This is a genomic window from Dyella solisilvae (assembly GCF_003351225.1).
Classification (GTDB): Bacteria; Pseudomonadota; Gammaproteobacteria; order Xanthomonadales; family Rhodanobacteraceae; genus Dyella; species Dyella solisilvae.
In genome coordinates, this window is record NZ_QQSY01000002.1 from 148066 (window position 1) to 203725 (window position 55660).

At 65.9% G+C, this 55660-nt stretch carries 54 protein-coding genes, 1 tRNA gene, 1 other RNA gene and 1 pseudogene (1 of these 57 cut by a window edge); 23 read left to right on the forward strand and 34 right to left on the reverse strand.

What is annotated here, in order from left to right:
* Both DVT68_RS20685 and DVT68_RS07970 read left to right on the forward strand, forming a co-directional pair.
* Positions 1-612 (forward strand): annotated as a pseudogene (locus DVT68_RS20685) (penicillin-binding protein 1A); the annotation flags it as partial.
* Positions 613-696: 84 nt separating this feature from the next.
* Positions 697-1371, forward strand: a complete 675-nt coding sequence (locus DVT68_RS07970; RefSeq protein ID WP_114824557.1) for a hypothetical protein — start codon at positions 697-699, stop codon at positions 1369-1371.
* Positions 1372-1440: 69 nt separating this feature from the next.
* Here DVT68_RS07970 and DVT68_RS07975 read toward each other — a convergent pair whose 3' ends face one another.
* From DVT68_RS07975 to rpoZ, 7 genes are all read right to left on the reverse strand, one after another.
* Positions 1441-2736 (reverse strand): citrate synthase, encoded by a 1296-nt coding sequence (locus DVT68_RS07975; protein WP_114824558.1) that lies wholly within the window; start codon positions 2734-2736, stop codon positions 1441-1443.
* A gap of 252 nt (positions 2737-2988) precedes the next feature.
* A complete protein-coding gene (locus tag DVT68_RS07980) occupies positions 2989-3234 on the reverse strand; it encodes a type B 50S ribosomal protein L31 (RefSeq protein ID WP_114824559.1) in 246 nt (81 codons plus the stop codon).
* 107 nt (positions 3235-3341) lie between these two features.
* Complete coding sequence (locus DVT68_RS07985) at positions 3342-4268, reverse strand: nucleoside hydrolase (RefSeq protein WP_114824560.1); 927 nt, start codon at positions 4266-4268, stop codon at positions 3342-3344.
* A gap of 1067 nt (positions 4269-5335) precedes the next feature.
* A complete protein-coding gene (gene recG / locus DVT68_RS07990; RefSeq protein ID WP_114824561.1) occupies positions 5336-7456 on the reverse strand; it encodes an ATP-dependent DNA helicase RecG in 2121 nt (706 codons plus the stop codon).
* Positions 7457-7536: 80 nt separating this feature from the next.
* A complete protein-coding gene (locus DVT68_RS07995) occupies positions 7537-7920 on the reverse strand; it encodes a RidA family protein (protein ID WP_114824562.1) in 384 nt (127 codons plus the stop codon).
* Positions 7921-8045: 125 nt separating this feature from the next.
* Positions 8046-10211, reverse strand: coding sequence for a RelA/SpoT family protein (locus DVT68_RS08000; protein WP_114824563.1), 2166 nt, complete (start codon positions 10209-10211; stop codon positions 8046-8048).
* 133 nt (positions 10212-10344) lie between these two features.
* Positions 10345-10635, reverse strand: coding sequence for a DNA-directed RNA polymerase subunit omega (gene rpoZ / locus DVT68_RS08005; RefSeq protein ID WP_038614834.1), 291 nt, complete (start codon positions 10633-10635; stop codon positions 10345-10347).
* A 203-nt stretch (positions 10636-10838) separates the two neighbouring features.
* On the opposite strand from rpoZ, the gene DVT68_RS08010 reads away from it, so the two are divergent.
* Entirely contained in the window at positions 10839-11720 is an 882-nt protein-coding gene (locus tag DVT68_RS08010) for an MlaA family lipoprotein (RefSeq protein ID WP_114824564.1), read from the forward strand.
* Between the two features lie 73 nt (positions 11721-11793).
* Here DVT68_RS08010 and DVT68_RS08015 read toward each other — a convergent pair whose 3' ends face one another.
* From DVT68_RS08015 to DVT68_RS08035, 5 genes are read right to left on the reverse strand one after another with little or no spacing between them, the layout of a single operon-like run.
* Complete coding sequence (locus DVT68_RS08015) at positions 11794-12099, reverse strand: STAS domain-containing protein (RefSeq protein WP_114824565.1); 306 nt, start codon at positions 12097-12099, stop codon at positions 11794-11796.
* Positions 12099-12779, reverse strand: a complete 681-nt coding sequence (locus DVT68_RS08020) for an MlaC/ttg2D family ABC transporter substrate-binding protein (RefSeq protein WP_114824566.1) — start codon at positions 12777-12779, stop codon at positions 12099-12101. Before DVT68_RS08020 ends, DVT68_RS08015 begins: the two co-directional genes overlap by 1 nt.
* A 52-nt stretch (positions 12780-12831) precedes the next feature.
* Entirely contained in the window at positions 12832-13689 is an 858-nt protein-coding gene (mlaD, locus tag DVT68_RS08025; protein ID WP_114824567.1) for an outer membrane lipid asymmetry maintenance protein MlaD, read from the reverse strand.
* 46 nt (positions 13690-13735) lie between these two features.
* On the reverse strand, positions 13736-14515 hold the full coding sequence (gene mlaE / locus DVT68_RS08030) for a lipid asymmetry maintenance ABC transporter permease subunit MlaE (RefSeq protein WP_114824568.1): 780 nt from the start codon (positions 14513-14515) through the stop codon (positions 13736-13738).
* Positions 14512-15348, reverse strand: a complete 837-nt coding sequence (locus tag DVT68_RS08035; protein ID WP_114824569.1) for an ABC transporter ATP-binding protein — start codon at positions 15346-15348, stop codon at positions 14512-14514. The genes mlaE and DVT68_RS08035 overlap by 4 nt, the downstream gene beginning before the upstream one ends.
* Positions 15349-15657: 309 nt before the next feature.
* On the opposite strand from DVT68_RS08035, the gene DVT68_RS08040 reads away from it, so the two are divergent.
* A complete protein-coding gene (locus tag DVT68_RS08040; protein WP_114824570.1) occupies positions 15658-16695 on the forward strand; it encodes a zinc-dependent alcohol dehydrogenase family protein in 1038 nt (345 codons plus the stop codon).
* Positions 16696-16744: 49 nt separating this feature from the next.
* Here the strand turns inward: DVT68_RS08040 and gmk are convergent, their stop codons facing one another.
* Both gmk and DVT68_RS08050 read right to left on the reverse strand, forming a co-directional pair.
* Positions 16745-17386: a guanylate kinase gene (gmk, locus tag DVT68_RS08045; protein ID WP_114824571.1), complete on the reverse strand. Its 642-nt coding sequence runs from the start codon at positions 17384-17386 to the stop codon at positions 16745-16747.
* Complete coding sequence (locus tag DVT68_RS08050) at positions 17383-18243, reverse strand: YicC/YloC family endoribonuclease (protein ID WP_114824572.1); 861 nt, start codon at positions 18241-18243, stop codon at positions 17383-17385. The genes gmk and DVT68_RS08050 overlap by 4 nt, the downstream gene beginning before the upstream one ends.
* Before the next feature lie 86 nt (positions 18244-18329).
* Between DVT68_RS08050 and rph the strand changes: the two genes are divergently transcribed.
* Genes rph through hemW form a run of 4 tightly spaced genes read left to right on the forward strand, consistent with a single transcriptional unit; the run spans position 18330 to position 21356 of the window.
* Complete coding sequence (gene rph, locus DVT68_RS08055; protein ID WP_114824573.1) at positions 18330-19061, forward strand: ribonuclease PH; 732 nt, start codon at positions 18330-18332, stop codon at positions 19059-19061.
* An 8-nt stretch (positions 19062-19069) separates the two neighbouring features.
* On the forward strand, positions 19070-19582 hold the full coding sequence (locus DVT68_RS08060) for a GNAT family N-acetyltransferase (protein ID WP_114824574.1): 513 nt from the start codon (positions 19070-19072) through the stop codon (positions 19580-19582).
* A gap of 3 nt (positions 19583-19585) precedes the next feature.
* Positions 19586-20185 (forward strand): RdgB/HAM1 family non-canonical purine NTP pyrophosphatase, encoded by a 600-nt coding sequence (gene rdgB / locus DVT68_RS08065; protein ID WP_114824575.1) that lies wholly within the window; start codon positions 19586-19588, stop codon positions 20183-20185.
* A 4-nt stretch (positions 20186-20189) separates the two neighbouring features.
* The gene (hemW, locus tag DVT68_RS08070) at positions 20190-21356 is read left to right on the forward strand and encodes a radical SAM family heme chaperone HemW (protein ID WP_114824576.1); all 1167 of its coding nucleotides are present in this window, start codon (positions 20190-20192) and stop codon (positions 21354-21356) included.
* Between the two features lie 30 nt (positions 21357-21386).
* Here hemW and DVT68_RS08075 read toward each other — a convergent pair whose 3' ends face one another.
* The 7 genes from DVT68_RS08075 to DVT68_RS08105 are packed head-to-tail and all read right to left on the reverse strand — an operon-like array spanning position 21387 to position 28187.
* Positions 21387-22034 carry a hypothetical protein gene (locus DVT68_RS08075; RefSeq protein WP_114824577.1) on the reverse strand — a complete coding sequence of 216 codons (648 nt, stop codon included), beginning with the start codon at positions 22032-22034 and terminating at the stop codon, positions 21387-21389.
* A 10-nt stretch (positions 22035-22044) separates the two neighbouring features.
* A complete protein-coding gene (locus DVT68_RS08080; RefSeq protein ID WP_114824578.1) occupies positions 22045-22548 on the reverse strand; it encodes a nitrous oxide reductase accessory protein NosL in 504 nt (167 codons plus the stop codon).
* The gene (locus tag DVT68_RS08085; RefSeq protein WP_199536006.1) at positions 22545-23381 is read right to left on the reverse strand and encodes an ABC transporter permease subunit; all 837 of its coding nucleotides are present in this window, start codon (positions 23379-23381) and stop codon (positions 22545-22547) included. Before DVT68_RS08085 ends, DVT68_RS08080 begins: the two co-directional genes overlap by 4 nt.
* Positions 23378-24316 (reverse strand): ABC transporter ATP-binding protein, encoded by a 939-nt coding sequence (locus DVT68_RS08090; protein WP_199536007.1) that lies wholly within the window; start codon positions 24314-24316, stop codon positions 23378-23380. The genes DVT68_RS08085 and DVT68_RS08090 overlap by 4 nt, the downstream gene beginning before the upstream one ends.
* Positions 24297-25550 carry a nitrous oxide reductase family maturation protein NosD gene (locus DVT68_RS08095; RefSeq protein WP_114824581.1) on the reverse strand — a complete coding sequence of 418 codons (1254 nt, stop codon included), beginning with the start codon at positions 25548-25550 and terminating at the stop codon, positions 24297-24299. The genes DVT68_RS08090 and DVT68_RS08095 overlap by 20 nt, the downstream gene beginning before the upstream one ends.
* Positions 25550-27742, reverse strand: coding sequence for a 4Fe-4S binding protein (locus DVT68_RS08100; RefSeq protein WP_199536008.1), 2193 nt, complete (start codon positions 27740-27742; stop codon positions 25550-25552). Before DVT68_RS08100 ends, DVT68_RS08095 begins: the two co-directional genes overlap by 1 nt.
* Before the next feature lie 13 nt (positions 27743-27755).
* Positions 27756-28187, reverse strand: coding sequence for a c-type cytochrome (locus DVT68_RS08105; protein WP_114824583.1), 432 nt, complete (start codon positions 28185-28187; stop codon positions 27756-27758).
* A gap of 251 nt (positions 28188-28438) precedes the next feature.
* On the opposite strand from DVT68_RS08105, the gene nosZ reads away from it, so the two are divergent.
* The 5 genes from nosZ to pepQ all read left to right on the forward strand — a co-directional run bounded on the left by nosZ (position 28439) and on the right by pepQ (position 35946).
* Entirely contained in the window at positions 28439-30391 is a 1953-nt protein-coding gene (nosZ, locus tag DVT68_RS08110; RefSeq protein WP_114824584.1) for a TAT-dependent nitrous-oxide reductase, read from the forward strand.
* An 88-nt stretch (positions 30392-30479) separates the two neighbouring features.
* The gene (locus DVT68_RS08115; RefSeq protein WP_158543466.1) at positions 30480-31604 is read left to right on the forward strand and encodes an FAD:protein FMN transferase; all 1125 of its coding nucleotides are present in this window, start codon (positions 30480-30482) and stop codon (positions 31602-31604) included.
* Positions 31605-31789: 185 nt separating this feature from the next.
* Positions 31790-34081 carry a DUF1631 family protein gene (locus DVT68_RS08120; RefSeq protein WP_114824586.1) on the forward strand — a complete coding sequence of 764 codons (2292 nt, stop codon included), beginning with the start codon at positions 31790-31792 and terminating at the stop codon, positions 34079-34081.
* Complete coding sequence (locus DVT68_RS08125) at positions 34078-34437, forward strand: PilZ domain-containing protein (protein WP_114824587.1); 360 nt, start codon at positions 34078-34080, stop codon at positions 34435-34437. Before DVT68_RS08120 ends, DVT68_RS08125 begins: the two co-directional genes overlap by 4 nt.
* Positions 34438-34623: 186 nt before the next feature.
* Positions 34624-35946, forward strand: coding sequence for a Xaa-Pro dipeptidase (gene pepQ / locus DVT68_RS08130; RefSeq protein ID WP_114824588.1), 1323 nt, complete (start codon positions 34624-34626; stop codon positions 35944-35946).
* 51 nt (positions 35947-35997) lie between these two features.
* Here pepQ and DVT68_RS08135 read toward each other — a convergent pair whose 3' ends face one another.
* Together DVT68_RS08135 and DVT68_RS08140 are read right to left on the reverse strand one after the other, a co-directional pair.
* Complete coding sequence (locus DVT68_RS08135) at positions 35998-37308, reverse strand: aminopeptidase P N-terminal domain-containing protein (protein ID WP_114824589.1); 1311 nt, start codon at positions 37306-37308, stop codon at positions 35998-36000.
* Entirely contained in the window at positions 37305-37868 is a 564-nt protein-coding gene (locus DVT68_RS08140) for a UPF0149 family protein (protein ID WP_114824590.1), read from the reverse strand. The genes DVT68_RS08135 and DVT68_RS08140 overlap by 4 nt, the downstream gene beginning before the upstream one ends.
* Positions 37869-37969: 101 nt before the next feature.
* Between DVT68_RS08140 and DVT68_RS08145 the strand changes: the two genes are divergently transcribed.
* From DVT68_RS08145 to rpiA, 6 genes are all read left to right on the forward strand, one after another.
* Positions 37970-38209 (forward strand): TIGR02449 family protein, encoded by a 240-nt coding sequence (locus DVT68_RS08145; protein WP_114824591.1) that lies wholly within the window; start codon positions 37970-37972, stop codon positions 38207-38209.
* Entirely contained in the window at positions 38202-38525 is a 324-nt protein-coding gene (locus tag DVT68_RS08150) for a cell division protein ZapA (RefSeq protein WP_114824592.1), read from the forward strand. Before DVT68_RS08145 ends, DVT68_RS08150 begins: the two co-directional genes overlap by 8 nt.
* A 7-nt stretch (positions 38526-38532) precedes the next feature.
* A non-coding RNA gene (gene ssrS / locus DVT68_RS08155) (6S RNA) lies at positions 38533-38719 on the forward strand.
* A 162-nt stretch (positions 38720-38881) separates the two neighbouring features.
* The gene (locus DVT68_RS08160) at positions 38882-39502 is read left to right on the forward strand and encodes a 5-formyltetrahydrofolate cyclo-ligase (RefSeq protein ID WP_114824593.1); all 621 of its coding nucleotides are present in this window, start codon (positions 38882-38884) and stop codon (positions 39500-39502) included.
* Complete coding sequence (locus DVT68_RS08165; protein WP_114824594.1) at positions 39499-39963, forward strand: EVE domain-containing protein; 465 nt, start codon at positions 39499-39501, stop codon at positions 39961-39963. The genes DVT68_RS08160 and DVT68_RS08165 overlap by 4 nt, the downstream gene beginning before the upstream one ends.
* A 25-nt stretch (positions 39964-39988) precedes the next feature.
* Positions 39989-40630 (forward strand): ribose-5-phosphate isomerase RpiA, encoded by a 642-nt coding sequence (gene rpiA, locus DVT68_RS08170; protein WP_114824595.1) that lies wholly within the window; start codon positions 39989-39991, stop codon positions 40628-40630.
* Positions 40631-40925: 295 nt separating this feature from the next.
* Here rpiA and DVT68_RS08175 read toward each other — a convergent pair whose 3' ends face one another.
* From DVT68_RS08175 to rplM, 5 genes are all read right to left on the reverse strand, one after another.
* Positions 40926-43001, reverse strand: coding sequence for a S53 family peptidase (locus DVT68_RS08175; protein WP_158543467.1), 2076 nt, complete (start codon positions 42999-43001; stop codon positions 40926-40928).
* 377 nt (positions 43002-43378) lie between these two features.
* Positions 43379-45100 carry an MFS transporter gene (locus tag DVT68_RS08180; protein WP_199536010.1) on the reverse strand — a complete coding sequence of 574 codons (1722 nt, stop codon included), beginning with the start codon at positions 45098-45100 and terminating at the stop codon, positions 43379-43381.
* Positions 45101-45465: 365 nt separating this feature from the next.
* A tRNA-Gln gene (locus DVT68_RS08185) sits at positions 45466-45539 on the reverse strand.
* 54 nt (positions 45540-45593) lie between these two features.
* Complete coding sequence (gene rpsI / locus DVT68_RS08190; RefSeq protein WP_074546260.1) at positions 45594-45986, reverse strand: 30S ribosomal protein S9; 393 nt, start codon at positions 45984-45986, stop codon at positions 45594-45596.
* Positions 45987-45995: 9 nt separating this feature from the next.
* Complete coding sequence (rplM, locus tag DVT68_RS08195; protein ID WP_019463923.1) at positions 45996-46424, reverse strand: 50S ribosomal protein L13; 429 nt, start codon at positions 46422-46424, stop codon at positions 45996-45998.
* A 140-nt stretch (positions 46425-46564) separates the two neighbouring features.
* Here rplM and DVT68_RS08200 point away from each other — a divergent pair, with 140 nt between their 5' ends.
* Both DVT68_RS08200 and coq7 read left to right on the forward strand, forming a co-directional pair.
* On the forward strand, positions 46565-47773 hold the full coding sequence (locus DVT68_RS08200) for a (Fe-S)-binding protein (RefSeq protein ID WP_233523399.1): 1209 nt from the start codon (positions 46565-46567) through the stop codon (positions 47771-47773).
* Positions 47770-48411: a 2-polyprenyl-3-methyl-6-methoxy-1,4-benzoquinone monooxygenase gene (gene coq7, locus DVT68_RS08205; protein WP_114824599.1), complete on the forward strand. Its 642-nt coding sequence runs from the start codon at positions 47770-47772 to the stop codon at positions 48409-48411. The genes DVT68_RS08200 and coq7 overlap by 4 nt, the downstream gene beginning before the upstream one ends.
* Positions 48412-49129: 718 nt before the next feature.
* Here coq7 and speD read toward each other — a convergent pair.
* Complete coding sequence (speD, locus tag DVT68_RS08210) at positions 49130-49915, reverse strand: adenosylmethionine decarboxylase (protein ID WP_019465856.1); 786 nt, start codon at positions 49913-49915, stop codon at positions 49130-49132.
* 277 nt (positions 49916-50192) lie between these two features.
* Between speD and crp the strand changes: the two genes are divergently transcribed.
* Complete coding sequence (gene crp / locus DVT68_RS08215) at positions 50193-50888, forward strand: cAMP-activated global transcriptional regulator CRP (RefSeq protein WP_038623363.1); 696 nt, start codon at positions 50193-50195, stop codon at positions 50886-50888.
* A gap of 137 nt (positions 50889-51025) precedes the next feature.
* Here crp and DVT68_RS08220 read toward each other — a convergent pair whose 3' ends face one another.
* The 5 genes from DVT68_RS08220 to DVT68_RS08240 form a co-directional block, all read right to left on the reverse strand.
* Complete coding sequence (locus DVT68_RS08220) at positions 51026-52015, reverse strand: bifunctional helix-turn-helix transcriptional regulator/GNAT family N-acetyltransferase (RefSeq protein ID WP_114824600.1); 990 nt, start codon at positions 52013-52015, stop codon at positions 51026-51028.
* A gap of 165 nt (positions 52016-52180) precedes the next feature.
* Complete coding sequence (locus DVT68_RS08225; RefSeq protein ID WP_114824601.1) at positions 52181-52882, reverse strand: haloacid dehalogenase-like hydrolase; 702 nt, start codon at positions 52880-52882, stop codon at positions 52181-52183.
* Between the two features lie 4 nt (positions 52883-52886).
* Positions 52887-53681: an indole-3-glycerol phosphate synthase TrpC gene (trpC, locus tag DVT68_RS08230; RefSeq protein ID WP_114824602.1), complete on the reverse strand. Its 795-nt coding sequence runs from the start codon at positions 53679-53681 to the stop codon at positions 52887-52889.
* A 42-nt stretch (positions 53682-53723) separates the two neighbouring features.
* On the reverse strand, positions 53724-54800 hold the full coding sequence (gene trpD, locus DVT68_RS08235) for an anthranilate phosphoribosyltransferase (RefSeq protein WP_114824603.1): 1077 nt from the start codon (positions 54798-54800) through the stop codon (positions 53724-53726).
* Complete coding sequence (locus DVT68_RS08240) at positions 54797-55393, reverse strand: anthranilate synthase component II (RefSeq protein ID WP_114824604.1); 597 nt, start codon at positions 55391-55393, stop codon at positions 54797-54799. The genes trpD and DVT68_RS08240 overlap by 4 nt, the downstream gene beginning before the upstream one ends.
* Positions 55394-55601: 208 nt before the next feature.
* Between DVT68_RS08240 and DVT68_RS08245 the strand changes: the two genes are divergently transcribed.
* A protein-coding gene (locus tag DVT68_RS08245; protein ID WP_114824605.1) for a hypothetical protein crosses the window boundary here: on the forward strand, positions 55602-55660 show its 5' end (the start). It continues 529 nt past the right edge of the window; only the first 59 of its 588 coding nucleotides appear in the window; it begins with the start codon at positions 55602-55604; the stop codon falls past the right edge of the window.

The following is a 55660-nucleotide window of genomic DNA, read 5'->3' on the forward strand; positions in this document are numbered from 1 at the left end:
GCCAATGCGGTCGCCGCGGCCGGTTCGGCCGGCAGCCCGGCCGTTTCCGGCAGCGTGGCCGGCGTCGGCGACGCGGTGCTGCCCGCCGATGCCCATGGCGAAGGCACCCACGCGCCGGTGCTGGCGCCGCAGGTGATCGATGTGCGCAACGACTACCTGGTCACCTCGCTCATGCAGGACGTGGTCAAGCGTGGCACCGGCGCCGCCGCAAGCGCCCTGGGTCGCGACGACCTGGCCGGCAAGACCGGCTCCACCAACGAACACCGCGATGCCTGGTTCGCCGGCTTCAACGGCAACCTGGTGACTACCGTGTGGGTGGGCTTCGACGACTTCAGCTCGCTGGGCAAGGGCGAGTTCGGCGCCAAGGCCGCCCTGCCGATCTGGATGATCTACACGGCGGCGGCCCTGAAGGACCAGCCCTCGGCGCTCTTGCCGATGCCGCCCGGTATCAGTACGGTGCAGATCGACCGTTCCAGCGGTTTGCCGGCCGGCGCCGGCGACCCGAACAGCATGTCCGAGATCTTCAAGGTCGAGGACGTGGACCGGCTCCGCAACCAGGCCAGCCAGCAGCAGGAGGATCAGGACCAGCAGCACGCCTACGACATCTTTTAATCGTCGGCAGCGCGGAGCCTAGCCCTCGCCTGCCGCCCGCGTTCGCCGATCCCGGCGAGCGCCAGATTGCCGGAGGATTGAGGCATGGCACGAGGCGAACACCATCGCATCCACGCGCAGGATCGCCTGCAGCGCAATCGCCGGCGCGTCGCCCAGGAGGCGGCGCGCCTGATGAGCGAGCATGGCATCCGCGACTACCACCACGCCAAGGTCAAGGCCGCCGAGCGGCTTGGCATACTCGAAGCGCAGGCGCTGCCGCGCAACAACGAGATCGAGGAAGCGCTGCGCGAGCACCAGCGCATTTTCCACGCCGATACCCAGCCACAGCTGTTGCAGGACCGCCGCGAGGCCGCCGTGGAGGCCATGCGCTTCCTCGAGCACTTCGATCCGCGCCTGGTCGGCGCGGTGCTGGACGGCACCGCGGACGCCCATTCGGCGGTGTGCCTGCACCTGTTCAGCGACAACGCCGAAGCCGTAGTGCTGTTCCTTCAGGAACGCGGCGTCCCCCTGACCCAACAGACGCGGCGACTGCGTACGAGCCGCGACGAGCAGGTGGAGTACCCGGTGCTGCTGTTCTCCGCCGATGGGGTGCCATTCGACCTCACCGTGTTGCCGCGCGACGCGCTGCGACAGCCGCCGCTGGACCGCATCGACGAGAAGCCCATGCGGCGCGCCTCCCTGGCGACCGTGGAGGAATTGCTGGCCACTGCCGATAACGACGACGAGTTCGAACGCATGCTGTCATCGGCGCTTCGCTGATACGCCAGCCGCGCCAACAAAAACGCCCCGGTCTCCCGGGGCGTTTTTGCATCACAGGTCAGGCTGCGATCAGCGCTTGTCGGCCGCCACGTAGTCGCGGACGTTGGCGCCGGTGTAGATCTGGCGCGGACGGCCGATGCGGGCGCCCGGGGTTTCGTGCTGCTCGATCCAGTGCGCAATCCAGCCGGAGGTACGCGCGATGGCGAACATCACGGTGAACATCTCGGTCGGGATGTTCAGCGCCTTGTAGATGATGCCCGAGTAGAAGTCGACGTTCGGGTACAGCTTGCGCTCGACGAAGTAATCGTCCTTCAGCGCCGCCTCTTCCAGCTTCATCGCCACGTCGAGCAGGGGGTCGTTGATGCCCAGCTCGTTGAGCACCTTGTGGGTCATCTCGCGGATGATCTTGGCGCGCGGGTCGAAGTTCTTGTAGACGCGATGGCCGAAGCCCATCAGGCGGAAGTTGTCGTTCTTGTCCTTGGCGCGCTTGACGGCCGTCTCGACCTTGTCGGCCGAACCGATTTCCTCAAGCATCTTCAGCACCGCCTCATTGGCGCCGCCGTGCGCCGGACCCCACAGCGCGGTGATGCCCGCGGCGATGGAGGCGTACGGGTTGGCGCCGGTCGAACCGACCAGACGGACCGTGGAGGTGGAGGCGTTCTGCTCGTGGTCGGCGTGCAGGATGAACAGCAGGTCCAGCGCCTTGGCGGCCACCGGGCTCAGCTCCAGCGGCTCGCTGGGCACCTCGAACATCATGTGCAGGAAGCGGTTGACGTACTCGAGGTTGTTGCGCGGATAACGGAACGGCCAGCCGATCGAGTAGCGGTAGCAGGCGGCGGCGATAGTCGGCATCTTGGCGATCAGGCGGATCGCGGCCAGCTTGCGGTCTTCGGCGTTATCGACGTCGATATCGTCGTGATAGAAGGCCGACAGCGACGCCACCGAGGCGGCCAGCATGGCCATCGGGTGCGCGTCGTGATGGAAGCCCTTGAAGAAGTCCTTCAGGGACTCGTGCATCATCGTGTGATGCGTGATCTGGTCTTCGAACTGGGTGAACTGGTCCTTGGTGGGCAGTTCGCCGTTCAGCAGCAGGTACGAGGTCTCGAGGAACGAGGACTTCTCCGCCAGCTGCTCGATGGGGTAGCCGCGGTACAACAGCACGCCCTCGTCGCCGTCGATATAGGTGATGGCGCTCTTGGTGCTGGCGGTGCTGCCGTAACCCGGGTCGTAGGTGAAGTGGCCCGTGTCCTTGTACAGCGTGCCGATGTCGATGCATGCAGGACCAAGGGTGCCGCTGAGCAGGGGAAGTTCACTGCTGCGGTTGGTCGACTCATCCACCAACTTGACGATCTTGGATTCGGACACGGAAAACCTCCTTCACGAAATGGCATCGCCGGCCAGCCACATACAACGAAGGCCGGCGAGGTAGGGTTGATGCCGCAGGGGGATGGTTGCGACACCTCGCCGCCCATTATCGCATACCGGCTCGTCCACATACCCTATCGGATAGTCGGATGCTGCGTGCGAAAAAAAGCACGGGGCGAGCCGTGGCTCGCCCCGTGTGATTCCGCGCAAACGCCGCATGAGCGCGGCGTCATCGCAAGCTTGTCCGCGCGATTACTTCTGCGCGTAGCGACGACGGAACTTGTCGACGCGGCCGCCGGTGTCCAGCGACTTCTGCTTGCCGGTGTAGAACGGATGGGAATGGCTGGAGATATCCACCTTGATCAGCGGGTACTCGTTGCCGTCTTCCCACTTGACGGTTTCCTTGGTGGCAATCGTCGAACGCGTAAGGAACGCGAAATCGGACGACAGGTCCTGGAACACCACCGGGCGATAATTCGGATGGGTATCGGGCTTCATGACTGGCTCAAAGCGGTGGGTGAAAAGAGCGGCATTTTAACTACAGATCGGAGTCATTGGCAAGTAGCTCAGTGACTTGGCCTATCCAGCCCCCAATGCAGGGCGTTTCAGGCCCCCAGCGCCCGGCGCACCATGGCGCCGAAACGGGCTTGGTCCACCGACATCACGATGCGCGCATTGGCCGGCTTGCCCAGCCGCGCCGACCAGTCCACCACGGTGGCGCCGCGGGTCAGGCGGCCGTCGAGTTCCACGGCGACGTGCCGCTCTTCCATGCGCGTGACCATCGCCGGATCAATCGCGACCGCCATCGCCAGCGCATCGGCTGCAATTACGCCGCGGCGACCACGCTTGGCGTTGAACGCACGCGCCGTGCCGAACACCTGTTCGAAGAACGTGGCGCGGGGATCGCCTGCGGCGAGCCAGCCGTTGAACTCATCGTCATCGAACGCGTGCCGCAACACGACTTCCCAGTCGACAAGGTCGAAGCGCGGAAACGACTCGAACACCACGTGCGCCGCTTCCGGATCGAAGCCGATGTTGAATTCGGCGGGAATTCGACCCGTGTTGCCGAGGCCGGTCACGGCGCCGCCCATGATCACCAGACGCTCCACGCGCTGCGGGAGCGTGGGATCCAGTCGCACGGCCAGCGCGAGATTGGTCAGCGGGCCCAAGGCCACGAGCGTCAGGCCGGGATGCTCGCGCGTGAGGCGCAGGATGGCCTGCACTGCGTGCTCGTCGGCAGCCACCGCTTTCGGTTCGGCAAAACCGACGTCACCCAGGCCGTCGGCACCGTGCACATGCACGGCATCCTCCTCGGGCAGGCGCACGAGGGGCGTCGGGCAACCAGCGAACACTGGTGTGGGCTTGCCAACCAGATCCACCAGCGTGCGCGCGTTGCGCACTGTGTGCCGCAAGCCAACGTTGCCGGCGGCGATCGTCAATCCCAGCACATCGGTGTGCGCGTGCGCCATCAGGATGGCGAGCGCGTCATCAACGCCGGGGTCGGTGTCGATCAGCAGTGGTGGAGTGGTCATGGTGCGTCGTCGGGAGGTGAGAACCGGGAAGCTTAGAAGTTTGTGTGGGGAAGGCATACCCCCGTGCGGGGGGGGTGACCGTGGATTGGAAATTGGTCGTGGTGCCCCTCGGCCCGGACTGCCGGCTTGTTCGCCTGCGGCGAGCTTCCGTCCTCCTGCCGGAGGCCGGGTCACTTTTCTTTGCTTGCTCAAAGAAAAGTAACCACCGAGATGGTGGCAATGCCAAAAGAAAGAGCACCCCACTCGGCGCTGGCCGGGCTTGCAGCCCACCCAGTCCGTGAGGGGCGGCCGGGCTTTTCGACCGGGCTCCTGCGCGGACGAAAAGTGCCTGGCGCCCATGCCAGGCACCCCTGCGGGGCCTGATCGTCCGCCCCTCACCGCCTCACAGGGGATCAGGTGCAGGCTCGTGCCGCTTCGCGGCACATCGCTTCGCGAAACCCCTCGTAGCTCTCTGTACGAGCGCATCCTATGCGCGAGTGTGGGGGGTGATTTCCGAAGGCGTTCGCGCACAGGATGCGCTCCTACAAGGACGAGTCCACTCTCAGCTCTCAGCTGTCAGCTGTCAGCTCTCAGCTCTGAGGTCTGAGCTCTTGGCTCTTGGCTCTTGGCTCTTGGTTTGCCGTTCTGGCTTTTGACCTCCCCTCCCCTATGGCGCGAGCGGGCGGGAGGTGGAACAGCCCGCAGGGTGGCCGGCACGGATGCCGGCCAGTGGATCGTCAGGGCAGGACGCCCTGTCGATCCACCCCGCCTCCCGGCCGCGACCCCGCAGGGGCGCGTCATCGGGGTGGCCTTTCTCTTGGCATTGCCACCATCTCGGTGGTTACTTCTCTTTGGCCAAACAAAGAGAAGTAACCCGCTGCCCGGCAGGGCAGCGGAAGCCCGCCGCAGGCGAGCCAGATCGCGATCACGTCGAATCAAAAGCAAAGAGCAAAGTCACTGGATCCCTGCTTCCGCAGGGATGACGAGTTAGGAAAGGAAACGCGAACAGGGCGTGCCCTGCCCCCTCCCTCATCAGGGATGACGAACTCAGGAGACGCTATGCAATACGAGAGAACCAACAGCCGACTTCACGCATGCGCATATCGCGCAGCGCCACCGATCCAACGTGCAATCAACTGCTCCGCCTGCTGCGGATGCTGCGCCAGCAGAAGCGCTCCCACCTCCTGCACCGCCGGCAGCAAATGCGCATCGCGCGCAAGGTCAGCAATGCGGAAACTCAGCTGACCGGTCTGCCGCGTGCCGAGCACTTCACCCGGCCCACGCAGTTCGAGATCCTTCTCCGCGATGCGGAAGCCATCATTGGTCTCCCGCATCACCTGCAGGCGCTCGCGCGCCAATTGCCCCAGCGGAGGCTGGTAGAGCAACACGCAGTTGGATGCGATGGCGCCACGCCCCACTCGCCCACGCAGCTGATGCAGCTGCGCAAGCCCAAGACGCTCGCTGTTCTCGATCACCATCAGGCTCGCATTGGGCACGTCCACGCCTACCTCGATCACCGTGGTGGCCACCAGCACGGACAGCTCGCCGGCCTTGAAGGCGTCCATCACGGCCTGCTTTTCCTTCGGCTTCATGCGCCCATGGATGAGTCCGATGCGGCAATCAGCCAACGCCGCCGACAACTCGGCATGCGCGACCTCGGCAGCCTGCGCGCGCATCTGCTCGGACTCCTCGATGAGCGTACAGACCCAGTAAGCCTGCCGGCCTTCCTGGCAGGCCGCATGAATGCGCTCTATCACTTCGACGCGACGCGCGTTGGATATAACAATGGTCTGCACCGGCGTACGCCCCGGCGGCAGCTCGTCAATGGCCGAGACGTCGAGATCGGCATAGGCGCTCATGGCCAGGGTGCGAGGAATCGGCGTAGCCGTGAGCACCAGCTGATGAGGCACGAGGCCGCTGTCGTGGTCGGCGCCCTTGTCGCGCAGCGCGAGCCGCTGCTGCACGCCGAAGCGATGCTGCTCGTCCACGATCACCAGGCCCAGTTGGGCAAAGGCCACGCCCTCCTGCATCAGCGCATGCGTGCCGATCACCACCTGCGCACCGGCAGCCACCCGCTGCAGCGCCTGTTGGCGCGCCTTGCCCGCCACCTTGCCAGCCAGCCAGGCGACCTCGATGCCCAACGGAGTGAGCCAGTGACGGAAATGGTGGAGGTGCTGTTCCGCCAGCAGCTCCGTGGGGGCCATCAGGGCGACCTGCTGGCCGGACTCCACCGCCGCCAGCGCCGAAAGGGCTGCCACGATCGTCTTGCCGCTGCCGACGTCGCCCTGGACTAGCCGCAACATCGGACGCGGCTGGGCGATGTCGCCGGCGATCTCGGCCGAGACACGCTGCTGTGCGCCAGTGAGGCCGAACGGCAGGCTTGCCAGCAGGCGTTCCCGTAGTTGACCGGTACCTCGCAGGCTGGGTGCATGGCGGCGGCGCACGGCGGCGCGCATGCGCTTGAGGCTCAGGTGCTGGGTCAGTAGTTCCTCGAAGGCCAGGCGCTGCTGGGCCGGGTGGCGCCCGGTGGTGAGTTGACCCAGGTGGGCATCCGGCGGCGGGCGGTGCACGTACAGCAGGGCCTCGCGCAGCGAGGTAAGCCCATGGGCCACGCACAGCGCCGGCGGAATCAGTTCGAGCTGGGCATCCGGCGGCAGCAGCGCCAGCGCCTTGGCGATCACGCCAGCAAGGCGCTTCTGTCCCAGCCCCTCGGTGGTCGGGTAGACCGGCGTCAGAAGCTCGTCGACGGAGGCGCGCTCGTCATCACCGAGTCGCTGGTACTGCGGATGCACCATCTCCAGTCCGCGCGCGCCCTGGCGCACCTCGCCGTAACAGAGCAGGCGCGTGCCAGGTTGCAGTTGCTCCGACTGGCTGCGACGGAAATGGAAGAAACGGAGCACCAGGGTCTGGTGCGAGTCATCGCCAATGGCCACCGTTAGCTGCGGGCGGTAGCGAAAGCCCCGCTCCACCGCCTCGATCACGCCCTCGACCTGGGCGCGTTCACCCGGGCGCAGGTCAGCGATGGGCGTGATGCTGGTCTTGTCCTCGTAGCGGAGCGGCAGGTGGAACCACAGATCCTGCACCCGCTCCAGCCCCAGCCGCGACAGCGCCTCGGCCAGCGCGGGGCCGACGCCGGGCAGCGCCGAGACCGGCGTGGCGCCAGGATCGGACACGGGAGCGATGGTGGCGCCGACGCGACGGGACGACATCGGGCAAGCCTAACCGAGCACGACGCCGGCGCGCAGCCGGCATCGCCCCACAGGCTGTGGGCGCCCGCAACGCCGCTCGATCAGTCGAGCACCATCACGGCATCGACTTCCACGTCGGAGCACTTCGGCAATGCCGAAACCTCGATGGTGGAGCGCGCAGGGTACGGCGCGTGGAAGTACTCGGCCATCACCTCGTTGACGGTGGCGAAGTGGCCCAGGTTGGTCACGTAGATACCCACGCGCACGATCTTGTCGAGCGAGCCACCGGCGGCCTCGGCCACGGCCTTGAGGTTCTCGAACACGCGGCGCGCCTGCATGGCGATGTCGCCTTCGACCATCGTGCCAGTGGCCGGATCGAGCGGGATCTGACCGGAGAAATACACCGTATTGCCGGCACGTACGGCCTGCGAATACGGGCCGATCGCGGCGGGCGCCTTGTCGGTGGCGATGATCTGGCGGGTCATGGGGTGGCCTCGTAGTTGCGTAGGCGCACAGTCTAGAGCGAGAAGTGAGTGAAGAGGAGCGAGTAGTGAGAGAAGCGCCTGCGCCCACTCTCTCGTTGCTCACTCCTCTTCACTCACTTCTCGCCCTAAAGCGGATAGCGATAGGCGCCGCTCACCACGCCGGTGCGCCGCACGCGGCGGATCACATCGGCCAGATGCTTGCGGTTCTTCACTTCCAGCGCGAACAGCAAGGTGGCCGCCGCGGCATCGCGCTCGACGTACTCGACGTTCTCGATGTTGGAATTGGCGGCGGCGATCGCCGCCGCCACCGTGGCGAGCACGCCCGGGCGGTTGATGACCTCGATGCGCAACTCGGCGCGATAGTCGCCCTGCACGTCGCGGTCCCATTCGATCGCCACGTTGCGCTCCGGCGACTTGCGCAGTTCCACCACGTTCGGGCATTCCACGCGATGCACCACGATGCCCTTGCCCGAGGACAGGTAGCCGATGATCTCGTCGCCCGGCAGCGGGTGACAGCAGTTGCCGAAGCTGAGCACGCCGCGCTCGGCGCCGGTGATGCGGATCTTCTCGGACGCGTGCGGCGCCGCCAGCTGGTCGGCGGCCTTCTTGCCTCGCGCGGCCACCAGTTGGCTGGCGACCAGGTGCGGCATGCGGTTACCCAGCGCGATGTCGGACAGCAATTCTTCCAGTCGCTTGAGCTTGGCTGTCTCCAGGAAGCGGTCCAGCACCGCTGGCGGGATGGCGTCCAGGCTGCTGCCCAGCGCATCGAGCGCGCGGTCAAGCATGCGATGGCCGAAGTCCACCGCATCCTCGTGCTGCAGATGTTTCAGGTACTGACGGATCGCGGTACGCGCCTTGCCCGTCACCACCGATTCCAGCCACGCCGGATTGGGCACGGCGGACGGCGCCGTGATGATCTCCACCAGCTGGCCAGACTCAAGCCGCGTGCGCAGCGGCACCAGCTTCTTGTCAACGCGCGCCGCCACCGCGTGGTCGCCCACGTCGGTATGCACGGCATAGGCGAAGTCCAGCGCGGTCGCGTTGCGCGGCAAGGCCAGGATGTCGCCACGCGGGGTGAACAGATAGACCTCGTCCGGGAACAGGTCGATCTTGACGTTCTCGATGAACTCGGACGAGGACACCGTATGGGCCTGGCTGTCGGCCAGCGAGGACAGCCATTCGCGGGCGCGCGCCTGGGCGCTGTTGGCCGGACCGGAATCGGTCTTGTAAGCCCAGTGGGCGGCCACGCCGCGCTCGGCCACCGAGTCCATTTCCGCGGTGCGGACCTGCACCTCGATCGGCGCGCCGAACGGCCCCAACAGCACGGTGTGCAACGACTGGTAGCCGTTGGCCTTGGGGATGGCGATGAAATCCTTGAAGCGACGGTCCACCGGCTTGTACAGGCCGTGCACGGCGCCCAGCGCCATGTAGCAGGACATGGCCGAGTCGACCACCACGCGGAAACCGTAGACGTCCATCAACTGGGCGAACGTCTTGTGCTCGCTGCGCATCTTCGAATAGATGCTCCACGGCGACTTGATGCGCCCCACCACGCGCGCGGAGATGTGGTCGGCCGTGAGGCGCTGGGACAGCGCGGCCTCGATCTTGCCCATCGCCTCGCGCCGGTTGCCAAGGGCGGCGCGGATGCGCTCGCTGATGACGCGGTAGCGGTCCGGATGAAGCGAGCGGAAGCCCAGGTCCTGCAGCTCCGCCTTGAACTTGTTCATGCCCAGGCGCTGGGCGATCGGCGCGTAGATTTCCAGCGTCTCGCGTGCGATGCGGCGGCGCGACGGCGCGTCCTTGGCGCCCAGCGTGCGCATGTTGTGCAATCGGTCGGCCAGCTTGATCAGGATGACGCGCAGATCGCGCGCCATCGCCAGCAGCATCTTGCGGAAACTCTCCGCATCCGCCTCCTGGCGGCTGGAGAAGCGCATCTTGTCCAGCTTGGTGACGCCGTCGACCAACTCGGCCACCGTCTCGCCAAACTCGGCGGACAGCTCGGCCCGGCTCAGCGCCGTGTCTTCGAGAGTGTCATGCAGGATCGCCGAGATGATGGTCTCGGCGTCCAGGCCCAGCTCGGCGAGGATGCCGGCCACCGCCACGGGATGGGTGATGTAGGGCTCGCCGCTCTTGCGGGCCTGCCCTTCGTGCGCCACCGCGCCCACCTGGTAGGCGCGAACCACACGCTCCACCTGCGCTTCCGGCAGGTAGGCAATGCGTTCCTTCAGGGCCAGCACGTACGGCGGCAGCGTCGACGAATCCAGTGCGGAGGAATCCGTGACGGCCGGCATGGATGTACGGTCCCCGCTCAGGCGACCGCCTCGTAGCGTTTGAGTGAAACCAGGAGGGCGACGTCGTGGCTGCAGCACCAAGCGCCGAACGAGCCGGCGCCTGCGGTGCGCTGTCTACAGACGCCGCCTTCCATCAGTCGTCCCCACCCTTGGAGAGGTCGTCATCAACCTCGGCGGCGGCCCACTCCAGCGCTTCGCGCTCGGCGCGCTCGCGCTCGGCCTTGTCGATCTCGTCGATGGTGGCCTGGTCGATGCGGCGATCGGCGATCTCGCGCAGGGCGAGCACGGTCGGCTTGTCATGATCGGGATTGACTGCCGGCTCGGCGCCCTTGGAGAGCTGACGGGCACGCTTGGTCGCCATCAGCACCAGTTCGAATCGGTTGTCGACTACCTGCAGGCAGTCTTCGACGGTAATGCGGGCCATCTGAAATCCTTAAAGAATAAAGCGACTTATCGTGGGTCAGTGTAGCCGTAAGGCCGCTTTGCTGGCAATGCAGCACACCGTATGATGCGCGGTTCAGGCTGCCTGCAGCCGTGCCCCCCACCATGGTCGGGTATCCGTACACTATAAAAAAACTGTGCGGTACAATATTGGATTCTCACCAGCCCTTGGGACTGTCGCCAACGATGCCGTCCGCCCTGCTCCCACTCCTGAAGCGCAGCCTGCCGCTGGTCGCCATCTCCTTGCTCGCGGGCTGCACGATCGCCAAGCCGCGCACGGACGACCCCTTCGAGAAATTCAACCGGAACATGTACGCCTTCAACGACAAGTTGGACAAGGCGATCATCCGTCCGGTGGCCGTGGGCTACCGCAAGGTGACCAACCCGCCGGTGAGGCGCTCGATCAGCGACTTCTTCACCAACATCCGACTGCCGATCACGGTGGGCAACGACCTGCTGCAGGCCCGTCCGCTGATGGCGGTCGAAAGCAGCGGACGATTCCTGGTCAACCTCACGGTCGGCCTCGGCGGCTTCCTCGATCCGGCCAGCAAGCTCGGCATGCCGCTCAACGAGACCGACTTCGGCATCACCCTGGCCCGCTGGGGCATGCCGGAGGGCGGCTACCTGGTGTTGCCCTTCATCGGCCCGACCACGGTTCGCGACGTCTGGCGCCTGCCGGTCGACAGCTATCTCTTCGATCCGCTGAGCTACTACTCACGCAACCATAGCTACGAGTACGGGCAGCAATACCTGCCGAGCGTGCTGTACCTGGTGACGCTGCGCTCGACCGGCATTGAAGCGGAGAGCTTCCTGGCCTCGGCCTACGACCCTTACGCCTTCCTGCGCGACGCGTACCGTCAGCAGCGCCTGTATCAGCTCTACGACGGCAATCCGCCGGCCGAGATCATCGAGCAGATGCAGGGCCTGAAGGAGAAGAACTTCAATCCCGACGAGCTGCTGGAAGAACAGCAGAACTGGGAGAACAAGCAGAAGCCGGCAGCCAATCCTGAGCAGCAGCAACCCCAACAGCAGCCACCGCAGCAGCAGCCCCCGCCGAAGGACGCATGAGCGTCTCGGCGTCGGGTAACAAAAAGGGGCCTCTCGGCCCCTTTTTGTTGTCCATCGTCTGTCGTAGTGACGCTCAACTCATCAGGGCGTCCACTTCGCACACGCTGGCCAGCAGCTGCATGCCCGCAGGCACGTGGCTCACACGCAGCGCGCGCCCGCGCTCTGCCGCCTGCGCCAGCACGGCCAGCACGCAAGCCAGGCCGGCGCTGTCGCTGCGCGTGACGCCGGACAAGTCCAGCGTGCTGCGGCCATCGCGCGCCACGGCCGCATTGATGGCCTCGAGCGCGATGGCGGCATTGCCGAAGGTCAGTTCACCACTGACGCGCACACTGCCCGGCGCGCCTTCGTCGATCCGTGGCGGCAGGCTGACGGCAGTCATCAGTTGGTCGCCGTCTTGCCGTCTTTTTCCATCGTCTCCAGCGCCTTCGAGCCCTGGGTTTCCAGGTTCGTGATGAGCTGGTCGATACCGCCCTTGCGGATTTCGGCGTCCACCTGGTTGCGGTAGTTGGTGATGTACGAGATGCCTTCGATGATCACGTCGTAGGCCTTCCAGGTGCCGTCACGGTCCTTGCGGAAGGCATAGTCGACGGCCACGGTCTTGCCGTCATCCAGCGTCACCTGGCTGCGCACGATGGTGCGCTTCTCGTTGAGGTCGCCACCGCTGCTGTCCGGCAGCACCTTCACGCGACCACGCGTGTAGTCGAGCAGACCCTCGGCGTAGCGGTGGGTAATGGAGTTGTAGAACGCCTTGGCGAAGCGCGAGCGCTGCTCGGGGGTGGCCTCGCGAGCATGCTGGCCGAGCACCAGGATCGACGCATAGTCGATGTCAAAGTGCGGCAGGAACACGCTGTCGATCACGCCGATCAGCTTGTCGTGATTGTTCTTCAGCTCTTGCTGGTGACCCTCGATCGCCTTGGCCAGCTGATCGGAGATTTCCTGCACCACCTGCGTCGGCGTCTGCTGGGCGGCGGCGGACTGCGCGGCAGCCTGTGCAAACACGGGGGCGGCGATCACGCTGCCAAAGGCAAGGGCGGTGGCAATGGCCAGACTGCGCAACATGGGTAACTCCTGAACAGTAACTCTAAGGAATATCGGTACGTGGCGGCCGGCTTCAATGCTTGCCGGCGTTGTCGGGCTCGGCGCCCTTCTTGTCGGCGGACGAGCCGCTGACCAGGAATTTGCCGATCAGATCCTCGATCTGCAGCGCCGACTGGGTCAGCACCATCTCATCGCCGTCCTTCAGCATGTCCGGCGAACCGCCCGGCTGAATGGCAACGTACTGCGTGCCGATCAAACCACTGGTGAACACGGCGGCGGCCGAGTCATCGGGAATTTGGCTATACCGCTTGTCGATGGACAGGGTGACCTCGGCGTCGAGCTTCACCGGATCGGCCTGCACCGACTGCACGCTGCCGATGGCCACACCGGCCATCTTCACCGGGGCGCCCACCGAGAGCGCGCCGATGTTGGTGAATCGCGCCCTGACGCGATAGCTGCCGGACAGGTTGTCGGCGACACCACCGGCGCCAAAGAACTTGCCCAGCATCTCCTCCAGTTGCTGCGCCGGTCGCGTCAGCGCGATCGTGCCGCCATCGGCCAGGGTCTTCTTGGAGTTGCCGTACTGGACACCAATGTACTGGTCGCCCAACAGGCCGCTGGTGAAGATCGTGGCCACCGAGTTGTCGGGGATCTTGTCGTAACGCTGATCGATCGCCAGCTTCACGTCAGCCGTTTCCCGGGTGGGATCGAGCACGATCGACTGCACCTGGCCAATGCGCACACCAGCAACTTTCACCGGCGCGCGCTCCTTGAGCTGGCCGATGTTGGCGAAGTGCGCCTCGACGATGTAGCTGGGGCCGCGGCTCTGATTGACCACCGAGGTGGTCTGGGTGGCGAGATAGCCCAGCGCGGCAAAGCCGAGCACGATGAACAGGCCGGTGCCGACGGCATAGGACGGTCTCTGGCTCACGGCACGATCCTCAAGGTTTGAATGGTGGTCATGGTCATGGCGGTGCTCACATCAGGAAGGCGGTGAGCACGAAATCGAGCGCCAGGATGGCGATGGAGGAAGCGACCACCGTGCGGGTGGTCGCGTAAGCGACGCCCTCGCTGGTGGGCGGCGTGGTGTAGCCCTGGAATACGGCGATCAGCGACACGACGATGCCGAACACGAGGCTCTTCCACACCACCCCGTTGATCACGTCCTTGACCACCTCGACGGTGGCGGTCATGTTCGACCAGAACGTGCCGTTGTCGATGCCCAGCCAGGTGACGCCCACCAGGTGGCCGCCGAAGATGCCCAGCGCGCAGAACACGCAGCTCAGCAGCGGCATGGCGATCATGCCGGCGAGGAAACGCGGCACTGCGACGTAGGCGATCGGGTCCACCGCCATCATTTCCATCGCGGCGATCTGGTCGGTGGCGCGCATCAAGCCAATCTCGGCGGTGACCGAAGTGCCGGCGCGGCCAGCGAACAGCAGAGCGGTGACGACCGGGCCCAGCTCGCGGTAGATGGCGATGGCGACCACCGTGCCCGTGGCCGAAGTGCCGCCAAAGATCGACAGCACGTCGTACAGCTGCAGGCCCAGCACCATGCCCACGAACAGGCCGCAGACCATGATGATGATCAGGCTCATCGCGCCCACGAACCACAGCTGGCGCACCGTCTCGCGGTAGAAGCGCATGCTCTGCGGCACTGCCGCCAGCATGCGCAACAGGAACAGACCGCAGTTGCCGATCTGCTCCAGAGAGCGCAGCACGATGTTTTCAGAGCCTGCCTTCATCGACGCGCTCATGCGCCACTCCCTGGAAAACCGAGCGACGCGGCGTAATCACCGGCCGGATACTGGAACGGCACCGGGCCGTCCGCCTCGCCACCGAAGAACTGGCGCGTCCACGGCGAACCGTCGTCGGCGATGGTCTTGGGATCCCCCTGCGCCACCACCTTGCCGTTGGCGATCAGATAGATGTGATCGGCCACCTGCTTGATCGCCTCCAGCTCGTGCGCCACCAGCACGCTGGTGATGCCCAGCGTCTGGTTGAGCGTGCGGATCAGCTTCAGCACCTGATTCAAGGCGATCGGATCCAGGCCCACGAACGGCTCGTCGTAGAGGATCAACATCGGGTCGAACACGATCGCCCGCGCCAGCGCGACGCGGCGCGCCATGCCGCCCGACAGTTCCGACGGCATCAGGCCAGTGGCGCCACGCAGGCCCACTGCCTGCAGCTTGGTCAGCACGATGTTGCGGATCAGTACCTCGGGCAGTTCCGTGTGCTGGCGCAGCGGGAACGCGACGTTCTCAAACACGTCGAAGTCGGTCAGCAGCGCGGAGTTCTGGAACAGGTAACCGATGCGCTCGCGCAATTCGAACAGCTTTTCGCGCGAGAGCCTGGCCACGTTCTCCCCGTCGACGCACACTTCGCCGGACTGGCCGCGCATCTGCCCGGTGATGTGCTTGAGCAGGGTGGTCTTGCCGGTGCCGCTGGGGCCCATGATCGCGGTGATCTTGCCGCGCGGGATATCCATGTCCAGCGCATCGAACACCTTCTTGCCATTGAGCACCGTGGTCAGGCCACGGACGCGCACGAGGGCGCGATCGTCGGGCTTGGCGCTAACGGAGTCGGTCATGGGCAGGACGGGACAAGGGAAAGCCGCCACGTTAGCTGAATATGAGTGTGAAGGCCATTCGACTTGTCGCGATGGGCTCATAGGCGGTTCAAGGTCCTGGTGAGACCCGTTCGCGCCCCATGGCCGCATGGCCACTCACCTGACGCCTCCGCCACGCAGGCCCTCTTGACGCCGCCGAGATCGGGACCGGGCCATCCTGCTTGACCTGCATCACCTTGCGCTGTCGGCGGGCCGCTAGCCTCGAACGGCCAGTGCGCGGCTCGCCTGCCGTGCGGCACGCTCACCCACGAATCCGAAGGAGCATTCCCCATGAAAGCACTCGTATTCCACGGCCCCGGCCAGAAGTCCTGGATGGAGAAGGCCAAGCCCACGCTCGTCCAGCCCACCGACGCGATCGTGCGAGTTACCCACACCACGATTTGCGGCACCGACCTGCACATCCTCAAGGGTGACGTGCCCGAAGTGGAATCAGGGCGCACGCTGGGCCATGAGGGCACCGGGGTGGTTGAGGCGGTGGGCGCGGGCGTCACCAACTTCAAGCCGGGCGACCGGGTGCTGATCTCCTGCATCACCGCCTGCGGCCGCTGCCCCAACTGCAAGAAGCAGTTGTACGCGCACTGCGCCGACGGCGGCTGGATCCTGGGCCACCTGATCGACGGCACGCAGGCCGAATATGTGCGCATTCCGCACGCCGACAACAGCCTCTACCCCGTCCCCGCCGATGCCGACGAGGAAGCGCTGGTGATGCTCAGCGACATATTCCCGACCGGTTTCGAGATCGGAGTGCTGGCCGGCGAGGTCAAGCCCGGCGATACGGTGGCCATCGTCGGCGCCGGCCCGGTGGGCATGGCCACCCTGTTGACCGCGCAATTTTATTCGCCAGCCCGACTGATCATGATCGACCTGGACCCAGCCCGCCTGGAAACCGCCCGCCAGTTCGGCGCGACCGACCTCGTCAACGCCGGCAGCGAAGACGCGGTCGCGAGGATCATGGCCTTGACCGGGGGACGCGGCGTGGATGTGTCGATCGAGGCCGTGGGCGTACCTGCGACCTTCGACGTCTGCCAGCGCATCGTCTGTGCCGGTGGCCACATCGCCAACGTCGGCGTGCACGGCAAGAGCGTGGACCTGCAACTGCAGGACCTGTGGATCAAGAACATCACGCTCACGACCGGTCTGGTGACGACCCGCACCACGCCGATCCTGTTGCAGACGGTACAGGCCGGGCGTGTCGACCCCGCCAAACTGGTCACGCACCGCTTTGCGCTCGACCAGATCATGCAAGCCTACGAGGTGTTCGCCAACGCGGCCCGGGAGAAGGCCATCAAGGTGATCCTGAAGGCTTGATCCAGCACCACCGGCGCGCCCCGCTCCCGCGTGGAGCGAGCGCGTCCGATCAGGCCAGCAGTTCGGCGATGAGCGCCTCATGCCGCTGCCACGGCAAGGTGCTGCGCTGGCGCACCGCGCGCACGATCGACTGCAAATCACCGAGCGCGACATCGAAGTCATCGTTGACGATGATGTAGTCGAACTCGTGCGCGTGCGCGATCTCCTCGCGCGAATTGTGCAGGCGGCGAGCGATCACCTCGGCGCTGTCCGAGCCGCGGCCACGAAGGCGGCGCTCAAGTTCGGCGCGCGACGGCGGCAGGATGAACACGCTCACGCAATCGGGCTTGCTCTTGCGGATCTGCCGCGCGCCCTGCCAGTCGATCTCCAGCAACACATCACGCCCCTGCTCCAGCAGCGTATTCACCGTGTTGCTTGACGTACCGTAGAGATTGCCGTGCACTTCGGCGTGCTCGAGAAAGATGCCCTCGGCGATCTCCCGCTCGAACTCGTTGCGCTCGACAAAGTAATAGTGGCGACCATATTGCTCACCCGGACGCGGCGGACGCGTGGTGTGCGAGATCGACAGCGAAATGGCCGGCTCGCGCTCCAGCAGCGCGTTGACGAGCGAGGACTTGCCCGCGCCCGAGGGCGCAGCCACCACGAACAGGGTGCCTTCGGCGCTCTGCAGCGGGGACGCGTCGGTATTCATTCGATGTTCTGCACCTGTTCGCGCATCTGCTCGATCAGCACCTTCAGCTCCACCGCGGCGTTAGTGCTGCGGGCATCGACCGCCTTGGAACCGAGGGTGTTGGCCTCGCGGTTGAATTCCTGCATGAGGAAATCCAGGCGGCGGCCGACTGGCTCCTTGGTGCCCAGCACGCGGCGCGTTTCGGCGATGTGCGTGCTGAGGCGGTCCAGTTCCTCGTCCACGTCGCTGCGGGTGATCTGCAGCACCAGCTCCTGCTCCAGGCGGCCCGGGTCGGCCGGCTGCTTGATGTCGGCAAGGCGCGATTCCAGGCGGGCGCGCAGGCCCTCGCGGATCTGGGGCATGAAGCTGCGCACGTCGGCCACGATGCGCTCGATGGCATCGAGGCGATCCTTCAGCAGCTCAGCCAGCTTCGCGCCTTCACGTTCGCGGGTGGCCGTCAGCGCATCTAGGGCGCGCTCGAGCACGTCGAGCAGGGCGGCCTGCAGCACGTCAGGATCCACCTCGGCCTGCTGCAGCACGCCCGGGAAGCGCAGCAGCTCGGTGAACTCGATGTTCATGCGCGGGAAGCGCGCCTCCAGGTCCAACGCCAGCTCGGACAGGCGGGCCAGGGTGGTGGCATTGACCTGCAGGGACTCGGCGCGGTTGTCGCCGCGCAGCCGCACGGTGATGTCCACCTTGCCGCGCGACAGGCGAGCGGCGATCCGTTCGCGCAGGGCCGACTCGAACACGCGCAGCTCGTCGGGCAGGCGCGGGCTCAGCTCCAGGTAGCGATGGTTGACCGTGCGAAGCTCGCAGCTGAGCGACCCGGCGGGGCCAGTCGTCTCGGCGGAGGCATAGGCCGTCATGCTGCGGATCATCGGGGGCGCCTGCTGAAACTCGGGAAAGGGCGCAATGGTAAACTTTCCCGCCCTGGCTTGCCCAATCCTTAAGGCCGACGCGTCCCATGAGCTCCCCCAGCCGCCCCAGTGGCCGCGCCAGCGACCAGCTGCGCACCGTCACCATCGAACGCCATTACACCCGCCACGCCGAAGGTTCGGTGCTGGTCTCCTTTGGCGACACCAAGGTGCTTTGCACCGCCAGCATCGAAGACCGCGTGCCGCCGTGGCTGCGCGGCAAGGGTGAAGGCTGGGTCACCGCTGAGTACGGCATGCTGCCGCGCGCGACGAATACCCGCATGCAGCGCGAGGCCGCCCGCGGTGGCCAGGGCGGGCGCACCATGGAGATCCAACGCCTGATCGGGCGCAGCCTGCGCGCCTGCGTTGACCGCCAGGCCCTCGGTGAGCGCGTGATCACCCTGGACTGCGACGTGATCCAGGCCGATGGCGGCACCCGCACGGCAGCCATCACCGGCGCCTATGTGGCGCTGGTTGACGCCGTGAACCTGCTGATGAAGCGCGAGAACCTGCGCCGCAACCCGGTGGTGGGCGCTGTCGCGGCCGTGTCGGTGGGCATCTACCAAGGCATGCCGGTGCTCGACCTCGACTACGCCGAGGACTCCAGCTGCGACACCGACATGAACGTGGTGATGAACGACGGCGGTGGCTTCATCGAGGTGCAGGGTACGGCCGAAGGCCATGCGTTCCGCCGCGACGAAATGGACGCCCTGCTCGCCCTTGCCGAAAAGGGCATCGGCGAGCTGGTGGCCGCCCAGCGCGCAGCGCTCGAGCAGCCCTGATCACGCGGATGTTCGAGATTCGCCCGCCCCGACCGGACGAACTGCCCGCCATTCTGGCGGTTCATCGCGCCGCCTTCGGGCGCGACGATGAAGCCGCGCTGGTGCAGCACCTTCGCAACGACGGCGACAGCGCGTTCGAGGTGCTGGCCGAGGCAGACGGCGAGGTCATCGCGCATGTGGCTTATTCGCCGGTAAGCATCGAGCACGGTAATGACGGACGCGCGCTCGGCCTCGCTCCTGTGGCGGTGACGCCGGCCTGGCAGCACCGCGGCGTGGGCAGCGCACTGGTCCGTCGTTCGCTCGACGAGCTGCGCGACGCGAGCGACGCGCGGGCCGTGGTAGTGCTCGGCGAACCGGCCTATTACGCCCGCTTCGGATTCTCCCCCGCTTCCCTGGCTGGGTTGCACGACACCTATGGCGGAGGCGACGCCTTCATGGCGCAGGCCCTGCGACCCGGCGGCCTGGACGGCTATCACGGCCGCGTCGATTACGCCCGCGCCTTTGCCCTACTCACGGAATAATTCATGTCTCGAATCGTCCTGGCCAGCAGCAACCCCGGCAAACTGGCCGAATTCAACGCCCTGCTCGCCGACAGCGGGCTCAGCGTGGAGCCGCAGTCGGCGTACGATGTGAGCGACGTCGAGGAAACCGGTCTCACCTTCGTGGAGAACGCGCTGCTCAAGGCCCGCCATGCGGCACGCCTCAGTGGCCTGCCCGCGCTGGCGGACGACTCCGGCCTGTGCGTGGAGCACCTGCGCGGGGCGCCCGGCTTGTACTCGGCGCGCTACAGCGGCAAGCACGGCGACAACGCCGCCAACAACGCCAAGCTGCTGCATGAGATGAAGGACGTGCCCGCCGAAAAGCGCGGCGCCTTCTTCATCTGCGTGCTGGTGCTGGTGCAGCACGCCGACGACCCGGCGCCGCTGATCGCCGAAGGCCGCTGGCATGGCCGCGTGCTGACCGAAACGCGCGGCACGCATGGTTTCGGCTACGACCCGTTGTTCCTGCCGGACGACGAAACCGTCAGCGCCGCCGAGCTGCCGCCCGGGCTGAAGAACCGCATCAGCCATCGCGGCCGGGCCCTTACCGAACTGCGCCAGCGTCTGGCCGCTCCGCACGTCTGACGCCATGCCGCTCATCGCGCCACCGTTGTCGCTGTACGTCCACATGCCGTGGTGCGTGAAGAAGTGCCCGTACTGCGACTTCAATTCGCACGGCGTGAAGGGCGCGCCGCCGCCGTACGCCGACTACGTCGACGTCCTGCTGGCGGACCTCGACGCCGATCTGCGCGACTTCGGCGCAGCCGTGCACGCTCGCGCGGTACACAGCATTTTCTTCGGCGGCGGCACCCCCAGCCTGTTCGCACCCGAGCTGATCGACCGCTTCCTTGACGGCGTGCGCGAGCGGCTGCCGCTGATCGAAGGCGCCGAAATCACGCTGGAGACCAATCCCGGCACGGTCGAACATGGTCGATTCGATGGCTATCTGGCTGCAGGCGTGAATCGCCTGTCCTTCGGCATCCAGAGCTTCGACGACGACAAGCTGCGGCGTCTCGGCCGCATCCATTCGGCCAAGGAAGCCGAGGCAGCGGTGAAATCTGCGCAGGACGCAGGCTACGCCAACATCAACCTCGACCTGATGTACGCGCTGCCCCAGCAAACGCTTGCCGGAGCACAGTCCGACGTGGCGCGCGCGATCGCGCTGCAACCGACACACGTCTCGCATTACCAGCTGACGCTCGAGCCCAACACCGCGTTCGCCGCGAACCCACCGCCCTTGCCCGATGACGACCACGCATGGGCGATGCAGGAGGCCTGCGAGCAGCAGCTCGCCGAGGCCGGCTACGGCCAATACGAGATTTCCGCCTATGCCCAGGCGGACCGCCGCTGCGTGCACAACCTCAACTACTGGCGCTTCGGCGATTACCTCGGCATTGGCGCCGGCGCCCACGGCAAGCTGACCGTGGCGGAAAACGGCGCTGTCCATCGCCGCTGGAAGACGCGGCTTCCCAAGGCCTACCTGGCTGCCGCCGGCGATGCAGCACGCATCGGCGGCGACGGCCCGGTGGCGGTCGATGAACTGCCGTTCGAATACATGCTCAACGCCTTGCGCCTGATTGACGGCGTGCCGCTGGCCGATTTCGCCGAGCGCACGGGGCTGCCCATCGAACGGATCGCGCCCGCGCTCGAGGCGGCGCGTCAGCGCGGCTGGCTGGTCGATGACGCCGCGCGACTGCAGACCACGGCGCTCGGCCAGCGCTTCCTCAACGACGTGATCTCAGCCTTCCTGGACTGAGCAGGCCGCAATCGCCGCCTCGCAACGAGCTCATGCCAACCCAAGCGTCGGCATCTTTGCCAGCGCCTCGAGGAAAGCAAGGACGATGGCTGCCGCATCTCCGTTCTCCGGGAATGCGATCGGACTCGCGACCACCGTACCGTCTGGCAGGTGCACGTGCGCCGCGCTGTCGACGTCCGGATGCGCCACGGGCGCGTTGTCAAAGCGCCACGCCTCGCCGGACCAGCGCCATTCGATCGAGAAGTCACCGCTGGCCAGCACCCGCGCCAGCACATCGATGCCAGTTTCACCACGAAAGGCGATGCCGTCGTGGTGCAGCCGCATGCCGCCCACGAATGGCTTCGGCAAGGATGGCCGGATCGCGTGCGCCAGCGCCGCAAGTCCGGAGCGCGGCGGTGGCAAGCTCTTGCCGCCGTTGGCGACCAGGCAGCGCCACTCCAGGGTGTCATGCAGTGCGATTTCGCGGTCACCGATCAGTCGTACCGCCAGCCAGGCGTCGTAGCCGGGATGTTCGGGGAGATACCCCTCGCGCACCGCGGCCAGCAAGTCATCGGCTTCTACGCAGCCTGCATCGTCCAGCAGGCGCTTGCGCAGTTCCCGCAGGTCGTACATGCGGCGGGACACATCGGCAATCGCGGTAGCGGTCCGCGGCGGCACCGTATCAAAAAAGTTTTTCATGAATTCTCCGTCACATGCCCATGTCGCCGCCGGCGGCGCCGTCGAGGCGCACCATCTCCGGCGTGATTTGCTTGTAGGTCAGCACTTCTCCCCCAAACTGCTTCGCGAACACCTGTGCGTCCGCCTGCCCGGCGAAACTCGCCAGAGTCGGCCCCATGCTTCCGCTCCGATGCGCGCCGCGCACGTAGTAGGCCTTGGTCGCTTCGATCCAGTGCCCCTGCGGGTGGTCCCAATCGGCGTGGGCCATATCCTGGGTATAGGCGCCCGCCACCGCACGCACCTGCTCGGGATGAAGCAGCATCGAGAGCAATTCCAGCGTGTCGCAGAAGTAAACCGTCTTGCCGTCCTCGTAGCGGATCTGCCCCTTGGGACCCGGGTAGTCCGCCAGCGTCATGCCGTCGAGCTCGCAATGCGCATCGGCGCGAGGGTCCACTGGCGCCTGCGTCGCGGCCTGCTGCGCGCACGCAGCAAGCAGCACGAACAACCCGGGCATCCACCGTCGTATCGAACTCATCGAAACCTCCAAAGCGCCACGCCCAGCGGCGCGACGATCCATGTGACCAGGACGCTGTAGAGCGTGGCGGGCGCATTCCAACCCTGCGCCATCAGGGTGCCCAGGCCGAACGAGCTGCGCAGCACGTCGGCGCCGAACACGTTGATGACGCGAAACACATCGGCGGGATTGAGCAACAGCGCATAGGGCGCCCAGTCGGAGGCGTGACTGCCCGCCGTCGCCACCAACGCGCCAAGCAACGACAGGTCGAACACCAGCACGAAACCGAACCACAACGCGATCGCGGCGCCGGTGGCCCGGGTGCGGTCGCGCGCCAGCGTCGACACCAGCACGGCAAGGCTCAGGAAGGCCAGTCCGAGCAGCAGGGCGCTGCCCACAAAACGCAGGTAGATCGCCAGCGATTCACCGTCCATCGCGGTGGCCAGCGGGACCAGCGCCACCCCGAAGCCGACCAGCGTGGCCATCGACAGCGCCGCCGCCAGGCCGAGGTATTTGCCCACCAACAATTCCGCCCGGGTGATCGGCTGCGACAGGAGCAGGTCGAGCACGCCACGCTCGCGCTCACCAACGATGGCATCGAAGCCGAGCAGCAAGGCGATCAGCGGAACCAGATAGATGGCCAGGCTTGTCAGGCTCGCCACGGTCGCGGCTGCGCTGCGCAGCCCCACCACGCCTGACTGCGCCCCACCAAAGTACGCGATCAGCAACGCAAACACGGCGAATACCACCGCCACCGCCAGCACCCAGCGGTTACGCAACCGGTCGCGCCATTCCTTGGCGGCGATCGCCGCCACCAGCCGCCATTGCCAGCAGGACATCGGTCGCCGACTCATGCCGCACGCTCCACCCAGGTGACGCCCCGCTGGTGGCGCAGGAAGACATCCTCGAGCGTGGGTTCGGCGATCGCGTACGCCGTCAATGCATCGGAAAGATCCGCCAGCACGCCCAGCAGCGCCATGCGTTGCGGTGTGGCCACGGCCACCTGCACCTCGCCATCGGCCAGATCCTGCGGGACAAACCCCGCGGCCAGCAGCGCCCCGCGCACGCGGTCGCGAGCGCCATCTCGAGGCGTCACCACCAGCCGCGCGGGCAGGCCCGTAGCCGCCGCGAGTGCGGCCACCGTACCCTGAGCCACCAGCTGGCCGCTGGCCATGATCACCAGCCGATCCACGCGCGACTGGATTTCCGCCAGCAGATGCGAGCTGAGGATGATGGTGGCGCCGTCCTGCCTCAGCTGGTCCAGCACGTCGTAGAACGCATGGATGGCCTCGGGGTCCAGGCCGTTGGTCGGCTCGTCCAGCATCAGCAAGCGAGGCTGACCCAGCAGCGCCTGCGCGAAGCCCAGGCGCTGGCGCATGCCCTTGGAGTATTCGCGAACCGCGCGATGAATCGCCGATCCAAGACCCACGCGCTCGAGCAGGCTCTTGCAACGCGAAGGATCGGCGGACTTCAGGCGTGCGAAGAAGCGCAGGGTTTCCAGTCCGGAGAGGTTGTCGTACAGCGCCACGTGTTCCGGCAGATAGCCGATGGCGCGACGAACCTCGCGAAACCGCCGCCCGCGCACGGGCTCGCCGAACAGGAGGATGTCACCCTCGTCGGCGGCGATGATGCCCAGCATCATCTTGAACAAGGTGCTCTTGCCGGCGCCGTTGTGTCCGGCCAGCCCGATCACCTCGCCTTCTCCACAGGAAAAGCTGACGCCACGAACCACTGGCGTCGCGCCATAGCGTTTCACCACGCCATTGATTTCAACGACCGCTGCGTTCAAGCCATGTGCTCCAGTCGGCATGATGGGGGCGCATCGCCGGATGCGCATCGAGGATGGTGGCCACGCGCAGCACCGGGAACTGCCGCGCCGCAAGCCCCAACGCCTGCATGGCGGGGCTGCTGTCGAGCAGCTTGACGAAGGGGTAGCGCGAGACCAGCCGGTCGGTCAGTTCGTTCGCCTCGAACGGCACGTCGCCGTAGCCGTCCGCGTCCGCATCCCAACCGAGGTAATTGCTCCAGTAGTTGCCTTCGCGCCTGCCCCACTGCACGTCGCGGGTGGCGACATAGCTCACCTGCTCGTCGTTGCCAATGAAATCGTTGCCATCGACGTCGTTGTTGTACGAGCCGGCCCACAGGTGCACGCCCACCGCGTTGCCGACCACCAGGTTGTTGCGCAGGGTGAGGTATTCCGCATCGTAGACAAACAAACCCACGCCGTTGCCTGCCGAGATGTTGCCGGTGATGGTCGAGTCCTGGATCGTGCGCAGCATGATGCCGTGACTGGCGTTGCCCCAGGCGACGTTGTTGCGCACCTCGAGATCCCGCACTTCCATCAGCGCCAGCCCGCCGAGATTGTGGAAACTCTCATTGCCCTCCCACACGTTGTGGTAGGAGTTCATGTAATGCGTGCCATAGCGCACGTCGTGGATGCGGTTGCCGATGAAGCGCGCGTGATGCGACACATCCACATAGATGCCGTCGCGGGCGAAGCTGATGTGGTTGCGCGCGATCGATGCGCCTTCGGTGTTGTAGAGCTGGATGGCATTGCCGCGCTGTGACGAGAGCTTCTCGCGCATGCCGGTGATGAGGTTATCCTCCACCGCCACCTGATTGCTTTTTTCGATCCACAGTCCGAACAGCACGTGCGCGAAATCACAATGCCGCACAACCGCGCGATCGGAGCCAGGCTGGATGTAGATGCCCGCGTTCTGGGCGCCGAGGTCGTCGCCGCTGTCGCGAACGATCACGCCTTCGACGCGCACGTCCGGCGATGCGATCCGTATGACATCGCCCTTCCCGTCGCCGCTGATGGTGGGCCGCCCCACACCGACCAGCGCCAGCGGCTTGTCGATGCGCAGGTTCTCAACGTACTGCCCGCGCTCCACCTCGATGGTGTCGCCCGAGGCGGCCTGGGCGATCGCCGCGCCGATCCGCTCGCCCGGGCGCACATGGAGCGTCGCCGCCCATGCGGGAAGGGTGACCAGGCCGAGCAGAAGGAGCGCCGGAAGCCGCATCAGTCCACCAGCTTGATCGGGATGAAGTGACCATCACGGCCGATCGGAGTCAGCGGCTGGCCCGCCCTGGCGCGCCGCTTGCGCTCGGCGCTGAGCGGCGGACAGGCATGATCGTCGTGATACAGCACCATGCAATCGAGGCATTGCATGCATTCGGTCGGATCGATGCGGCCCTGCGCGTCGATGGCCTGCGAACTGCACTGCACCGCACACGCCTTGCAGGTGGTGCACTCGGCCTTGCGGCGAAGGCCGAAAAAGCGGAACCGCGACGGTATGGCCATGGCCGCGCCCAGCGGGCACAGGTATTTGCAGAACGGGCGCTCGACGAACATCGAGAACGCCACCAGCGCCGACCAGAACAGCACGAACGGCCAGCTGCGATGCCACACGTGGACCATGAAGGTGGTCTTGAACGGCTCGACCTCCGCCATCCGCTCGGCCAGCGCCATCGAATGGAACGAGGCCGCCACCAGCACCAGCAGCACAACGTACTTCAACCAGCGCAGGCGGTGGTGCCAGCGCGACGGCAAGGCGAACTGCCACCGCCCCAGGCCAAGGCGACGCCCCGCGCGGAACAAGAGCTCGCTCATCGAACCGTAGGGGCAGAGCCAGCCGCAGAACACACCACGCCCCCACAACACGATGGTGATGGCGATGAAGATCCAGAACAGGAAGATCAGCGGGTCGCTAAGGAAGAGGTCCCAGCGCCAGCCGTCGAACGGCGCATGGATCAGCGTCAGCACCTGCACGATCGACGGCTGCGCCAGCTCCATCGCGCCGACGAACACCAGCGCCACCACCCAGGAGGCCATGTGCGGCCACAGGATCCAGCGCTTGTCCTGCCGCCGAGAGCGCGCCGCCCAGCGCCGGTGGAAGGCGTAGTACACGCCCACGGACAGCAGAAGGGTGACGAATCCGGCGATAGTGAAGGCCTTGTCCTTCCAAAGTTTCACCCACGCAGGCGCCGGCTTCTCCACGGTGGGGCGACCGCCGTCCAGGTAGTGCGCCGGCAGCCAGTACTCGGCGTTGAAGTTGGCGAAATCCGCGCTGCCGTGGTCGCCGGCGTGCTTGGACAGAAACGCCAGCCGCCACGGATAGGCCGCGGAGAACGACTTGTCGCGCAGGATGAAGATGCCCGATTCGCCGTAGGACGGCACACCGGGAATATCCAGGTGATAGAGGTTGCGGTAGTCGCCGTCACCGAACTGGTAGGTATCGGCATCCTGGGTGACCTGGATGCGGTCGTACACACCGCCGCGCACAAACGCCGAACCTTTGAACGAACTGCTGCCGTTGTTGATGATGAAGATGGCGTGCTCGCCGGGCTTGAGGTCCGACATCAGGCGCTGGTAGCCCGCCGCGCCAAGCACCGTCTTGCCCAACGACGGCTCGTTGAGATAACCGAACCACAGGTCGATGAATGGTTGCCCGGAACGGGGCTCACCGACCTGCTCGGGCATCACCTTCAAATGGCCAATGCTGCCCTCGGCCACCAGTCCCGCCCAGTCGGACGGGGCAGCGGCGGCAGTGAACCGGGCCTGGGGGCGTTCCACGGCATGGATCAACCCGACCTGGCGCGCCACCGCATAGCTGCCTCGTCCGACCATCTGGTTCTCGGCCAACACGGTGACGGTGGCGCCACTGATGGCGTCCATCGGCACATTGGCGCCATCGGCGCGACCGAGTTCGAAATGGGCGCCGGCTGGCTTGCCCGTGTACTGGGCGACATAACCCGTGAGCTTTTCCTCCGGGATGCCCGCCAGCAGGATGGGTTCGCTGTGACGGAGGATGCGCACGCCGGTAATGCGGCCCTGCGCGTCCATGCCCATCAGGGTGACGATGGGCTTGCCCGAATAGCCAACGATGTCGGGCGTGGTATCGGTGGAAAGAAAGACGTAACCGACGACTTCGTCATGCCCATTGCGTTGTCGGATACCCTCCACGTACGCGGGCTGCCCCTTGCGCAGGGAGAATCGTTCGGCCTGCGGCAACACGCTGCTGCATGGCGCGTAATGACAGAGATCGGGACTGGCGAACATCGCGGCCGGCAATTCAGCCTCGTAGGCGCCCGCCAAGACACGGCCGCTGCCAGACAGAAGCCAGCAGCCGATCATCAAGACGACTAGCCATCCAAAACGATGACTAGTCATTGAAGAGGCGCCACGACCATGGCGCAGAACATCCATGCGCATGACGCACTCCGCCTTATTGCGCCTTGCTGACCATGAAGTCGACCGCAGCCTTTACCTTGTCGTCATCAAGGCTTGGGTTGCCACCATGGGCCGGCATGGCGCCCTTCTGGCCGCTGAAACCCTCCAGCGCGTGCTTGTAGAGCACGTCCTTGCCCTGTGCGATGCGCGGGGCCCAGTCGTCCTTGTTGCCAAGCACCGGGGCGCCGACGGCCGGGCTGCCGTGGCACATCACGCACGTGCCCTGATACACCTTTTCGCCCGGTGAAGGCTCGGCGGCCACCGGGTTGGCGACGGGCGCCTCGGCTGGCGCCGCAGCGGGAGCCTGGACAGCAGCGGCTGGCGTCGACGACGCGTCACCGGCAGGCGGCGCCTTGTCGCCACCACAGGCAGCAAGCAGTATGGCCGCTGCGACAATCAGCGGACCACCAAAGTGTCTGACGTTCATCGTTTGAATTCCCTGGGTGCGGAGGCAAGTCGTCAGCGCGCAATCGCGGGCTGCATCGGACGACAAGAAAATGAGAGCAGCGGAGACTCGACTGCACATTGACGTGCGTCAGCCATGTGGCAATCCACCCCATGCGTCAACCTGCGCTTACATCACCGTTTTCTCAGGTGATCTGAGTCAAGCGCCTCGCTTGTAGCGAACCCTACAGTCCGCCCGGTACACCACTGACGCGAACAAAGAGGGAAGCGCAGATGAGCGGCAATGAAACGAAAGACGGCTATTCGGCAGTCGATCCGAGCCGAAGGAAGTTCCTTGGCAAGACGGCCATGGCGGGCCTGGCCGGTACCGGTGCAGTACTTGGCCTCACCGCCTGCGGTTCGTCCCAGCAGCCGGGCGGCAAACTAGCGACGGCCGCTTCCGCGGCGGCGCCGGCGAGCTCCTCGGGCGAACACCCTGAGTACGACGTTCCGCCCGGCAAGCTGGACACCTACTACCTCATTTCGTCCGGCGGCCACTCCGGTGAAGTGCGCATCCTGGGCTGCCCGTCCGGCCGCACCATCAAGCGCGTCCCGGTGTTCAACATCGACCCCATGTCGGGCTGGGGCATCACCAACGAGTCGCGCGCCATCATCGGCACGCGTCCGGATGGCCAGCTCAAGTACTGGACGGGCGACACGCACCACGTGCACGGCTCGTACAAGGACGGCACCTACGACGGCAAGTATTTCTGGGTCAACGACAAGCTCAACGCGCGCGTGGCGCGCATAAAGGGCGACACGTTCGATGTGGACAAGATCATCGATCTGCCGAACGTGCAGGGCCACCACGGCCTGTTCCCCGACAAGCGCGACCCGGTGGATGCCTCGATCAACTACACCACACGTGTATTTGCCGGCGCCGAGTTCCATATTCCCCTGCCCAACGATGGTCGCGACGAAAACTCGCCCGAAAAGTACGGCTGCCTGTTCAGCTGCATCGATGCGGAAAGCATGGAAGTGCGCTGGCAGTGCCGCATCGACGGCAACATGGACCTGGTGGCGACCACCTATGACGGCAAGCTGGCCGCGTCCAACCAGTACAACACGGAAGGCGGCGTCCACTACGAGGACATGATGTCCGCCGAGCAGGACTCCTGCGTGTTCTTCAACATCGCCCGCATCGAGCATGCGGTGGCGGGCGGCAAGTTCACCACCATCGGTGACTCCAAGGTGCCCGTGGTGGATGGCCGCAAGGACGCCAACGCCGATCCGAAGACGGCGCTCACCTGCTACGTGCCGGTGCCGAAGAATCCGCACGGCGTCAACGCCAGCCCGGATGGCAAGTACTTCGTCTGCTCCGGCAAGCTCTCGCCCACCTGCTCGGTGATCGAAATCGATCTCGTGCACAAGTGGTTCGACGGCGAACTGGCGAAGCCCCGCGACGCGGTGGTGGCCGAACCGAACGTCGGCCTGGGTCCCTTGCACACGGCTTTCGACGGACGTGGCAATGCCTATACAACGCTCTTCCTGGACAGCAAGATCGTCAAGTGGAACGTCGACGCGGCGATTGCGCAGTTCAAGGGCAACACGCAGTCCAATGTGATCATCCACACCATCGACGTGCACTACCAGCCGGGTCACGGCTACACCTCGATGGGCGAGACCAAGGAACCGGACGGCAAGTTCTTCAACTCCGGCAACAAGTTCTCCAAGGACCGTTTCCTCCCGGTGGGCCCGCTGCACGTGGAGACCGAGCAGCTCATCGACATCACCGGCGAGCAGATGAAGCTGATCCACGATCACTCGGCCGCCCCCGAGCCGCATGACGCGATCATCGTGCGCGCGGACATCATCAAGACCCGCCAGATCTATGACCTCAACGAGTTCCCCAATGCGGTCAAGAGCAAGGAGGAGAGCACGATCGAGCGCAACGGCAAGAATGTGCACATCAGGCTGATGTCGCAGGCGCCGGCGTATTCGATGCGCGAGTTCACGGTGAAGAAGGGCGATATCGTCACCATCACCGTGACCAACCACGACAAGGTCGAAGACCTGACCCACGGCTTCGGCATCCCCAAGTACAACATCAACTTCTGTATCAACCCGCAGGAAACCAAGTCGGTCACTTTCGTGGCGGACAAGCCGGGCGTGTTCTGGTGCTACTGCACGCACTTCTGCCATGCCCTCCACCTGGAAATGCGTTCGCGGCTCATCGTGGAAGCCTGAGTTCGTACTGCCCCCGGGGGCGTCGCCACGACGACGCCCCCTTCCTTCGACATGGCGGCGGATGAGTTCGCTGCTTCCCGGAGACCCCATGCAACCCAGCCGGCTCACGACGGCGACCCGCGCGGGCGTGATGCTTGCGAGCGTCGCCCTACTCACCGGTATGTTTCTCTGGCTGCGCCCGCTGCAGCCCGTCCAGGGCGAGTTCCTGGTGTTCGGCACGCGAGCGCGCATCCAGCTCCTGACCTCCAGCAGCGACGATGCCGATGCGGCGTTTCAGGACATCGGCCGCCTGTTCATCCACGACCACCACACCTGGCACCCCTGGGAGCCCAGTGAGATCACCCGGCTCAACGATGCCCTTGCCCGCGGACAGCCCTATCGCGTGCCGGAGGATGTCGCCGACCTGATCCGTCGCGCGCAGGTCGGTTATGCGCAGACCGAAGGCCTGTTCAATTCCGCCGCCGGGCGCCTGATCGGGGCATGGGGCTTCCACACCAGTCGCTATCCCGTGCAGACCGCCGCCCCCACCGACGGCGAGGTCAAGCAACTGCTCAGCGAAAAGCCTGGCATGGACGATGTCCATATCGCGGCTGACGGTACCGTCAGCGCGACCAACCCTGCTGTATCGATCGACATCAACGGACTGTCCGAAGGCTACGCCTCGGCCCAGGTCGAGCAACTGCTCGCCCGGCACGGCATCCACCGCGCCCTGATCTATCTGGGTGGTTTCGTCATGGCCGTCGGACCCGCCGATGCCCAGCCCTGGCGCGTCGGCGTCAGCGCCCCGGCCGGCGTGCTCGGCAGCATCGACCTGGCTGGCGGCGAGTCGCTGGCTTCGTCAGGGGACTACCAGCGCCATCGCGCCTCGTCGGCCGACCTGGGGCACATCGTCGACACCCGCACGGGCTGGCCGCAGCGGGCGAGCGCCGCCACCAGCGTGCTCAGTGACGACCCGGTCTTCGCCGACATTGCCGCGACCGCACTGATGGTGGCCGGCCCCAGCGGGTTCCAGCGCATGGCCGACCACATGCAGATGAACTGCGCTTTGTTACTGGGCCATGACGGCAAGCTCTACATCACGCCCGGCATGCGCGCGCGACTGCACACCAATCTGCCATCCAACAGGGTGCAGATCATCCCTCGGCCAACCCAGTCTTGTGGCCCGGGTGATGCCGCGGCGAGGCGACCCGTGGTGGTTCCCACGGACTTTTAGCCGTCCGTTCGCGGGGATTCCGGGGTCCGGTTCCGCCCCGACAGGGGCCCCGTTCCTTGCGGCCCATCACGTTCCGCCCATCCCGACGGGCTCTCCCGCCGACCTCCCCCATACAGCCGATGGCGGCGCCAGGGGAAGAGGCCCTACACTGGGTCCATTCCGGGGGGAACATCACAAGGTCTGTCATGGATGTCGAACAGCAGGGTCGACGTCAGCCGTTTGCATCCGATCGGGGCAGTCGCCCCGACCATGCGGGCTGGTCTCCGCGCGCCCGTCGACTGATCGAAGAAACGCACGCACTTTGCAGCAGCTGGCTGGAAGCGCCGCTGCGCCAGTGCCTGATCGATATTGAGCAGCGCCTGTACTCCCTGGCCGAACGCTCGCGCAATCACATGGAACAACAGCAGTGCCTGTTCAGTCGCCAGCTGCTGCAGCAGCAGCAAGGCACGCTGGAACGGCGTTTCATGGACGGCACGCAGCTGAACTTCAGCCGGCTCGGCTGGACCCCCGGTTCCGAGGAGCAATCCGAGGCGGCGCGTCGACCGCTCGAACTGCTCGACCAGACCGAACACGAACAGACCATAGCGCTCGACAAGCTGGTGGCCCGTGGCGAGGCGCGACATGGCACGGCCTTGTTCGAGCTCGGCTACCGCTTTGCCGTGCTGGTCGGACAACCGCCCCTCGAAGGGGAGGCCCTGCCGCTCGGGCCGCAAGCGCTTGCCGTCGCCTTCCGCGACGCGGGCAACGGGCTGGACCTGCCGGTGGAGCACCGCCAGCTGATGCTGCTGAGCTTCGACATCAACGTGGTGCACACGCTGGCCTCGCTGTACGAAACCGTCAACGAACATCTGCGCAGCGACGGTATCCTGCCCCAGCTGCGTGCATTCCCCACGCCGCCGCGCACCCAGGTCGAGCGCCAGCCGCGCGGCGCTGGTGGTGACAACCCGCCCGCCAGCTTCACGCGCGCCGCGCAGGCACAGAACGCACAGCCGGCCGCTACTCCTCAGCCGCAGGCAGGCCGCAGCGACAACATCGCCGTACTCGACAGCTTGCGCGAAATGCTCGCGCAACACCGGGCCGGCCAGGGCGCACTCAATTACCAGCCGGCGGGACGCGGGGCCACGCCCGAAGAACTGCAGCTCGCCCTCGACGCCCTCCAGCTGCACGTGACGGACGTGGCCGACCAGGCCCAGCGTGAACTTCGGAGCGCGCATGCCCTGCGCGAGGAACTCATCAGCCAGCTCAATACCGGCAAGCCGGCCGGAGCCGCGCAGACGCACCTGACAGACGAACAGGGCGACACCGTGGAGCTGGTCGCCATGCTGTTCGAACAGCTGGGCCACCAGTTGCAGCGCAAGGGCAACGCCCACTCCCTGCTGGGCGAACTGCAGTTGCCATTGCTGCGCATGGCGGTGACCGACGAGGGCTTTTTCAACCAGCGCGAACACCCGGCGCGCAAGCTGCTGGGCGTCGTCACCGAGGCCGCCAATGACTGGCTCGATGGTCCTGACGGCGAAGCCGACCGCTCGCTGTCGGCCAAGCTCAACCAGCTGGTGGACCGCGCCCGGCGAGAGCCACCCAGCACCGGCCTGTACACCAGCCTTTTGGCCGATATCGAACACCACCTGGGTCTGCTTAACCGCAAGGCGCAGATCGCCGAGCGTCGCCAGGTGGAGGCCATGCAGGGCCGCGAGCGGCTCGAACAGGCCCGCCACCGCGCCGCCGAGCTGATCGCCGAGCGCTTTGAGCGCTGCAATCCGCGCGGCCTGCTGCGCACCCTGCTCGAGCGCGCCTGGTCCGACGTGCTGGCGCTGACCCTGTTGCGCCATGGCGAGGACAGCGAGGCCTTCGCACTGCGCCTGCGCATGACCGACCAGTTGCTCGGCCAGCAGCCCATTACCGACCGCAACCTGTTGCAGGCCGAGGTGGAAGCGGGCCTGCAGCAGATCGGCATGCATGCCGAGGAATCCGTGCAGGTGGCCCAGCGTCTGCTGGGTATTCCCGCCGCCACGCCGGTCGCGCAGGAAGCCAGCACCACCACCGAACTGGCGCTCAAGCTCAAGCAGCACCAGCGCCTGGGCGAACACGTCGCCACCGAGGCGCCGGCCCCCGTTGTGGAGACGCCGCCACCCGCGCCGGAGTCGCCGGAGCGGCGCATCCATCAGCGCCTGCGGCAACTGCCGTTCGGCACCTGGTTCGAATTCATCGACCCCACCAGCGGTCGCGTCACCCAGCGCAAACTGGCGTGGTATTCGCCGGTGTCGGGCAACAGCCTGTTCGTGACGCGCCGCGGCCTGCGCGGCGAGGAAATGACCCTGCCGCAGCTGGCGCATGAGATGGCCTGTGGCCGCGTGCGGGAAATGCCGCCGATGCGCGACAGCCTGCTCGACCGTGCCTGGCATGCGCTGACCAGTCACCTGCGCCAGGTAACCCGGCCGGCGTCCACGACCGCACGCCCCGGAGTCTCGCCGACGTGAGCGACAACGTTGCCTCCATCGACCAGCGGCGCGCCCTGCGCAAGCGCGCCAACTTCACGGCAGTGGTCACCGACGTGATCAGCGGCCAACCCATCGGCCACCTGGGCAACCTGTCGGCCAACGGCATGCTGCTGATCAGCGCCCATCCGCCGCGCAGCGAAGCGGTCTACCAGGTCAGCGTGTCGCTGCCCGGCCTGGGCAGCTCGGCGCAGACCATCGAGGTGGGTATCCAGGAGCAGTGGCACGAACTGGCGGCCAGCCCCGGACAGATCTGGGCCGGCTACCGCATCGTGGCCATCGACGACGCCGACGCGGCCCTGCTCGATGCCTGGCTGGAGCAGCCCGGGCAGTCCTGACCGCAGCCGCCGCGCCGGAACGCCCCGTGCGCAACCCGGCCCTCGCAAACGCCGTACGCCGGAACCGCCGCGCGGCAGGTTCGCGCACAGGGCGACCTCCTGCATGACGACCGCGCGACTGGCAGCCGCGGCGAGGTCGCGCGATCATGTGGGGCTTCCCCGCCCGTCGATGCTTCCGGAGTAGTCATGCACGATCGTCTCGCCCCGCTGTATTCCCAGCACCTGGCCACGCTGCGCGAACGTGCGGACAAGGCGCTCGCCCTCGGCGGGTTCGACCATCTGGTGATCGCCGCCAGCACGCCGCTGCGCAAGTTCCTTGACGACCAGGACTACCCGTTCGTCGCCAACCCGCATTTCCGCCACTGGCTGCCGCTGACCGACACCCCGGGCAGCTGGATCGTGTACACGCCGGGCCACAAGCCGAAGCTGGTGTTCCTGCAGCCCAAGGACTACTGGCATGTCGTGCCTGACGCGCCTCACGGCTACTGGGTCGAACACTTCGAGATCGTGATCGAGCGCAACGCCGTCGATGCGGTGGCCCACTTGCCGGGCGAAAACACGCGTCGCGCCATCATCGGCCCGGAATGCCCTCCCGTGCCGGGCGCGGAGGCGAACAATCCGCAAGCCGTGCTCGACTACCTGCATTGGCACCGCTCGTACAAGACGCCGTACGAGCTGGAGCTGATGCGCGAGGCAAGCCGCATCGGCACGCGCGCGCATCACGCCGCCGAGCAGGCCTACCGCGCCGGCGCCAGCGAGTTCGGCATCCAGATGGCTTACCTGGCCGCCGCCGGGCAGACCGAAGCGGAACTGCCCTATTCCAATATCGTGTGCCTCAACCAGCATGGCGCCGTGCTGCACTACACCCACTTCGATCGCACGGCGCCGCTGCAAAGCCGCTCGTTTCTGATCGACGCCGGCGCCAGCGCCAGCGGCTACGCCAGTGACATCACCCGCACCTACGCCGCGTATGGCCACAGCGAGTTCCAGGCGTTGATCGACAGCATGGACGCCGCCCAGCAGGGCTTCGCGGCCAAGGTGCGGGCCGGCCAGAGCTATCCGGAACTGCATATCCACGCCCACCACGTGCTCGCCAACGTGCTGCGCGAGCACGGCATCATCCGCATGAGCGCCGAGAGCGCGGTGGAGTCGGGCGTCACCTCGGCATTCTTCCCGCATGGCCTGGGCCACCCGATCGGCCTGCAGGTGCACGATGTGGCCGGCTTCCAGCAAAACGAGCGCGGCGGGACCATCGCCCGCCCGCCGGGCCATCCCTACCTGCGCATGACGCGCGTGCTGGAGCCGGGCATGGTGGTGACCATCGAGCCGGGTCTGTATTTCATCGACATGCTGCTGGATGAGTGGCGCGACAAGCCGGCGGGCCGCGACATCGACTGGGACAAGATCGACAAGTTCCGGCCTTACGGCGGCATCCGCATCGAGGATGACGTGGTGTGCACGGATGGCGCGCCGGAAAACCTCACGCGCGATGCGTTTGCCCTGATCTGATCCATGTTGTCGATGCTGCTGGCGCAGGGTCGACCTGCGCCAGCAGCACGATCAGCGCGAAGCCAGCAGCGCCTCGATTTCGTCGGCATCCTTGGGCACGCCGGAAGTCAGCACATCGTTGCCGTCGCGGGTCACCGCCACGTCGTCCTCGATGCGGATGCCGATCCCGCGCCAGCGGGCATCCACGCTGACGTCGCCCGGCGGCACATAGATGCCCGGCTCGACCGTGACCACCATGCCCGGCTCCAGCAGCCGCGGCTCGCCATCCACGCGGTAGTCGCCCACGTCATGCACGTCCAGGCCCAGCCAGTGGCCCGTCTTGGAGGGGAAAAAGCGCTTGTAGCTACCCTCGGCGATGGCTGCGTCCGCGTCGCCCTTGATCAGCCCCAGCGCGCACAGGCCCTCGGCGATCACCCGCACCGCCACCTCGTGCGCGGCGTTGAAGTCACGGCCCGGCAGCACCTCGTCGATGGCCGCCATCTGGGCGGCCAGCACCACCTCGTAGAGCGCTCGCTGTTCGCGCGAGTAACGGCCGCCGACGGGAAAGGTGCGGGTGATGTCGGACGCATAGCAGTCCACTTCGGCGCCGGCGTCCACCAGCAGCAACTCGCCCTCGCGCAAGGTCGCGCGATTGGCGGTGTAGTGCATCACGCAGGCATTGGCGCCGCCGGCGACGATGGGCGGGAAAGCCGGCACCGCACCGCGGCTGCGCATCACGCGCAGGATTTCGGCCTCCACTTCGTATTCATGGCGACCGCTGAGCGCCGCCCGCATCGCCGCCAGGTGCGCGTCCGCGGCGATGTCGGCGGACGTGCGCATCAGCTTCAGTTCGCCGCGCGATTTGTACAGCCGCAGATCGTGCAGCAGATGACCCAGCGCGACGAATTCCTTGGGCACCACGCCACCGCCACGCAGCTGACGCAGTCGGCGCATCCAGCCCAGCAGGCGGGCGTCGAATTCCGGTTCGCGGCCGAAGTGGCAGTACACCCTGCCCCGGCCTTCGATCATGCCGGGCAGGATGTCATCGATGTCATCGATCGGGAAAGCATCGTCCATGCCGTGCTGGCTGACTGCCCGCTCGGTACCGATGGACTCGCCATGCCAGCGCTCGTGCGCTTCGTCACGCTCGCGGCAGAACAGCACCGCCTCGCCATGCTTGCGGCCCGGCAGCAGCGCCAGCACCGCGTCCGGCTCGGGGAAGCCGGCGAGGTAGTGCAGATCCGAATCCTGCCGGTACGGCCAGTTGGCATCGGCGTTGCGCACGCGCTCGGGCGCGGCGGCGATCAGCAGCACGGCATCTTCGCCCGCCATGCGCATCAGCTGGCGGCGACGGCGGGCGAATTCCTCGGGCGAGATGCTCAATGCACGGTGTCGCTGGGTTGGGACGGCGGCCTGGCGCACTCGGCGAACAGCAACATGGCGCCCATGCGCACGAATTCGTGCACCTCGATCAGGGCATCCTCATCCTCACCCTCGTCGCCGAAATCGAACGACGACGAGGCGATGGTGGCGAGGTCACGCAGGATCTCCTGCGCCTCGTCGGACAGCTTGCCGTGCGCCTCGGCGCCAGCCAGACCGAAACCGCCGAGGAAACCACGGCACCAGTCAACCAGCGCGTCCGCGCGCTCGGGCAGCGGGCGATCGTCGGGCGGCAGCAGCGGCTCAAAGCCCAACTCCGGGTCGGCCAGCTCCGCGCCGGTCTGCTTGACCAGGCGCTCGAGGAAGATCTGGTCCGCCGCCGACGGGGTGGCCGCCTCGGCATCCAGGTGCAGGGTCTCAATCACGGACTGCCTGCCGACGCGGCCTCCGCCTGCCAGGAAACCGCAAAGCGATCCATGCAGTTCGGCGGGGTCCACGCCCAGCTTCAGGCGGCCGACGGCGGCGTCCAGTTCGTCATAGCCGATGATCTCGTTCGCGGCCATGGGGCACTCCTTTCAAGGCAAGTTCGCAGTTTAATGCAGGGCCTGGCGAAACGCCGCCGAGCCTGCTGAATTCGCCAATCCTCCTGCTATAGTTCCTTTCCATGAGCGCGCCCGATCCCGTCAAGCCAGACCCCGTCAAGCAGGAGCTTGCAGCCCTCGGCGAACAGGTCGACCGGTTGCTGGATACCGTGCGTCGCCTCTCCGAAGAGAACCGCAGCCTGCGCCACAGCCAGGAACACCTGGCCAGCGAGCGCGCAGGCCTGATGGCCCGCAACGAGCAGGCGCGCAGCCGCGTCGAAGCGATGATCCAGCGACTGAAGGCGCTCGAGAACAATGGCTGAGAACAACGCGGGCGCCACTCCCAACGAACCGGTCGCCCTGCGACTGGTCGATCGAGAATTTCTCATCGCCTGTGCGCCGGAAGAGCGCGAAGGCCTGCTGGAATCGGCCGCCTACCTCGATCGCAAGATGCGCGAGCTGCGCGCCAATGCAAGGGCCCCGGGCTTCGATCGCCTGGCGGTGCTGGCCGCGATCAGCGTGACGCACGAATTCCTCGCCTTGCGCAAGCAGCACACCGGCACTGATCAGAGCGTGACTGACGGCCTGGCCAATTTGCGTCGCAAGCTTGAAGCCGCACTGGACGCCCACATAAAATAGTCCACGGCGTTTTCTGCGGTGTGCGCCAGCACACTCTTACATTTGCCTTGTTCCTAAATACGGCCCCGGGTCGGCTTTTCATCGGTTGTTGTGCATGTCCGCCGCGCGCGGAAAGCCTTGAGACCATGTAGCTCTCCCACCTGATCCATCGTGGATCAAGGTCGTTTGGTGGGCAGCGGCATCGCGGTTAACGCCACCTCATTCCCCATCGCACGGCGCCTCAGGGCGCCGTGCGGCACAGGGCCACCCGCAGGCCCGCCCAAGCCGGATCCCCATCTTCGCGTCTCATCCCGGCCAAGGGCGAACGACGCGAACTATGGAAAAATACGCGGCAGGCTTTTCAAGGAGACGCGCACGTGGACGCCATCGCCCAGCGACGCGAACTACGCCGGCAACTGGCCGGCCAGCGCCGCGCACTGACGCCCCCGCAGCGGATCGCCGCGGCCCAGGGCCTGCGGCGCAGCCTCGAGCAGCTACCTGAATACCTGACTGATGCCCGCGTGGCCGGATACTGGGCCTGCGACGGCGAGCTTCCGCTGAATCTGGTGATTCCGCCGCTGGCCACCCGCAGCCAACAGTTCCTGTTGCCGGTGATCGGCCCCAACCACCACCTGCGCTTCGCCCCGTGGCAGGCCGGGCAGGACGTGGCGCCCAATCGCTACGGGATCCCGGAACCGACTACGCCCACCGAATTGCTCGAACCGTTCCAACTGGACCTGGTGCTGGTGCCCCTGCTGGCGTTTGACCGCCGCGGCAACCGCCTGGGTACCGGTGGCGGTTTTTATGATCGCGCCTTCGGCTTCCTCAATGACCAGGTCCGCCCCACCGAACCGCTGCTGGTGGGCATCGCCTATGCTTTCCAGGAGCTGCCGCTAATCGACGAGCAGCCCTGGGACGTACCGCTGGACTACATCGCCACCGACCGCGAACTGATCGACTGCCACGCCCACGGCGAGGACGGAGAAGCCCACGCATGACCAGATCCACCCAACACTGGTTGATGAAGTCCGAGCCGGACGCGTTTTCCATCGACGACCTCAAGCGCAAAGGCCAGGAAGCATGGGACGGCGTGCGCAACTACCAGGCGCGCAACTTCATGCGCGATGGCATGCGGGTCGGCGACAAGATTTTCTTCTACCACTCCAACTGCGAGCAGCCCGGCATCGTCGGCATCGCGGAAGTGGCCACCGACGCGTACCCGGACCCGAGCCAGTTCGATCCCAAGAGCAAGTACTTCGACGCCGCCAGCTCGCGCGACAATCCGCGCTGGATGCTGGTGGAAGTGAAGTTCATCAAAAAGCTCAAGCGCACCATCAGCCTGAGGGAACTGCAGGGCGATCCGGCGCTGGTCGAGATGCCGCTGGTGCGCAAGGGCAACCGCCTGTCGGTGATGCCGGTGGCCTCGAACGAATGGCGGCACATTCTCACGCTGGAATGATTTCCCCTCCTACCGGAACCTACCCATGAGCAACGCCAACGAAAAACGCCAGGCCGGCGAAGCCGCCATCCGCTACGTGGAGGACGGCGCCATCGTCGGCGTCGGCACCGGTTCCACTGTCGCCTACTTCATCGACGCGCTGGCGGACCTGAAGGACCGCATCCAAGGCGCCGTGTCGAGCTCCGAACAGTCCACCGCGCACCTCAAGCGGCTGGGCATCCCGGTGCTTGATCTCAACGCCACCGGCTCGCTCACGCTTTACGTGGATGGCGCCGACGAATGCGACCCGCACAAGCGCCTGATCAAGGGCGGCGGCGCCGCGCTCACGCGCGAGAAGATCGTGGCCGAGGCCAGCGACAAGTTCGTGTGCATCATCGACTCCAGCAAAAAGGTCGACGTGCTGGGCAAGTTTCCGCTGCCGATCGAGGTCATCCCGATGGCGCGCAGCCTGATCGGTCGCGAGATCGTCAAGCGTGGCGGCAATCCGGTGTGGCGCGACGGCGTGGTCACCGACAACGGCAACTGGATCATCGACGTGCATGGCTGGCAGATCGTCGATCCGGTGTCGCTGGAGAACGATCTCAACCAGATCCCCGGCATCGTCAGCGTCGGTCTGTTCGCGCGCCGTGCGGCGGATGTGGTGTTGGTGGGTGACAAGCTGCTCTGACGCCAGCATTTTAAATCTGACCCGATCGAACGCCCTGCGCCTGCCGCGGGGCGTTTTCGTTGGCGCCGCCCGCAGGGGTACCGCACGGCGATGGTGTTCCCGCGCTCGCCGGGGCGGCTCTGCATGCATCGTCGGCATACGCGAATCCTGCGTATCGACCGCGCATGGCAATCAGGCAACGGCACACCGGCCAGTGCACACGGCAACAAAGCGCAATGCACACGCCACGGCAAAACGCCTCCCGGTTTCCCGGGAGGCGCCTTGGTTTCAAGCATCCACTTACACGATCAGGCCATCATGGCCATGCGTTCACCAGGTTGGCCGCATTGACCGAGCCGATGCCTGTGGCGAAGTCCCAGCCGGTGCCCGTGCCATACGCCTTGGCATAGCTGGTGGTCGAGGTCGACAGCACGCCGTACGTGCCCGAGGGGCGGTAGCAGCTGTGCGTGCCGGTGCAGTCCAGGTCGATATCGCCCAGGGTCACGTCATAGAAGATGCAGCTCGCCCCGGCGCCGTTGCCGTTGCTGGAGTTGCACGAGCTGCTGCCGCTGCTGCCGTACTCGGTGGCGGCGAGCGAATACAGCGTCGGGTTCGGGTTGCCCACGCTGGCGCCGATCTTCTGGTTCACCAACGCCTGGATGCCCGCCATGATCGGTGACGCGAACGAGGTGCCACCGGCGCCCGCCCAGGCGCTCGGCGCGCCCGTGCAAGCCACGCCGCCGCCCGCCGTGTTGGTGTAGCAGTAGACGTAGTAGTGGCCCCACACACCGTTGGCGGCAAACAGCGAGACGTCCGGGATGTCACGCACGCCATCGGCAGGGTTGCCGAGGAAGCCAGACTGCCAGGAAGGCTTCGCCGTGCCTTTGCAAGTACCGCTTACCACGCCGCTGGTGGTGGCCGTGCCACTCGCGCAACCACTGGGACCGCCACTGCCGGACGCGGTGGTCAGGTAGTAGGCCTTGCCGGTGGCGCTGTTGCAGAAGCCGCTGGTGCCGTACGGCGTGCTGTAGCCGCTCTTGGTGCTGATGAGCACGCTGGCGCAGGAGTCGTTCCACGGGATTTCCGGGACGTACGACAACGCCGAGCCATAGGTCGAGCCGTTGGTGGAGCTCCAGTACGAACTGTTGGTGCCGGCATAGGTATCGCCGAAATCGGTGCCGCCCACCGCCACGTTGTACGGGGTGGAGGCGAAACCGCTCACGCCGATGCCATGCGTCGCCTTGGTCTGGTTGGCGTCGCAGCTCGCCGCGCCTTCGTCACCGGAGGACACGAACACCGAGACGCCTTCCGCCGCCGCCTGCTGATAGGTGGAGACGTACGCCGCATTGGCCGTGGCCCCATTCGCCGCCTCGCACTCGCCATAGCTCACGCTCATGATGGCCGGCGGCGTGCCGGACGCATTGATGAGGTTCTGGATGGCGATCAGGCCACCGAAGGTCGTGGTGGTGTCCTTGCACGAAGCCAGCTCCAGCGTCGCGCCCGGCGCCGCGGCGCCGGCCCATTCCACATCCAGTTCGGCTTCGCCGTCATTGCCCGTCACCACGCCCGGATTGGTGCAGCTGCCCGGGTGAACCTGGGTGAAGGTCGCCGTCGGCAAGCCGAAGGTCGAGCGGAAGGTCGTGATATCGGCGGTCGAGTACACGTTGGTGTCCTCGATCAGCACGATGGTCTGGCCCGTACCGGTGATGCCCGCGTTGAACAGCGGCGTGAAGTTGTAGATCTTGGCCAGGTCGGCCGGCACCACCGCCTGATAGGTGCTGCCGCTGCTGGTGAAGGTGTAATCACTGTGCGGCTTGAAGTTCGTATGCGGGCGGAAGTCGTGCAGCGACACCAGACCCTGCACCACGCCAGCGAACGCCGCCGGAATCTGCGGATCGCTCATGTTGGCGATGTGCGCGACATTGCCCACGTTCAGGTGGTGGATCTCGGTGCGGAAGGCGCTGCGCACCTGCCCCGCGGTACCCGAGAAGTCGATCATGGTGCCGCCGGGATAGACCTGGTTCACCGTGAAGCCGTGTGACTTCAGCCAGCTCGTCACCGCATCGATGTCCAGCTGCGAGGGCCCGTACTGCTGGCCGAACTGTTCGGCCGTCAGCCACTGGCGGTAGTTCGGCGAACCCTTGGTCTGCTGCGCCTGCATGAACTGCTCAAGCGCGGTCTCGCGATCGGCGGGGCGCTTCAACAGCAGCTGCAGATGCTCCAGCGACTGGCTGTCGGCGACCGCGCCGCGGTCGTTTTCCGCCGTAGCGAACGGCGACACGTTGCCCGGCAACGAGACGCGATCGTTGTCGTTGGGCGCCTGCTTCACCTGGGGCGCGGACAGCAGACCAATGGTCCCTGCCTGTGCGTGCGTGGCATAGGTGGCGCCCATGCCTGCCGCCAACAGCGTAAGCAGTGCTCTCGCGGTCACCCGACCGCATGTGGATTTGAATCTCACGTTGCTTCCTCCCACGAAAAGGTTTCGGAAAGGTCGTCCGGACGCACGACGCCAACGCCCCCTACGTTGAGGGTGGCCCATGGACCTACGCAAGAAATTGCTTTGCCGCCTCCCATACGACGCGGCCAGAGAAAGGCCGAGCGGCTTTTCCATCGTTACGGGCCGTTTGCTTTCGTCCACCTTTCAGTCGGCAGGAACGACGTCCAAATCTCACCGATTCTGCGACAAACATCACGCATGTCGCTTTTTCGATACACATGAACTTGCGATGGGCGGAACAAGATCCTGTAGGCGCGATGCTGGATGGACGTCTAAACGTCAGCACCCGCGTCCCTGCGATCGTCGTCATAGCGAATCGACTGGTACGTCACGCTCAGGGTGATGCGCGGCGGCTCCTCGCCGTCATGCAGCGCCCTCACCTGTTCGATCAGCGCCTTGTCCGCAAGCGTCATGCGGTCGAGCATGCGCAGGTGTTGCAGCCAGTTCTCCACCAGCAGCACTTCGCGCCACACCCGTTCGTCGCGGAGGTCGCGAAACATGCCCCAATAGCGACCGCCATTGCGCAGCCGCAAGCGGCGCAGCGAATCGGCCAGCGCCACGAACTGGCCCACGCGTTCGGCGGGGATGTGGTATTCGATCGACATCGCCACATCGCCTTGCTCGTGGTTGAACACCAGCTCTGGCGCGTGGGTCCGGTTCCACATCACCAACTTCATGGCGGCGGCATCAAGCTGCGGAAACTGCGAGTGATAGGCCAGCATAGTGGTGATCGCCATGACGATCGCCGAACTCAGCATCGCGCCGGACACGCTCATGCTCGCCGCCAGATGGCCCCACAGGAACGAACCACTCGCCAGGCCTGCAAACAGCGCGGTCTGGTACAGCGCCAGCGCACGGGCCTTCACCCAGCTTGGCACCAGCAATTGCACGTTCGAGTTGTATTCGGTGAGCGCGGCGATCCAGCAGGCGCCGGCCACACCGAGCGCCGGCATCATCACCTCGAGCGTGCGCCCGTAAGCCACCAGCGCGACCATCACTGACAATGTGCCTGCCGCCACGCTGATCAGGCGACTCGAGCCTATCGCCCCGCGCAGTCTCGGCACCAGTACGCTGCCGATGATGGCGCCCACCCCCAGCGTGCCGAGCATGTATCCATACAGCGCCGCGTCGCCGCCCGGATGTTCGCGCGCCACCAGGGGCAGCAACGCCCAGATCACGCTCGCCGTGAAGCCGAACATGAAGGAGCGCAACATCGCCAGCCGGGTCACCGTGGAATTCCAGGTGAAGCGCAGGGCCGCCACCATGCCCTCGCGGATACCCTCGGGCGGAAGCCGGCGTTCGGGCAGCACGTGCCGCCATTGCCACAAGGCGAACAGCAGGCCGACGTAGGAGAACGTATTGAGCAAGAACACCCAACTGGGCGCCAGCACGCTGAGCATCACACCGCCCAGCGCGGGACCAACCGCCCGCGCGACGTTGTAGTTCACGCCATTCAGCAGCACCGCCGAGCCCACCATCTCGTGCGGCACCTGCTCGCCGACCGCCGATTGCCACGCTGGCACGGTGATGGCGCTGCCGAGCGAGATCCATAGTACGGCCAGGATCAGCAAGGTCGGATCGAGCCGCCCGATGAAAGCGAGTGCGGTGAGGAAGACAGCGCCGGTCATCTCCACCACCTGCCCCGCGAGCATGATCTTCCGCTTGTCGTAGTTGTCCGCCAGCACGCCCGTGGCGATCGACAACAGCACGAGGGGCGCGGCCGACGCCACCTGCACCATCGCCACCTGAACCGGTCCGGCATGGCCAGCAGTAATCACCCACGCCACCGCCACGGACTGCGCCCAGGTCCCCAGATTGCCCGCCAGGTTGGCGAACCAGATGTTGCGGAACACCGCCACACGCAACGGCGCCAGGATGCCGGATTCGCGCGGCTGACCGGCGGGCTCCTCAGGCTTGGCATCCACTTGCGGCGTGGTGGACTGAAGCATTCCGGCATTACATCCCTGGCGCGCCAGCGTGATGGTCGCCGGCACGGGGAAGGTTCCGGGTTTGGGTGTACGTGGGGTGTGAATGGGAGTGTTGGCGTTGGCGCAACTAACCATGCTCCGCCAGTGGTGCGCAGGACAAGGCTGTTTTGTTCGAATTTCGAGGCAGGTCGGGCGCCGGAGTACCCCAGCGAAAAATGGCTGCAAGAGCGTGCTGTCAGGAAGGGCACTGTGGCTTGAAGGCCTGGATTGTTCGCCCCATCCATGGGGCTCACCCCTCCGCGCTGCGCACTCCGTGGCCAGCGCTGCGCGCTGTCCAAATTCGTTCCAGACGAATTTGTCGAACGAGGTTCGCCTCCCGACCCTCCCAACGAAAAACAAAAAGCCCGCCATAAAGGCGGGCTTTTTGTTTTTGGCTGGGAGACTAGGATTCGAACCTAGATAAACGGAGTCAGAGTCCGTTGTCCTACCGTTAGACGATCTCCCAAAACCCTGCTGAGCGGTGCGCTCTGACTTGATGCACCGGCCAGTCGAAGCGCGATTAGCGCTTCGAGAACTGGGTAGCGCGGCGGGCCTTGTGCAGACCGACCTTCTTGCGCTCGACCTCGCGGGCGTCGCGGGTCACGAAGCCAGCCTTGCGGAGCTGGGACTTCAGGCTTTCGTCGTACTCGATCAGGGCGCGGGCGATACCGAGACGGATCGCGCCAGCCTGGCCGGTGATGCCACCGCCGGCGACGGTGACGTTGACGTCGAACTTGTCCGTGGCCTCGATCAGCTCAAGCGGCTGACGCACGATCATGCGCGAGGTTTCACGACCGAAGAACTGGTCGAGGGTCTTGCCGTTGACCGTGATCGCGCCGGTGCCCTTGCGCAGGAACACGCGAGCGGCGGAGGTCTTGCGGCGGCCGGTGCCGTAATTCTGCTGGATCGCCATCATGATTCCTTAGATTTCCAGCGCCTGCGGCTGCTGAGCGGTATGCGGATGTTCGGCGCCGCCGTACACCTTGAGCTTGCGGTACATCGCGCGGCCGAGCGGATTCTTCGGCAGCATGCCCTTGACGGCGATTTCGATGACGCGCTCCGGGTGGGTCGCCAGCATGTCCTTCAGACTGGTGGTCTTCAGGTTGCCGACGTAGCCGGTGAAGCGGTGGTACATCTTGTCGTCCAGCTTGGCGCCGGTGACGGCCACCTTCTCGGCGTTGACCACAACGATGTAATCGCCGGTGTCGACGTGCGGGGTGAATTCCGGCTTGTGCTTGCCACGCAGACGGCGGGCGATCTCGGTCGACAGACGACCGAGCGTCTTATCCGTCGCATCAATCACGAACCAATCGCGCTTGACGCTTTCCGGCTTGGCGCTGAACGTTTTCATTTCAGAATACCTAGTCTGCCGCCTCAAGGGCGGTACACGTAATCGGTGGAACAAAGGCGCGAGATGATAACGGAGTTTTCATCAATCGCGCAAGCCCACCGACCGGTGGGGTGCGAGCTGGCAATGATAGCATGATGTCCATGGCGCTTGAAAAGCCCCCCCTCACTCGAAAACAGACGATCGCCGCCCTCGCCGACCAGTGCGTTCAGTGCGGGCTGTGCCTTCCTACGTGCCCGACCTATGGTCTGGACGGCAACGAAGTGGAGTCGCCGCGCGGACGCATCGCTATCGCGGCGGCGCTGGCCCGGGGCGATGCCGAGCCCACGGCCGCTCTGCGCACGCATCTGGACCACTGTCTGGGCTGCCTCAATTGCCAGCGCGTGTGCCCGGCCAACGTGAAGTACGACGAGCTGCTGGTGGAGACACGCGCGCTGATCGGCCCGATGCCCAATCGGCCGCGCGAGCTGCTGGCCTTGCTCAGGCAGCCCACATTGTTGCGGCTCGCTTCGCGTGTCGCCAGCGCCACCGGGCTTGCCCGCTGGAAGGCGCGGCTGAGCGCCCGCCTGCCAGCCAACTCGGCCTGGCGCGCCGCGCTCGATACGCTACCGGAGCGATCCGCGCCGGACGTATCCATGCATGAAGACAAATCGCCTGCGGGCCAGCCCGTGGTGGCGCTCTTCCCTGGCTGCGTGGCCAGCGTGGAGGACGCCGCGGCGGAAGCGGACGCCATGACTCTCCTGCGTGCCGCCGGCTACCACGTCACGCGGTTGCCGGCCTTCTGCTGTGGCGCGATGGATCTGCACGCTGGCGAGATGGCCACGGCCGACCGCCTGGCCGAGCGAGTGCGCGAGACCTGGCAGGCCTCGGGCGCGCAACAGCTGGCCTCGATCACCCCGGGCTGCCTCGGCACGCTGCGTCGCGCCCTGCCTGGTGTTCCCGTGGTCGATCCGGTGACCCTGCTTGCGGCGCGCGCCGAGCAACTGCGCTTTCGCCCGCTCGCACGCCGCGTCGCACTGCACTTGCCGTGCACCCAGGTCAACGTCGCGCGCAGCGACGCGGCGCTGCAGGCGCTGCTGCGGAGGATTCCGGAACTGGATCTTCAGGTGGCGCCGCGCGCCCCTTACTGCTGCGGCGCAGCCGGCTCGCACATGCTGGAATTTCCCGAACGTGCGGCGCGGCTGCGCGACGCCACGCTGGGACAGATCGCCACCTTGGCGCCACAACAATTGTTGTCGTCCAATATCGGTTGCCGCCTGCATCTGGCTGCCGGCATGGATGGTGATGGCCGACGCTGGCCGCACATGCACCCGCTGACCCTGCTGGCGCAGCAACTGGAGGATTCGCCATGAACGTTCGCACGCTTTCCCCACTCGACCGCCTGCTGGCCGGCATCGAACGCGCCATGGAAACCGTGGCCGGCGCGCCGGAAGCCGCGCGCCCCTCGCCCGCGGAGGCATTTGACGAGGCGGACATGGACGATGCCGAGCGTCGCCATGCGGCCGGCCTCATGCGCATCAACCACACCGGCGAAGTCTGCGCGCAGGCCCTGTACGACGGCCAGGCCGCGCTGGCCCGCAACGAAGAAAACCGCCAGCACCTGCAGCACGCCGCATCCGAGGAAACCGACCACCTTGCATGGTGCAGCGAGCGCCTGAAAGAACTCGACAGCCGCCCCAGCCTGCTCAACCCGCTGTGGTACGCCGGCAGCTACGCCATCGGCGCACTCGCCGCGCTGGCCGGCGACCCGGTGAGCCTGGGTTTCGTGGTGGAAACCGAGCGCCAGGTTGAGGCGCATCTTGAGGAGCACCTCGACAAGCTGCCACCACAGGACGAACGTTCGCGCGCGGTGCTGGAGCAGATGCAGGCTGACGAAATCCGCCACGCGCATGATGCGCGGGAGCGCGGCGGGATCGAGCTGCCGTTCCCGATTCCGGGATTGATGCACTTCTCTTCGATGGTGATGAAGACGGTGGCGTACCGGATCTAATCGGCGCGACAGGCGTAGAGGCGATCCTCAAACGCCACTAGGGCAACGTTTTCGCGCTCAGGGCAGGCTCCTTACTGAGATAGGTCTTGCTCTCGCGAGCACCCGCCCCTCACCCCAGCCCTCTCCCCGAAGGGGAGAGGGGGGCAAAGAGCAGTGCAGCGTGGCGTGGCAGGAACGTCGCTTTAAGTCCTCAGTACGACGCCGCCCCGCGGTGTAGCCGCTGGCCGAGAGGTAGCACGCAAATGAATTCGGCTTGCCGCCGTCATCAAGGCTTGTATGCCAGGCAGCGCTGCGCCCCCTCTCCGCGACGGCGCGTTGCGGGGTAGCCGCTGTCCCTGAGGTAGCACGTCACCGATCCGGCTGGCCGCAGTCCACAGGGCTGGTATCTGGCATATCGCTACGAGCCCTTAAGGCCATTTTCTTTGGGCATTGCCACCATCTCGGTGGTTACTTTTCTTTTGGGCCAGCAAAAGAAAAGTGACTCGAGCGTCGGCAGACGATCGAAACGCTCGCCGCGTAGGCGGCACGCTGGCGGCCGCGCCGACCACAAACCCAAAAGCCAAGTCACTGGATCCCAGCCTTCGCTGGGATGACGGGTAGGAAGAACTGAGGCGATATCGGTCACGAACAGAGCGCGCCTCTATCCAAGCCAGCAAGGAGGCGTGCCACTCCGCTTCACGGCATAAAAAAACCCGCCTTCCGGCGGGTTTTTCGTGAATCACATCAGGTTGCGCCCATGGAACAACTCCTCGATCTCGCGGCGCAGCAGCGACTCGATGCGCTGGCGCTCCTTGAACGAGAGGTCGTCGGCATGCGCCTCGAACAGATACGTATCAAGGTCGAAATCCTTGATGTGCATCTTCGTGTGGAACATGTTCTCCTGATAGACGTTCACGTCGAACATCTCGTACTTCTGGCGGATGTGCTTGGCCAGGTAGTCCTGCACGGAGTTGATCTTGTGGTCGATGAAGTGCTTCTTGCCCTTCACGTCGCGGGTGAAGCCGCGCACGCGGTAGTCGGCGATGACGATGTCCGACTCGAAGCTGTCGATCAGGTAGTTCAGGGCCTTCAGCGGCGAGATGACGCCGCAGGTGGCCACGTCGATGTCGGCGCGGAATGTTGCGATTCCGTTGTGCGGATGCGTTTCCGGATAGGTGTGGACGGTGATGTGGCTCTTGTCCAGGTGCGCGACCACCGCGTCCGAGATCGTGTCGCGGCCGAGTTTCTCCACCACCGGCTCCTCGGAAATGAGGATCGTGACGGAAGCGCCTTGCGGATCGTAATCCTGACGTGCGATGTTCAGGATGTTCGCGCCGATGATCTCGGCCACATCGGTCAGGATCTGGGTCAGGCGGTCGGCGTCGTACTGCTCATCGATGTACTCGATGTAGCGCTGGCGCTGCTCTTCCGACACCGCGTAGCAGATGTCGTAGATGTTGAAGCTCAGTGCCTTCGTCAAATTGTTGAAGCCCTGCAGACGCAGGCGCGGAAGCGGTTTCACCACGGCGGCTCTCCAGGCCAGAATCGGCCAACAGCAAGAGGGCGGGTTAGCTACAAGGGTCCCCGCTAGATAATTGAACGTGAAAGCAGGAAGCTTCCACGACCCTTGTGACCGGAGCGCGACAGAGGGGTCGCGTCCGAAAGACCGTGAAGTATGCGGCAAAAAAATGGAAAACTGAACCTTCGGCCGGTCAAGTTAGTTTGCCATAATGCCCGGAGGGGGAAGGATTGGACCATCAGGGGACGCTCGCGCCCCCCGATTTGAATCGACGGGACTCAACGTGGCGCAACTCAAATATCAGCTACAGCAAGCTTTTGAACGTTCCCAGGCGCCGGCCAACTTTGCTCCGGATCCGGCCTCGATGGAGCGCTTCCTGGCGCTTTGCCACCGGCGCCGCTACCCGGGCAAGACGGCCATCATCCGGCCCGGCGACCCGGCCAACACCCTTTATTACATCGTCGACGGCTCGCTGGCCGTCTGCACGGAAGATGAACAGGGGCGTGAGCTGATCCTGGCCTACCTGAGCCGCGGCCAGTTCATCGGCGAGATGGGCCTGTTCGTGGAACAGGCGCAGCGCGAGTCGATGGTGCGCACGCGAACCGCCTGCGAAATGGCCGAAATCAGCTACGAGCGACTGTTCCAGCTGATGGAAGGCCCGCTGCGCGAGGAATGCCCCAAGATCCTGTTCGCCATCGGCTCCCAACTGACGCACCGCCTGCTGCGGACCTCGCGCCAGGTGAGCCGCATGGCCTTCATGGACGTGACCAACCGCATCTCCAAGACGCTGCTGGACCTGTGCCAGGAGCCGGATGCGATGACCCACCCGGACGGCACCCAGATCCGCATCTCGCGCCAGGAAGTCAGCCGCATCGTGGGTTGCTCCCGCGAAATGGTGGGCCGCGTGCTCAAGCAGCTCGAAGAGCAGCGCATGATCGACGTGGCCGGCAAGACCATCGTGGTGCGCGGGACGCGCTGAGCGCCCCGCCGCTAGGCCGGGGCTGTGACCTCGTCGCAGCCCCTCTGGGATCCGACGGCTTCAGGTAGTTCCGCCGTCACTCGTCCCCCGGCCTCGGCCGGGGCGACGCCCCGCGGTGGCGATCGGGACGCGACCGATCAACCCTTGGCCGCGCCCGCCCGGGCGGTGGCGCCCTGCTTCGGCTCATAGACCATGTACACATCCGCCCGCTCGTAGTGCGAGCCCGGGCGCGCCGCCGGCTGCATCACGAAGCCGACCTGCTCGTACATGCGCAGCGCGGTCTTGAGCCGGCTGTTGGATTCGAGGAACAGCTCCTTGCCGTCGCGCCGATGGAATTCGGCGATCGCGGCGGCCAGCAGGCTGCGGCCCGCCCCCATGCCGCGGAACGTCTCGTCCACGCCCATCTTGGAGAGCTCATACACGCCCGGCGATTCCTGCAGCAGCGCGCAGGTGCCGATCACCTCGCCGGCCAGGCGCGCGAAGAAGATCACGCCACCCGGCGCCAGCACGTGGCGCTCAGGGTCGCCGAGCAGCTCGCGGTCGATGTCCTCGATGCGGAAGTGACGCTCCAGCCACTGCGCATTGAGCCGGTAGAAGTGCTCCTTGAGAGCAGGATCGTAGGGCACGATCTCGAGCTTGGCGGCGACCAGCTCGGCGTGCTCGGCCAGCATTGCCTCCACCACCGGTCGCTCGCGCAATGACTGTTCGGTGGCCGCCAGCGCCGTCAACAACGTGGTCAGGCCCTCTTCGCCCAGCGACCGAACAATGCCGCGACGCACCGCCACCCAGATCGGCCCCAGCGCAGCCAGCGCAGCCTGGCCCTGCTCGGTCAGCAACAGCAGGCTGCGGCGTCCGTCCTGCACGTCCTTCTTGCGCTGGACCAGCCCGGCCTCGACCAGCTTGTCCGCGAGCTGGCTGACCGCCGAGTGGGTCTGGCCGATGGCCGTGGCCACGTCGCTGACCGTGGTTTCACCGTGCTCCCATAGGAAACGCAGCACCGGGAACCAGCGCGATTCCACGCCAGCGCCACACGCGCGGTAAACCTCGTCGACCGCCCCGTAGAAGTGGTCGCTGAGCGACTTCAGTCGACTGCCAAGCGCCAATTGGGCGAGCGAAGGAAGGTACATGATTGGCCCCTGGGCACAGGTATTGGCTAACGTAAATCCGCCGTCGTCGCGCAGCAAGCGAAAGGCGATCCGCCACTCATGCCTGTGCGCGACAAGCCCACGGCGTGTCGGCGCCGCACGCCGACCTCACGCGCAACGCGCCCCAGCATCAGCGGCGGAACCGGGCTAGAACCAGTCGACGCGGGTGATGGTGCGCCCCAGCGCCTTCTCCAGCTTCTTGCACAGCTTGGGCGTGCCGTTGACCAGCACGACCTCGGCAGCGGGCTTCAGCATGGGGGCATCGACCAGCGAATCGCTATAGGCCACATGCCACTCCCCAACGCCCGCCGCAGCCAGTTGGGCCGTCTTGCGCCGCCCCACGTTGTGCACTTTCACGCGCATGCCGAGCAGGCCCGGGCGCAGCTGCGAGGCCAGCACCTCGACGTTCTCGATGCCCAGCTGCAGCAGGATGTGGCTGACCAGCACATGCTCGCAACCGGTGACGACGATCACCCGATCACCATCGGCCTGGTGCCGGCGAAGCACGTTGAGACCATCGCGGCAGAACTGGCGCGGCCGACGCACCAGGCCGGCGCCGAACGCCTCGGCTGCCGCCTTGTAGCGACGCTCGCTCAGGCCCAACAGGCCCACGTGCACCAATGCGCGCAGCGCCAGCGTGCGCGAGAACGGCGCCGCCAGCGCCATCCACGGCAAGGCCATCACCGCGGCGAGCTTGCGCAGCGTCGAGCGCCGATAGCTATCGCGCATGAACAAAGAGAAGGCGTCGCCGTGGATCAGCACGCCGTCGAAGTCGAAGAGCACGGTGCGCGGTACGGACACAACGGCATCCGCCGCCACCGGCTGAATACTGGTTTCCCCTGTGGACATGGCCTTACTTGGTGTCGAACAGTCGCTTGAGTTCGGCGCCCGGATCGTCGGCGCGCATGAACGCCTCTCCGACCAGGAACGCATTGATGCCGGCATCGCGCAGCAAGGCCACGTCATCGGGCGTGTGAATGCCCGACTCGCTGACCAGGATGCGGTCGTATTCCATCAACTGCTGCAGCTCGATGGAGGTTTCCAGCGAGGTATGGAAAGTGCGCAGGTTGCGGTTGTTCACGCCGATCAGCGGCACCGGCAAGGCCAGCGCGCGCTCCAGCTCCTCCGCGTCATGCACTTCGCACAGCACGTCCAGGTCGAGCTCGGCCGCCAGCAGCGACAGCTCCAGCAAGGCGGCGTCGCCCAGCGCGGCGACGATCAGCAGGATGCAGTCCGCGCCAATCACGCGCGCCTCGTAGACCTGGTAAGGGTCGATCACGAAATCCTTGCGCAGCACCGGCAGCGCGCACGCATCACGCGCCTGCTGCAGGAAGTCTTCGCTGCCGTGGAAGAAGTCGCGATCGGTCAGCACCGAGAGGCAGGCCGCGCCGCCCCTCTCGTAGCTGCGCGCAATCGCCGCCGGATCGAAGTCGTGACGGATCACGCCCTTGCTCGGACTGGCGCGCTTCACTTCGGCGATCACCGCCGGCAGGCCGGCATCCACTTTGGACTCGATCGCCGCGGCAAAGCCGCGCGTCTCGGGCAGGTCGCTCACCCGCGAGGAGAGTTCGACCAGCGGCAGCCTGGCGCTGCGCTCGGCGACCTCTTCGGACTTGCGGGTCAGGATGCGTTGAAGAATATCGGTCATGATGCAAGCTTGCTGGGTCGGGGCATGAAGAGGGCGTGAGCGTCAGCGGGCTTCCGCCAGCCGTCGAGTCGCCGCAACGAAAGCGTCCATTTTTGCACGGGCCGCGCCACTGGCAATGGTCTTGCGTGCGAGCTCGATGCCCGCGGCGATGGACTCCACCACGTTGGCCGCATACAGCGCCGCGCCCGCATTGAGGCACACGATGTCGTGCGGCACGCCGCGTTGGCCTTCGAGCGCCTCGATCAGCATGGCGCGCGATTCCACGGCGTTTTCCACGCGCAGGTTGCGGCTGGAGGCCATGGCCAGGCCGAAGTCCTCCGGCTCCACTTCGTACTCGTGCACTTCGCCATCGCGCAGCTCGCCCACCAGCGTCGCGGCGCCCAGCGAGATTTCGTCCATGCCATCGCGGCCCCACACCACCAGCGCATGCCTTGCGCCAAGCTGTTGCAGCACGCGCACCTGGATGCCAACCAGGTCCGGATGAAACACGCCCATCAGGATATTCGGGGCGCCCGCGGGGTTGGTCAGCGGCCCGAGAATGTTGAACAGCGTGCGCACGCCCATCTCCTTGCGCACCGGCGCCACGACCTTCATCGCTGGATGATGGTTGGGCGCGAACATGAAGCCGATGCCGGTCTCCTCCATGCACTGAGCCACTTGCGCAGGCTGGAGGTCGATCACCGCGCCCAGCGCCTCGAGCACATCGGCGCTGCCTGACTTGGACGACACACTGCGCCCGCCATGCTTGGCGATGCGCGCGCCGGCCGCCGCCGCGACGAACATCGAGGCGGTGGAAATATTGAAGCTGGAGGCGCCGTCACCACCGGTGCCGACGATGTCCACGAAATGCTCGTGCGGAGGCAGGTCCACCTTGGCCGACAGTTCGCGCATCACGCGCGCCGCGCCGGTGATCTCGCCCACGGTCTCCTTCTTCACGCGCAGGCCGGTCATGATGGCCGCGGTCATCAGCGGACTCACCTCGCCACGCATGATCTGCCGCATCAGCTCGATCATCTCGTCGTGGAAGATCTCGCGATGTTCGATCGTGCGCTGCAGCGCCTCCTGCGGCGTGATAGTGACGCGGCGGCCCACCGGCTTGCTGGTTGCCGCGGCGCTCATGCGGCGAGCTTCAACGGCAGGCCGAGGAAGTTGCGCAGCAGTTCATGGCCGTACTGGGTGAGGATCGACTCGGGATGGAACTGCACGCCCTCGACGTTGAGCGTCTTGTGGCGCAGCCCCATGATCTCGTCGATCGAACCGTCCGGGTGCTCGGTCCACGCCGTCACTTCGAGGCAATCGGGCAGCGAGGACTGCTCCACCACCAGCGAGTGGTAGCGCGTGGCCTCGAACGGGTCAGGCAGTCCGGCGAACACGCCCTGGCCGCGATGGCGCACCGGCGAGGTCTTGCCGTGCATGATCTGCTTGGCGCGGATCACCTTGCCGCCGAAGGCCTGTCCGATCGCCTGGTGCCCCAGACACACGCCGAACACCGGGATCTCACCTGCCAGCTCGCGCAGCACGTCGAGCGATACACCCGCGTCATCCGGCGTGCCCGGGCCGGGCGAAATCATGATGTGCGACGGTTTCAGCGCCCGGATGCCGGCCACGTCCAACGCGTCGTTGCGCACCACCTTCACTTCCTGTCCCAGCTCGCCCAGGTACTGCACGAGGTTGAAGGTGAAGCTGTCGTAGTTGTCGATCATCAGGAGCATGAGGAATGCCAGCTTGTTGATTGCGCGTCGAATGGGGCGGATCCCGGGGCAGCGGATCGAAGGCCGCGCGCGGGTCCGGGAGGTGCATTGTGCGCAAACCTGCGCCGCACTGCAGCAACCATCGCTCACGAAAACGCCGCCGCGGCCCCGTCGTGCTATACCGGAGGCCGGTTTTCGCCCTTGCCGTGCGGCGTAGCGGGAGGCTGCCATGAAGCTCGCGATCGGGTTGAAGGCGCATTCGGGCTGGGCCGCCGCCGTGGCGGTCGG

What these genes read in the sequence shown, in the direction of transcription:
- DVT68_RS07970 (WP_114824557.1), top strand. Translation starts at nt 697, where the DNA reads ATGGCACGAGGCGAACACCATCGCATCCACGCGCAGGATCGCCTGCAG.
- DVT68_RS07980 (WP_114824559.1), bottom strand. Translation starts at nt 3,234, where the DNA reads ATGAAGCCCGATACCCATCCGAATTATCGCCCGGTGGTGTTCCAGGAC.
- DVT68_RS07985 (WP_114824560.1), bottom strand. Translation starts at nt 4,268, where the DNA reads ATGACCACTCCACCACTGCTGATCGACACCGACCCCGGCGTTGATGAC.
- recG (WP_114824561.1), bottom strand. Translation starts at nt 7,456, where the DNA reads ATGTCGTCCCGTCGCGTCGGCGCCACCATCGCTCCCGTGTCCGATCCT.
- DVT68_RS07995 (WP_114824562.1), bottom strand. Translation starts at nt 7,920, where the DNA reads ATGACCCGCCAGATCATCGCCACCGACAAGGCGCCCGCCGCGATCGGC.
- DVT68_RS08000 (WP_114824563.1), bottom strand. Translation starts at nt 10,211, where the DNA reads ATGCCGGCCGTCACGGATTCCTCCGCACTGGATTCGTCGACGCTGCCG.
- rpoZ (WP_038614834.1), bottom strand. Translation starts at nt 10,635, where the DNA reads ATGGCCCGCATTACCGTCGAAGACTGCCTGCAGGTAGTCGACAACCGA.
- DVT68_RS08010 (WP_114824564.1), top strand. Translation starts at nt 10,839, where the DNA reads ATGCCGTCCGCCCTGCTCCCACTCCTGAAGCGCAGCCTGCCGCTGGTC.
- DVT68_RS08015 (WP_114824565.1), bottom strand. Translation starts at nt 12,099, where the DNA reads ATGACTGCCGTCAGCCTGCCGCCACGGATCGACGAAGGCGCGCCGGGC.
- DVT68_RS08020 (WP_114824566.1), bottom strand. Translation starts at nt 12,779, where the DNA reads ATGTTGCGCAGTCTGGCCATTGCCACCGCCCTTGCCTTTGGCAGCGTG.
- mlaE (WP_114824568.1), bottom strand. Translation starts at nt 14,515, where the DNA reads ATGAGCGCGTCGATGAAGGCAGGCTCTGAAAACATCGTGCTGCGCTCT.
- DVT68_RS08035 (WP_114824569.1), bottom strand. Translation starts at nt 15,348, where the DNA reads ATGACCGACTCCGTTAGCGCCAAGCCCGACGATCGCGCCCTCGTGCGC.
- DVT68_RS08040 (WP_114824570.1), top strand. Translation starts at nt 15,658, where the DNA reads ATGAAAGCACTCGTATTCCACGGCCCCGGCCAGAAGTCCTGGATGGAG.
- gmk (WP_114824571.1), bottom strand. Translation starts at nt 17,386, where the DNA reads ATGAATACCGACGCGTCCCCGCTGCAGAGCGCCGAAGGCACCCTGTTC.
- DVT68_RS08050 (WP_114824572.1), bottom strand. Translation starts at nt 18,243, where the DNA reads ATGATCCGCAGCATGACGGCCTATGCCTCCGCCGAGACGACTGGCCCC.
- rph (WP_114824573.1), top strand. Translation starts at nt 18,330, where the DNA reads ATGAGCTCCCCCAGCCGCCCCAGTGGCCGCGCCAGCGACCAGCTGCGC.
- DVT68_RS08060 (WP_114824574.1), top strand. Translation starts at nt 19,070, where the DNA reads ATGTTCGAGATTCGCCCGCCCCGACCGGACGAACTGCCCGCCATTCTG.
- rdgB (WP_114824575.1), top strand. Translation starts at nt 19,586, where the DNA reads ATGTCTCGAATCGTCCTGGCCAGCAGCAACCCCGGCAAACTGGCCGAA.
- hemW (WP_114824576.1), top strand. Translation starts at nt 20,190, where the DNA reads ATGCCGCTCATCGCGCCACCGTTGTCGCTGTACGTCCACATGCCGTGG.
- DVT68_RS08075 (WP_114824577.1), bottom strand. Translation starts at nt 22,034, where the DNA reads ATGAAAAACTTTTTTGATACGGTGCCGCCGCGGACCGCTACCGCGATT.
- DVT68_RS08080 (WP_114824578.1), bottom strand. Translation starts at nt 22,548, where the DNA reads ATGAGTTCGATACGACGGTGGATGCCCGGGTTGTTCGTGCTGCTTGCT.
- DVT68_RS08085 (WP_199536006.1), bottom strand. Translation starts at nt 23,381, where the DNA reads ATGAGTCGGCGACCGATGTCCTGCTGGCAATGGCGGCTGGTGGCGGCG.
- DVT68_RS08095 (WP_114824581.1), bottom strand. Translation starts at nt 25,550, where the DNA reads ATGCGGCTTCCGGCGCTCCTTCTGCTCGGCCTGGTCACCCTTCCCGCA.
- DVT68_RS08100 (WP_199536008.1), bottom strand. Translation starts at nt 27,742, where the DNA reads ATGCGCATGGATGTTCTGCGCCATGGTCGTGGCGCCTCTTCAATGACT.
- DVT68_RS08105 (WP_114824583.1), bottom strand. Translation starts at nt 28,187, where the DNA reads ATGAACGTCAGACACTTTGGTGGTCCGCTGATTGTCGCAGCGGCCATA.
- nosZ (WP_114824584.1), top strand. Translation starts at nt 28,439, where the DNA reads ATGAGCGGCAATGAAACGAAAGACGGCTATTCGGCAGTCGATCCGAGC.
- DVT68_RS08115 (WP_158543466.1), top strand. Translation starts at nt 30,480, where the DNA reads ATGCAACCCAGCCGGCTCACGACGGCGACCCGCGCGGGCGTGATGCTT.
- DVT68_RS08120 (WP_114824586.1), top strand. Translation starts at nt 31,790, where the DNA reads ATGGATGTCGAACAGCAGGGTCGACGTCAGCCGTTTGCATCCGATCGG.
- pepQ (WP_114824588.1), top strand. Translation starts at nt 34,624, where the DNA reads ATGCACGATCGTCTCGCCCCGCTGTATTCCCAGCACCTGGCCACGCTG.
- DVT68_RS08140 (WP_114824590.1), bottom strand. Translation starts at nt 37,868, where the DNA reads ATGGCCGCGAACGAGATCATCGGCTATGACGAACTGGACGCCGCCGTC.
- DVT68_RS08145 (WP_114824591.1), top strand. Translation starts at nt 37,970, where the DNA reads ATGAGCGCGCCCGATCCCGTCAAGCCAGACCCCGTCAAGCAGGAGCTT.
- DVT68_RS08150 (WP_114824592.1), top strand. Translation starts at nt 38,202, where the DNA reads ATGGCTGAGAACAACGCGGGCGCCACTCCCAACGAACCGGTCGCCCTG.
- DVT68_RS08165 (WP_114824594.1), top strand. Translation starts at nt 39,499, where the DNA reads ATGACCAGATCCACCCAACACTGGTTGATGAAGTCCGAGCCGGACGCG.
- rpiA (WP_114824595.1), top strand. Translation starts at nt 39,989, where the DNA reads ATGAGCAACGCCAACGAAAAACGCCAGGCCGGCGAAGCCGCCATCCGC.
- DVT68_RS08175 (WP_158543467.1), bottom strand. Translation starts at nt 43,001, where the DNA reads ATGGGCGCCACCTATGCCACGCACGCACAGGCAGGGACCATTGGTCTG.
- rpsI (WP_074546260.1), bottom strand. Translation starts at nt 45,986, where the DNA reads ATGGCGATCCAGCAGAATTACGGCACCGGCCGCCGCAAGACCTCCGCC.
- rplM (WP_019463923.1), bottom strand. Translation starts at nt 46,424, where the DNA reads ATGAAAACGTTCAGCGCCAAGCCGGAAAGCGTCAAGCGCGATTGGTTC.
- DVT68_RS08200 (WP_233523399.1), top strand. Translation starts at nt 46,565, where the DNA reads ATGGCGCTTGAAAAGCCCCCCCTCACTCGAAAACAGACGATCGCCGCC.
- coq7 (WP_114824599.1), top strand. Translation starts at nt 47,770, where the DNA reads ATGAACGTTCGCACGCTTTCCCCACTCGACCGCCTGCTGGCCGGCATC.
- DVT68_RS08220 (WP_114824600.1), bottom strand. Translation starts at nt 52,015, where the DNA reads ATGTACCTTCCTTCGCTCGCCCAATTGGCGCTTGGCAGTCGACTGAAG.
- DVT68_RS08225 (WP_114824601.1), bottom strand. Translation starts at nt 52,882, where the DNA reads ATGTCCACAGGGGAAACCAGTATTCAGCCGGTGGCGGCGGATGCCGTT.
- trpC (WP_114824602.1), bottom strand. Translation starts at nt 53,681, where the DNA reads ATGACCGATATTCTTCAACGCATCCTGACCCGCAAGTCCGAAGAGGTC.
- trpD (WP_114824603.1), bottom strand. Translation starts at nt 54,800, where the DNA reads ATGAGCGCCGCGGCAACCAGCAAGCCGGTGGGCCGCCGCGTCACTATC.
- DVT68_RS08240 (WP_114824604.1), bottom strand. Translation starts at nt 55,393, where the DNA reads ATGCTCCTGATGATCGACAACTACGACAGCTTCACCTTCAACCTCGTG.